The 57,353-nt window shown below is 67.1% G+C and carries 58 protein-coding genes (1 of these 58 running past the window's edge); 34 read left to right on the top strand and 24 right to left on the bottom strand.

Going from position 1 to position 57,353, the window contains the following annotated elements; all coding sequences use genetic code 11:
* From ACRDTB_RS05385 to ACRDTB_RS05340, 10 genes are all read right to left on the bottom strand, one after another.
* A protein-coding gene (locus ACRDTB_RS05385; protein WP_431428825.1) for an AlbA family DNA-binding domain-containing protein crosses the window boundary here: on the bottom strand, window positions 1-290 show its start. It extends 1,105 nt beyond the left edge of the window; only the first 290 of its 1,395 coding nucleotides appear in the window; the start codon lies at window positions 288-290; the stop codon falls past the left edge of the window.
* A gap of 44 nt (window positions 291-334) precedes the next feature.
* A complete protein-coding gene (locus ACRDTB_RS05380; protein WP_431428889.1) occupies window positions 335-2,542 on the bottom strand; it encodes a tyrosine-type recombinase/integrase in 2,208 nt (735 codons plus the stop codon).
* A gap of 200 nt (window positions 2,543-2,742) precedes the next feature.
* Window positions 2,743-4,002 (bottom strand): tyrosine-type recombinase/integrase, encoded by a 1,260-nt coding sequence (locus ACRDTB_RS05375; protein ID WP_431428824.1) that lies wholly within the window; start codon window positions 4,000-4,002, stop codon window positions 2,743-2,745.
* On the bottom strand, window positions 3,968-4,861 hold the full coding sequence (locus ACRDTB_RS05370; protein ID WP_431428823.1) for a phosphoadenosine phosphosulfate reductase family protein: 894 nt from the start codon (window positions 4,859-4,861) through the stop codon (window positions 3,968-3,970). The genes ACRDTB_RS05375 and ACRDTB_RS05370 overlap by 35 nt, the downstream gene beginning before the upstream one ends.
* Window positions 4,862-4,916: 55 nt before the next feature.
* On the bottom strand, window positions 4,917-5,462 hold the full coding sequence (locus ACRDTB_RS05365; protein WP_431428822.1) for an antirestriction protein ArdA: 546 nt from the start codon (window positions 5,460-5,462) through the stop codon (window positions 4,917-4,919).
* 11 nt (window positions 5,463-5,473) lie between these two features.
* Window positions 5,474-6,064: a DUF7178 family protein gene (locus tag ACRDTB_RS05360; RefSeq protein ID WP_431428821.1), complete on the bottom strand. Its 591-nt coding sequence runs from the start codon at window positions 6,062-6,064 to the stop codon at window positions 5,474-5,476.
* A complete protein-coding gene (locus ACRDTB_RS05355) occupies window positions 6,061-6,468 on the bottom strand; it encodes a hypothetical protein (protein ID WP_431428820.1) in 408 nt (135 codons plus the stop codon). Before ACRDTB_RS05355 ends, ACRDTB_RS05360 begins: the two co-directional genes overlap by 4 nt.
* A gap of 152 nt (window positions 6,469-6,620) precedes the next feature.
* A complete protein-coding gene (locus ACRDTB_RS05350) occupies window positions 6,621-8,297 on the bottom strand; it encodes a ParB/RepB/Spo0J family partition protein (protein WP_431428819.1) in 1,677 nt (558 codons plus the stop codon).
* A gap of 314 nt (window positions 8,298-8,611) precedes the next feature.
* The gene (locus ACRDTB_RS05345) at window positions 8,612-9,025 is read right to left on the bottom strand and encodes a hypothetical protein (RefSeq protein WP_431428818.1); all 414 of its coding nucleotides are present in this window, start codon (window positions 9,023-9,025) and stop codon (window positions 8,612-8,614) included.
* A 100-nt stretch (window positions 9,026-9,125) separates the two neighbouring features.
* Window positions 9,126-9,584, bottom strand: a complete 459-nt coding sequence (locus ACRDTB_RS05340; RefSeq protein WP_431428817.1) for a hypothetical protein — start codon at window positions 9,582-9,584, stop codon at window positions 9,126-9,128.
* Window positions 9,585-10,168: 584 nt separating this feature from the next.
* Here ACRDTB_RS05340 and ACRDTB_RS05335 point away from each other — a divergent pair.
* The 16 genes from ACRDTB_RS05335 to ACRDTB_RS05260 all read left to right on the top strand — a co-directional run bounded on the left by ACRDTB_RS05335 (window position 10,169) and on the right by ACRDTB_RS05260 (window position 26,356).
* Entirely contained in the window at window positions 10,169-11,035 is an 867-nt protein-coding gene (locus ACRDTB_RS05335; protein WP_431428816.1) for a hypothetical protein, read from the top strand.
* Entirely contained in the window at window positions 10,980-11,378 is a 399-nt protein-coding gene (locus tag ACRDTB_RS05330; protein ID WP_431428815.1) for a hypothetical protein, read from the top strand. Before ACRDTB_RS05335 ends, ACRDTB_RS05330 begins: the two co-directional genes overlap by 56 nt.
* Window positions 11,379-11,448: 70 nt before the next feature.
* Window positions 11,449-12,144, top strand: coding sequence for a hypothetical protein (locus ACRDTB_RS05325; RefSeq protein ID WP_431428814.1), 696 nt, complete (start codon window positions 11,449-11,451; stop codon window positions 12,142-12,144).
* Window positions 12,145-12,232: 88 nt separating this feature from the next.
* On the top strand, window positions 12,233-14,179 hold the full coding sequence (locus ACRDTB_RS05320) for a hypothetical protein (RefSeq protein ID WP_431428813.1): 1,947 nt from the start codon (window positions 12,233-12,235) through the stop codon (window positions 14,177-14,179).
* A gap of 74 nt (window positions 14,180-14,253) precedes the next feature.
* Window positions 14,254-15,738 carry an SCO6880 family protein gene (locus tag ACRDTB_RS05315; protein WP_431428812.1) on the top strand — a complete coding sequence of 495 codons (1,485 nt, stop codon included), beginning with the start codon at window positions 14,254-14,256 and terminating at the stop codon, window positions 15,736-15,738.
* Window positions 15,735-17,348: a hypothetical protein gene (locus ACRDTB_RS05310; RefSeq protein WP_431428811.1), complete on the top strand. Its 1,614-nt coding sequence runs from the start codon at window positions 15,735-15,737 to the stop codon at window positions 17,346-17,348. The genes ACRDTB_RS05315 and ACRDTB_RS05310 overlap by 4 nt, the downstream gene beginning before the upstream one ends.
* A complete protein-coding gene (locus ACRDTB_RS05305) occupies window positions 17,349-19,169 on the top strand; it encodes a type IV secretory system conjugative DNA transfer family protein (protein WP_431428810.1) in 1,821 nt (606 codons plus the stop codon).
* Window positions 19,166-19,867, top strand: coding sequence for a hypothetical protein (locus tag ACRDTB_RS05300; RefSeq protein WP_431428809.1), 702 nt, complete (start codon window positions 19,166-19,168; stop codon window positions 19,865-19,867). The genes ACRDTB_RS05305 and ACRDTB_RS05300 overlap by 4 nt, the downstream gene beginning before the upstream one ends.
* The gene (locus ACRDTB_RS05295) at window positions 19,864-20,106 is read left to right on the top strand and encodes a hypothetical protein (RefSeq protein WP_431428808.1); all 243 of its coding nucleotides are present in this window, start codon (window positions 19,864-19,866) and stop codon (window positions 20,104-20,106) included. Before ACRDTB_RS05300 ends, ACRDTB_RS05295 begins: the two co-directional genes overlap by 4 nt.
* A 3-nt stretch (window positions 20,107-20,109) precedes the next feature.
* Window positions 20,110-21,156 carry a C40 family peptidase gene (locus tag ACRDTB_RS05290; RefSeq protein WP_431428807.1) on the top strand — a complete coding sequence of 349 codons (1,047 nt, stop codon included), beginning with the start codon at window positions 20,110-20,112 and terminating at the stop codon, window positions 21,154-21,156.
* A 101-nt stretch (window positions 21,157-21,257) separates the two neighbouring features.
* Window positions 21,258-21,653 carry a hypothetical protein gene (locus ACRDTB_RS05285; protein WP_431428806.1) on the top strand — a complete coding sequence of 132 codons (396 nt, stop codon included), beginning with the start codon at window positions 21,258-21,260 and terminating at the stop codon, window positions 21,651-21,653.
* A gap of 122 nt (window positions 21,654-21,775) precedes the next feature.
* The gene (locus tag ACRDTB_RS05280; RefSeq protein ID WP_431428805.1) at window positions 21,776-22,321 is read left to right on the top strand and encodes a hypothetical protein; all 546 of its coding nucleotides are present in this window, start codon (window positions 21,776-21,778) and stop codon (window positions 22,319-22,321) included.
* 788 nt (window positions 22,322-23,109) lie between these two features.
* A complete protein-coding gene (locus ACRDTB_RS05275) occupies window positions 23,110-23,859 on the top strand; it encodes a hypothetical protein (RefSeq protein ID WP_431428894.1) in 750 nt (249 codons plus the stop codon).
* A gap of 75 nt (window positions 23,860-23,934) precedes the next feature.
* Window positions 23,935-24,534, top strand: coding sequence for a hypothetical protein (locus ACRDTB_RS05270; protein ID WP_431428804.1), 600 nt, complete (start codon window positions 23,935-23,937; stop codon window positions 24,532-24,534).
* A gap of 242 nt (window positions 24,535-24,776) precedes the next feature.
* Window positions 24,777-25,616, top strand: a complete 840-nt coding sequence (locus tag ACRDTB_RS05265; RefSeq protein ID WP_431428888.1) for a GP88 family protein — start codon at window positions 24,777-24,779, stop codon at window positions 25,614-25,616.
* Between the two features lie 365 nt (window positions 25,617-25,981).
* Window positions 25,982-26,356, top strand: coding sequence for a hypothetical protein (locus tag ACRDTB_RS05260; RefSeq protein ID WP_431428803.1), 375 nt, complete (start codon window positions 25,982-25,984; stop codon window positions 26,354-26,356).
* Between the two features lie 16 nt (window positions 26,357-26,372).
* On the opposite strand, the gene ACRDTB_RS05255 is transcribed toward ACRDTB_RS05260, so the two are convergent.
* Window positions 26,373-27,569 carry an MAB_1171c family putative transporter gene (locus ACRDTB_RS05255; RefSeq protein WP_431428802.1) on the bottom strand — a complete coding sequence of 399 codons (1,197 nt, stop codon included), beginning with the start codon at window positions 27,567-27,569 and terminating at the stop codon, window positions 26,373-26,375.
* Window positions 27,562-28,188 carry a hypothetical protein gene (locus tag ACRDTB_RS05250; RefSeq protein WP_431428801.1) on the bottom strand — a complete coding sequence of 209 codons (627 nt, stop codon included), beginning with the start codon at window positions 28,186-28,188 and terminating at the stop codon, window positions 27,562-27,564. Before ACRDTB_RS05250 ends, ACRDTB_RS05255 begins: the two co-directional genes overlap by 8 nt.
* A gap of 154 nt (window positions 28,189-28,342) precedes the next feature.
* Between ACRDTB_RS05250 and ACRDTB_RS05245 the strand changes: the two genes are divergently transcribed.
* Both ACRDTB_RS05245 and ACRDTB_RS05240 read left to right on the top strand, forming a co-directional pair.
* Complete coding sequence (locus ACRDTB_RS05245) at window positions 28,343-28,819, top strand: helix-turn-helix domain-containing protein (RefSeq protein WP_431428800.1); 477 nt, start codon at window positions 28,343-28,345, stop codon at window positions 28,817-28,819.
* 755 nt (window positions 28,820-29,574) lie between these two features.
* A complete protein-coding gene (locus ACRDTB_RS05240) occupies window positions 29,575-29,997 on the top strand; it encodes a hypothetical protein (protein ID WP_431428799.1) in 423 nt (140 codons plus the stop codon).
* A 211-nt stretch (window positions 29,998-30,208) separates the two neighbouring features.
* Here ACRDTB_RS05240 and ACRDTB_RS05235 read toward each other — a convergent pair whose 3' ends face one another.
* From ACRDTB_RS05235 to ACRDTB_RS05220, 4 genes are all read right to left on the bottom strand, one after another.
* Window positions 30,209-30,847, bottom strand: a complete 639-nt coding sequence (locus tag ACRDTB_RS05235) for a hypothetical protein (protein WP_431428798.1) — start codon at window positions 30,845-30,847, stop codon at window positions 30,209-30,211.
* Window positions 30,844-32,178, bottom strand: coding sequence for a hypothetical protein (locus ACRDTB_RS05230; RefSeq protein WP_431428797.1), 1,335 nt, complete (start codon window positions 32,176-32,178; stop codon window positions 30,844-30,846). Before ACRDTB_RS05230 ends, ACRDTB_RS05235 begins: the two co-directional genes overlap by 4 nt.
* A complete protein-coding gene (locus ACRDTB_RS05225; RefSeq protein ID WP_431428796.1) occupies window positions 32,175-32,990 on the bottom strand; it encodes an ABC transporter ATP-binding protein in 816 nt (271 codons plus the stop codon). Before ACRDTB_RS05225 ends, ACRDTB_RS05230 begins: the two co-directional genes overlap by 4 nt.
* Before the next feature lie 114 nt (window positions 32,991-33,104).
* Window positions 33,105-33,311, bottom strand: a complete 207-nt coding sequence (locus ACRDTB_RS05220) for a hypothetical protein (protein WP_431428795.1) — start codon at window positions 33,309-33,311, stop codon at window positions 33,105-33,107.
* Window positions 33,312-33,908: 597 nt separating this feature from the next.
* Between ACRDTB_RS05220 and ACRDTB_RS05215 the strand changes: the two genes are divergently transcribed.
* From ACRDTB_RS05215 to ACRDTB_RS05200, 4 genes are all read left to right on the top strand, one after another.
* Window positions 33,909-34,694 carry a hypothetical protein gene (locus tag ACRDTB_RS05215; RefSeq protein WP_431428794.1) on the top strand — a complete coding sequence of 262 codons (786 nt, stop codon included), beginning with the start codon at window positions 33,909-33,911 and terminating at the stop codon, window positions 34,692-34,694.
* A gap of 100 nt (window positions 34,695-34,794) precedes the next feature.
* Window positions 34,795-35,976, top strand: a complete 1,182-nt coding sequence (locus tag ACRDTB_RS05210) for an MFS transporter (RefSeq protein WP_431428793.1) — start codon at window positions 34,795-34,797, stop codon at window positions 35,974-35,976.
* A gap of 130 nt (window positions 35,977-36,106) precedes the next feature.
* Window positions 36,107-36,595: a hypothetical protein gene (locus ACRDTB_RS05205; RefSeq protein WP_431428792.1), complete on the top strand. Its 489-nt coding sequence runs from the start codon at window positions 36,107-36,109 to the stop codon at window positions 36,593-36,595.
* A 34-nt stretch (window positions 36,596-36,629) separates the two neighbouring features.
* Window positions 36,630-37,649 carry a tyrosine-type recombinase/integrase gene (locus tag ACRDTB_RS05200; protein ID WP_431428791.1) on the top strand — a complete coding sequence of 340 codons (1,020 nt, stop codon included), beginning with the start codon at window positions 36,630-36,632 and terminating at the stop codon, window positions 37,647-37,649.
* A 234-nt stretch (window positions 37,650-37,883) separates the two neighbouring features.
* Here ACRDTB_RS05200 and ACRDTB_RS05195 read toward each other — a convergent pair whose 3' ends face one another.
* Both ACRDTB_RS05195 and ACRDTB_RS05190 read right to left on the bottom strand, forming a co-directional pair.
* Window positions 37,884-38,033 carry a hypothetical protein gene (locus tag ACRDTB_RS05195; protein ID WP_431428790.1) on the bottom strand — a complete coding sequence of 50 codons (150 nt, stop codon included), beginning with the start codon at window positions 38,031-38,033 and terminating at the stop codon, window positions 37,884-37,886.
* A gap of 51 nt (window positions 38,034-38,084) precedes the next feature.
* A complete protein-coding gene (locus ACRDTB_RS05190) occupies window positions 38,085-39,173 on the bottom strand; it encodes a hypothetical protein (RefSeq protein ID WP_431428789.1) in 1,089 nt (362 codons plus the stop codon).
* A 63-nt stretch (window positions 39,174-39,236) separates the two neighbouring features.
* On the opposite strand from ACRDTB_RS05190, the gene ACRDTB_RS05185 reads away from it, so the two are divergent.
* Together ACRDTB_RS05185 and ACRDTB_RS05180 are read left to right on the top strand one after the other, a co-directional pair.
* Window positions 39,237-39,572, top strand: coding sequence for an ATP-binding domain-containing protein (locus ACRDTB_RS05185; RefSeq protein WP_431428788.1), 336 nt, complete (start codon window positions 39,237-39,239; stop codon window positions 39,570-39,572).
* Window positions 39,573-39,854: 282 nt separating this feature from the next.
* Window positions 39,855-40,025 carry a hypothetical protein gene (locus tag ACRDTB_RS05180; protein ID WP_431428787.1) on the top strand — a complete coding sequence of 57 codons (171 nt, stop codon included), beginning with the start codon at window positions 39,855-39,857 and terminating at the stop codon, window positions 40,023-40,025.
* Window positions 40,026-40,042: 17 nt separating this feature from the next.
* Here ACRDTB_RS05180 and ACRDTB_RS05175 read toward each other — a convergent pair whose 3' ends face one another.
* From ACRDTB_RS05175 to ACRDTB_RS05165, 3 genes are all read right to left on the bottom strand, one after another.
* Window positions 40,043-40,495 (bottom strand): hypothetical protein, encoded by a 453-nt coding sequence (locus tag ACRDTB_RS05175; protein ID WP_431428786.1) that lies wholly within the window; start codon window positions 40,493-40,495, stop codon window positions 40,043-40,045.
* Window positions 40,489-41,412 (bottom strand): hypothetical protein, encoded by a 924-nt coding sequence (locus ACRDTB_RS05170; RefSeq protein WP_431428785.1) that lies wholly within the window; start codon window positions 41,410-41,412, stop codon window positions 40,489-40,491. Before ACRDTB_RS05170 ends, ACRDTB_RS05175 begins: the two co-directional genes overlap by 7 nt.
* A gap of 1,035 nt (window positions 41,413-42,447) precedes the next feature.
* Window positions 42,448-44,274: a hypothetical protein gene (locus ACRDTB_RS05165; RefSeq protein WP_431428784.1), complete on the bottom strand. Its 1,827-nt coding sequence runs from the start codon at window positions 44,272-44,274 to the stop codon at window positions 42,448-42,450.
* An 893-nt stretch (window positions 44,275-45,167) separates the two neighbouring features.
* Between ACRDTB_RS05165 and ACRDTB_RS05160 the strand changes: the two genes are divergently transcribed.
* Window positions 45,168-45,413, top strand: a complete 246-nt coding sequence (locus ACRDTB_RS05160) for a hypothetical protein (protein ID WP_431428783.1) — start codon at window positions 45,168-45,170, stop codon at window positions 45,411-45,413.
* Between the two features lie 199 nt (window positions 45,414-45,612).
* On the opposite strand, the gene ACRDTB_RS05155 is transcribed toward ACRDTB_RS05160, so the two are convergent.
* The 3 genes from ACRDTB_RS05155 to ACRDTB_RS05145 all read right to left on the bottom strand — a co-directional run bounded on the left by ACRDTB_RS05155 (window position 45,613) and on the right by ACRDTB_RS05145 (window position 47,739).
* On the bottom strand, window positions 45,613-46,458 hold the full coding sequence (locus ACRDTB_RS05155) for a hypothetical protein (RefSeq protein WP_431428782.1): 846 nt from the start codon (window positions 46,456-46,458) through the stop codon (window positions 45,613-45,615).
* Between the two features lie 361 nt (window positions 46,459-46,819).
* Complete coding sequence (locus ACRDTB_RS05150) at window positions 46,820-47,038, bottom strand: hypothetical protein (protein ID WP_431428781.1); 219 nt, start codon at window positions 47,036-47,038, stop codon at window positions 46,820-46,822.
* Between the two features lie 173 nt (window positions 47,039-47,211).
* Window positions 47,212-47,739 (bottom strand): hypothetical protein, encoded by a 528-nt coding sequence (locus tag ACRDTB_RS05145; protein WP_431428780.1) that lies wholly within the window; start codon window positions 47,737-47,739, stop codon window positions 47,212-47,214.
* Between the two features lie 684 nt (window positions 47,740-48,423).
* On the opposite strand from ACRDTB_RS05145, the gene ACRDTB_RS05140 reads away from it, so the two are divergent.
* From ACRDTB_RS05140 to ACRDTB_RS05100, 9 genes are all read left to right on the top strand, one after another.
* Window positions 48,424-48,783, top strand: coding sequence for a BlaI/MecI/CopY family transcriptional regulator (locus ACRDTB_RS05140; RefSeq protein ID WP_431428779.1), 360 nt, complete (start codon window positions 48,424-48,426; stop codon window positions 48,781-48,783).
* Between the two features lie 194 nt (window positions 48,784-48,977).
* Window positions 48,978-49,322, top strand: coding sequence for an NADH-quinone oxidoreductase subunit A (locus ACRDTB_RS05135; protein WP_431428778.1), 345 nt, complete (start codon window positions 48,978-48,980; stop codon window positions 49,320-49,322).
* A 41-nt stretch (window positions 49,323-49,363) separates the two neighbouring features.
* Window positions 49,364-50,407 (top strand): hypothetical protein, encoded by a 1,044-nt coding sequence (locus ACRDTB_RS05130; protein WP_431428777.1) that lies wholly within the window; start codon window positions 49,364-49,366, stop codon window positions 50,405-50,407.
* The gene (locus tag ACRDTB_RS05125) at window positions 50,400-51,320 is read left to right on the top strand and encodes a complex I subunit 1 family protein (RefSeq protein ID WP_431428776.1); all 921 of its coding nucleotides are present in this window, start codon (window positions 50,400-50,402) and stop codon (window positions 51,318-51,320) included. The genes ACRDTB_RS05130 and ACRDTB_RS05125 overlap by 8 nt, the downstream gene beginning before the upstream one ends.
* Before the next feature lie 4 nt (window positions 51,321-51,324).
* Complete coding sequence (locus tag ACRDTB_RS05120; RefSeq protein ID WP_431428775.1) at window positions 51,325-51,876, top strand: NADH-quinone oxidoreductase subunit J; 552 nt, start codon at window positions 51,325-51,327, stop codon at window positions 51,874-51,876.
* A complete protein-coding gene (gene nuoK / locus ACRDTB_RS05115) occupies window positions 51,873-52,178 on the top strand; it encodes an NADH-quinone oxidoreductase subunit NuoK (RefSeq protein WP_431428774.1) in 306 nt (101 codons plus the stop codon). Before ACRDTB_RS05120 ends, nuoK begins: the two co-directional genes overlap by 4 nt.
* 1 nt (window position 52,179) lies before the next feature.
* Window positions 52,180-54,024, top strand: a complete 1,845-nt coding sequence (locus ACRDTB_RS05110; protein WP_431428773.1) for an NADH-quinone oxidoreductase subunit 5 family protein — start codon at window positions 52,180-52,182, stop codon at window positions 54,022-54,024.
* Window positions 54,025-54,037: 13 nt separating this feature from the next.
* Window positions 54,038-55,519, top strand: a complete 1,482-nt coding sequence (locus ACRDTB_RS05105) for a complex I subunit 4 family protein (RefSeq protein ID WP_431428887.1) — start codon at window positions 54,038-54,040, stop codon at window positions 55,517-55,519.
* 7 nt (window positions 55,520-55,526) lie between these two features.
* On the top strand, window positions 55,527-56,981 hold the full coding sequence (locus ACRDTB_RS05100) for an NADH-quinone oxidoreductase subunit N (protein ID WP_431428772.1): 1,455 nt from the start codon (window positions 55,527-55,529) through the stop codon (window positions 56,979-56,981).
* Window positions 56,982-57,353 lie beyond the last annotated feature (372 nt).

Raw genomic sequence — 57,353 nt, 5'->3', positions numbered from 1 at the left:
CGTACTTCAGCGCCGGACAGTTCCGCTCCGGGGTCGTCCTCGGCGCGGGACTGGGCATCCTCTGTCACGCCGATGAGGATCAGGCCGCCGGCGGTGTTGGCCAGCGCGGCGACGTCGCCGGCGAGCGCACGTCGGTCGGAGTCTCCGCGGCCGTAGGGCTCGCCCTTGAACTCAAGATCGAACGATTCCTGCGTGCTCGACTCGACCAGCGAGTGGATGTGCGCAGCGCGCAGCTCGCTGAGGTGAGCGCCGAACAGGGTTTCGAGCCGCCGGGACCGAAGAGCAACCATGGCGCCATCATCCCCCAGGGCCAACCTGCCCGGGAGTTCGCTGTTCACGTGCGCCCGATGGCGGGCATCCCGATCTCGACTGGCCCTGCGACAGCGTGATTGCGTGCCAGCCGGTCCAGCGACGCGAGCTTCTTGCGGGCGGCCTCCAGGCTCACCTGCAGACCTTGCACTTCGCCGAGCCAACCGTTGGCGCGGGCCTCGTTGATCCGGTCCGCGAGGTTGTGGGCGATCTCGACGAGTCGGGCCCGCTGGGCGGGCGATACCCGCAGCATGGGGCAGCGGACACAGGCGTGCTCGTGCGCGCAAGGGGTTCCGTAGGGTCGCCCGCACGTGCCGAGTTCAACCTTGCGTAGCTCGAAGTGCTTCTGGAACTCGGTCCACTCCTCTTCGGTCGGTTCGCGGTACTCGGCGGTGGGGCGGTAAGCGCGTCGGTTGTCCAGGTAGGCGCGGTAGGACTGGATCAGTTCGGCCTGGAAGACAGCCAGGTAGGAATGTGTGGTGGACAAGTTGTGATGGCCGAGGATCTTGGCGGCGATGTGCACCGGGAGTCCGCCGGTGACGGCGTCGGTGGCGAAGATTCTGCGGAAGTCGTGTGGGGTGTAGCGCAGCGGTTGGCCGACGCGGTCGGTCAATTCTGCGCGGAGCAGGCTGTCGTTGAGCAGGCGATAGAGGACCCTGGTGCTGATGATCTCGCGGCGCCAGCCGATCTTGCGTTGGAACAGGTGCGGCAGCAGCGGCCCGGTGACGCGCTCGTGTGGGTCGTAGCGGGCGGCCAGCGGCACCTGGCCGTCGGCGGCCCGGATGCGGTGGATGACGGTGGCGAGCACGCTGGCCAGCTCCGGGGTGACTAGGAGCAGCCGCTCCTCGTTGCTCTTGGACGGCACGATCTGCAGCAACGGGACGACTTCGCCGGTCTCGGGCAGCCGGTAGGACACCGGCGCGAGGTGGGTGATCTCCAGCAGTTCCTCGACCCGGACCCCGGTGTGGCGCAGCACTTCGATAACCGCCCAGGACCAGAAGGCGTCCTCTTCGGCGCGGAGCAGCTCACTCGTCTCGCCGGTGCCGGTGTTCTCCACCAGGACGGCGTCCGGGCCGTGTTGGGTGGCACTGCGGTGGCCGTCCCATTTGTAGGCGGTGCGCCGGTAGCGGGTGTCGTCATGGTCGAATGTCTGGCCGATCGGGGTGGCGCGGGCGGCGGCCAGTAGGCCGGCCATGTAGGCGCGATGCCGTTCGGCTGTGTCGACCAGGACGGGCAGGTGGGGCAGGCGTTCCCGGATGCGCTGGTGCACCGCAGCGGTCCGAGCCCGGTTCTGCTTGGCGATCCCTTCGGTCTCGCTGCGGCGGATCGGGCTGCGCACCGCCCACGGCGCCCACGTAGCGTCTTCGTGGGCCCACTCCTGGATGTCGAGGTAGAACGTGCGCACCCGGGAGAGGACCTCCAGGCGTCCCTTGCGTTCCCGGCCGGCGACGCCTTTCTTGGTTACGTAGGTCAGGCGGTGTTTCCAGGCGTCGGCGATCTCGGTGGGCAAGTCGAGGGTGTCGATACCGGGATGGTGGTGTTCGATGTCGGCCCAGAACGTCCCGGCCAGGGTCGCGGCGAGTTGCCGCAGTGAGCTGAAATCCAGGCTAGGTGCCCGCTCGGACAGGTAACGCACCAGCACGTCGCGCACCGAGCGGCAGCGGATCTGGCGCCGGTCGACCAGCTCGTCGATCGTCGGCTGGCCCAGGCGCAGGGTGGCCCGCAGCGTGGCGTCGGCGTCGAGCACACCAATGTCGCGCAGCACGTCCCAGGCCCCGTGCAAGCCGCTCTTGTGCCGGGAGTAGCGGCTGATATTCCAGGCCCGGAACACCATGATGTCCTCGGCGCTGATCTGGTCGACGTACTTGCCGGTGTGCAGGACGATCTTGGACAAGACGGTGAGGACCTCGGCGACCTGCCGCCCGGCCATCCCTCTCTGGCGGGCGGCGGCCTCCGCCCGGTCGAACACCTCGGGTGTGAGTTCGCGGCGCACGTTGCGGAACAGGTTCATCGCGCCGTAGCCGACCAGGAAGTCGTAGCTCGGCAACATCACCCGGCATAGCAGCAGCCCGGCCAGCCCAGCCGTGATCTCGTCGCGCACTACGGCCGGAGACCGGGGGGTCTGGCTGGCGACCAGGGCGTCGATCCAGCCCTTGCCCTCCTGATCGGCGCCGCTGGCCAGCCACCGGGCCTGCCAGCCGGCGGCGGTCATGGTCTCCAGCCAGCCCAACACCAGCCTGGCACCGTAGGCCCCGGCCCGTGCCTTCGTCGTGCCGGGCGCCGGCCACGTCGACAGCGTGGGCAGCAACCGCAGCAGCTCCGCGGCGGGCACGGTGTCGAGCGAGCCGACCCGCTGCACCTCGGACGCCGGGGCCTCCGGCGCCCGGAAATGCCCGAATCGGGCTGGCTCGGCGAGCGGCGCATTGGTGGTGGTCATCGCGGTCCTCCGAACAACACCGCGAGGTCGTCGGGGTTGTAGGCCGTCGCGGACGCCGCCGCCGGGACCGGCGGCACGACGTTGCGGCGCTGGCGGTCGGCCAGGTGTTGGTGCACGCGGCTGATCACCACTTCGGGGTCTTCTTCGAGGTAGGTCTGGGTGGTGGACAGGTGGGCGTGGCCAAGGATCTCCTGGACGTCGCGCACGGAGAGGTTCTTGTCGCGCAGCATCCGCAGCGCACAGGTATGGCGGAGGTCGTGCATCGAGTAGTTCGTGCCGAGCACCTCGTTCAAACGCCGGAACACCGCGCGTAGCGCGTCGTAGTTCAACGGCTGCCGGCCAAGCGAGCCGCTGGAGCGGCGTCGGCGACGCAGTGTCCACCAGATCGGGTCGCTCGGGCCTATCTCGCCGGCTTGGTCGAGGACGAGGCGCAACCAAACGAAGGCGTCGGCGCTGGCGGGGAGCCACTGCTCGGCGCCGGTGCCCTTGCGTCGCACTCGCACCAGCTGCTCACCCCAGTCCAGGTCCGCGCTGCGGATGCCCAACAGCTCGGCCGCGCGGATGCCGTTGCTGATCACGATCGCGACGATGGCCCGGTCGCGATCCGACCGAAGTGCCGCGAACAGCTCGTCCCAGCGTTGGTCGGAGATCACCCGTGGCCGGCGTTTGGGGACCGGCGGGTTGTACCGCAGCTTGCCCTGCGGCCGGAACGGCTCCAGCGGGTTGTGGTGCGCGTTCGGTCGCCGCCCGTTCGTGCGTTCCTGCGGCACCGGGTTGACCAGCGGGCCCTCGCCGCGCTCGATCCAGAACTCGTAGAAGGTGCGCAGTACCGCGTTGCTGTGCCGGACCGTACGAGGCTGATAGCGGTCGTCCAGGTATGTCTTGCGGGTGATCGGGTTGACCGTGCCCGCGGTGGCCGCCGACTTGGTGCGCGCCGACCGGCGGGGCTTGGTGGTGCGCTGCAACCACAGCACGAACTCACGGACCTCGGCCGAGGTAGCTCGGTCCCATTCCACCTCGATGACTATCAGCCACCGCCACCAGCGCAACAGCGCGTACGAGTAGCTGCGGACACTGCCGGCTCGCCGCCCGCGGGCAACGAAATCACGCAGGAACAGCCGGATGGGCTCGACTGGCCGCCCGGCCGCGTCGAGCACCGCGAACGGCACAACAGCATCGGGCGTCGGGGCGACCCACCCCCACTGCGGGAGCCGTATCGCGTCAACCTCGCGCTCGTCCCCGATCTGCAAGTTCATACAGCCTCCTCCAACTCGGCTGCATGAGTCCTATCGAGCGCACGCTCGTCACCAGGGCCGACACGCGGGTGTGTCGCGCCGTAGTCCGGTCAATATTTCGGCGCATGCCCTGGTCGTAGGCCGGGTGGTAGAGAAGGGACTGGGCGTGGATCGTTGACCAGACCTGCGTCTCGGTCAGGTGGTGGATGGGCAGCCAGGTATCCACGATCCGCTTCGTCGTCGCGGTCATGCGATGGCGCTCGAGAATGGGCTTCTTGGCGCGGGCGGTGGACTCCTCGGCACGCATCCCGAGCGCGTAACCGACGCGGATAGGACGGCCAAGTCCCATGGCGTGGGCGAGTTCATCGATGTAGTCCCGCCCGACGGCTGTCTTCAACTCGCTGGTGCAGTAGCGCGCGAAGTGGCCCGGCCACCTGCCTCGCGAGAGGATCCGGTCGAACAGGCTAGGCCACCGAGAGCTGCGGCGGACCGCGAAGGGCACCCCGTACCGCGTGGCCTGGCGACGTGCGACGTCTTCAGCGCCCGGCCACTCGACCAGGTGGCCATTGGGCGTTGAGCCGAGGTCGCAGTGCAGCACCCGAACCTTGTGCAACGCACCAGCGGCATCTGCCTGCCGGCAGACCGTGTCCAGGCACAGAGCAGAGTCCTTTCCGCCTGAGTTGCCGACCACGACAACGTCGTGGGCCTCCCAGTCCAACCCGGCCGCCGCGGCGGTCGCGGACAACGCGGGTTGCACACCACACGGGGTACCGCATGCAGGGCGCGGGCTCTGATAGTTCGTGCGAAGCGATCCTTGCGCGGAGATGGCGTTGGCCATGGCGGTGCCCTGCGGGACCGAGTCAACGACCGTGCTGGACACGGGTCCTCCCATTCGTTGTGGGATGTGGTGGTTCGCCACCGTCGTCGAAGGCGCGTTAGCGATCGGGTGCGAGAACTGTGGTGCCGCGCGCTGAGTCGATGAACTCGTAGCCGTCCATCTGGTGGGCGCGGACGTACGCTTCGGGGTCGAATCGAACCCAGTCGCACGACGCCGTGTGTTGATAGGAGTCGGGGAACAGTTCCTCGAACTCGGACCACGCAAAGTCCACTTCGTTGTCCCAGACCCCGCACAGCCGGTCTGTGAAGTCGGTGACTGATTCCTCGACAGAGTCGTCGCCGCGATCGTTGAGGAATAACGCGAACGCGGCACCGTGCTCGGCGATAGCCGCGGCAACGGCGACAACCCGGGACAGTGAGGTGTACTCGTGGAGCGTGTAGCCGTCGAACCCCTCGTGGTCGTGGATCGCGTAGTCTTCCGCCACGCAGGAAAGTCCGCTTCTGACCGCGGGCGACTCCGCCAGCATCCGGGCAACTTGGGCGGCAACGTCGTCGAGATCTGTTGACCCGTCCAGCGATATCCAGATGCCGTGGAGGATTCCGCAGTTGTAGTCCGCGAGCGACGCGACGTAGATCTCGGGCATGGGATTGCCTTTCATCGGTGGTATGCGACTGCATGTTCGCGTCGCCAGTAGATCCAGGTGGTTGCCTGGACTTCTGCGGGTGTGACGCGCAGACCGAGTTCGGCCGAGAGGCGTTGAGCGGCGCGGCGGTACTTGTCGGCCACCTCGTCGTAGGCTCCGGCTCGGCGCAGGTGAGTGCTCCGAAGCTTGTCGCCAAGCACTCGGCCCGCCGCGATGTCGATCGCGTGCCGGTCGACCACGACCGCTGCTGGCTCGGCAGGATCAGCGATCGTCTTCCAAAACGCGCGAACCTTTGGACCACTGACGATGGACTCGGGGTCGACGCCAGCGAGAATCCTGCGGGCCTTGCGCGCGTTGGATCCGAGAGTCCGTACTGGCTGTCCGGAGTAGAGGTTGCGGGCTTCCGCAACGTTCCGCGGCCAGGACAGCAACGGCGACAGGACAGCGATCACCGCTGCGGCCCGAGCGGGATCGGCAGGGTCGAGCGCTACCGCGATCTGGTGCGCCGAGGCATACCAGCCCTGTCCTACGGCGCGATCAACGGGAGTCGCAGCACGAAAAACTCGTGTGATGTTACGAGTGGACACCGAAAAGGCGCTCATAGGCGGACGCCGCCGTCTGTGCAGGGGCACCAGGGCGTCTCGGTCCACCCGTCAGACCCACACCACTTCCGTACAAAGTGGATTTCGTAGGTGTAGAACCCGGGGTCGTCTTCGCAAGGGGACGGCTCGGGTTCCGTCGCGGCGTAGGTTCCGTCACCGTGGTCTTCGAATCCGGGCGACAGCTCGCTGAGGGCGGCGAGTACGTAGTCCCGAACCATCTCGTCGTAGGAGTCGTAGTACGGCGCCACAACGGTTTCCGCCCAGTCAACGACCGGACGGATGTCGTTGCGGGATTCCCAGAACGAGGTACGGCCCTGCGTGGGGTCAACCCAACCGTGGCTGTCGCGCTGGTCGCCGGTGAATTCTGACCGTGTTCCGGTCATGAAGGCATAGATGTGACTCATGAGGGTCTCCAGTGGCGATGTCGCACGCGGTCGTCGGCGACGAATCGACGGAGTGAGGGAGTGAGGTGGTGTAACGGCGACGGCTGGTGCGCACACCGAAGGCACGTGGCATACGCACCAGCCGTCTGTTGCTGGCGTGAAAGGCTGCGGCGTCAGGCAGCGACCGGGTCGTCCGTCATCTCGGCGACATCAAGGTCGGTGTCGTCCAGGTCGGCGTCCGCGAGGACATCGTCGTCCAGGTCATCGGTTGACGACTCGTCCTCGTCGTGGACAAGGTCCGTCGCGCTGGAGTCGAGTGGCTCGTCTTGTTCGTCGTCTGTGTCTGCGGCGGTGTCCGGTTCGGGGGCTGCGGGTGCGGCGGCCTGGAGGTGCGGCCAGTCCTTCTTGTCCGCGTCGGGGTCGAGAACCAGCTGTTCGGCGATGTTCTTCGGAATCTTCGTTCCCCACAGGTCGACCAGCAGCTGGAAGTAGATGCGGTCGTTGTTCGTCGGTCCGCGCCAGGTGTTCTTCGCGTACGCGAGGTCGTAGGTGACCTCGAACGCGGCCAGCAGGAACGCGAGATTGATCATCGTCGCACGGTCGGCGGTGGCGCGCCGCAGCTTCGTGGCGAGCTTGGCCTGCTTGCCGCGCTTGGTCGTGAACCCCAGGAGCTCGTAGGCGAGTGCCTTGCCCTTCGGGGTGTGCTCGATCGCGCCGTTGTACGTGGCGAGAGCGATGTGGTGCTGAACGCGCGCTGGCAGCTCGTCCGCCGCGAGCAGCTCGGCGAGCTTCTTGCGCCGGACAGGGATCGCGGCGAGCCACTTCTTGTTGTTCCGAACGACCCGGTTGTGCTCGGCCTTCTCGGCTGCGCTCCGCTTGCCCTTGCGCGCTCCCGAACTGTACGAACCGCTCCCCGCAGCCGCGGAGCGAACGTGGCCTCGGATCTCCCAGTGGCGGCACCAATACTGAACGCGGGGCTCACTGTCGTAGTAGGCCGTGATCACACGGGCCGAGTGCCCAGAGCATGCCTTGTGCGCGTCGAGGTCGTTGGAAAGCCGACTCTTCCGTTCCTTGTCCTCGAACAGGTCCGCGAGCCGCTGGGAGGATGCGACTTCGTGGTCCTCGAGAATGTGCACGTTGTCCGCACGCAGCTTCTCGATCAGCTCGTCCCGGGCGATGCGCGTGGCACGTTCCTGCTGCAGCTCCGACACGGTGTGGTCGAACGTGTCCGGGTCCTCGGCAAGGGTCGTGTTGAGACGGTCGCAGGCGTCCGGGTCGTCGCCGAACTCGGCGAACGCGTCAGCCTGCTCGAAGGACAGCTGACGGTTCTCCGCGAGAGCATTGCGGGCCATCGCGTTCGCGTGCACACGACGGCCGGCCCTGACCATTTCGGCGGGGATGCTGAGCTGAGCGGCGATCTCCTCGTCGCCGAGGCCGTCGAGGGCCATCTGCTCGAGGATCTCGACCTTCTCGATCGCCGAGAACCCCTTGCGCTGCTCGTTGAAGATCCACATCTCGCGCAGCCACGCGTGGTCGGACTCGTCGGTCAGGTCCGTGATGATCACCGGCATGACCAGTGCCTCGGCGGCGCCCTTCGGAACGTCCTCGTCGATGTGCTCGATGAGGGCGAGGGCGCGCTGGTGCCCATCGTGCATGCGCACGCCGTCCGTGATCGGGTGTACGACGGCCGGCTGAAGCACCCCGTGCTTGCCGACGCTGTCGACGAGGTCGGGGTTCTCGCGTTTGATGTCCTCGATGGTGCGCGCGTTCTTGTCCAGCAGGATCGTGCGGGGATCCATCAGCTCGAACCGAGTGTTGGTCCAGCGCGAGTGGGAAAGCATGGTGGTCATCGGTGGCATGTCCTTCCGTGGAGCGTGGAGGAATGCCCATCCCGGATTTCGCGGCCTCGATCTGCCGCTCGACCCTCAGCACGCTGTTGGCGTGGCCGCTGGTCGAGTGTGGGAGGGCGCAACCGCAAGGGACTACAGCGCAGCGGGTGTCAAACCCCCGCGCTTTTTGGGGGTTTGACACCCGCTGAGGTGTCGTCCACGCTGTAGCGCCCCTCCCACACGGGCGGCGGCCACGCGTGCGCTCCTACCGACTGCACGCCATACCTACCCCAGGCCAAGGACGGTCGCGCCTGAGCCTCGCGGGATGTTCGCGGTCAGGATGTCGGTGGTCCGTCCATGTCGAGGATCGGGCGGAGTCCGGTGGCGGCGGCGGTGGCGTACATGACGCCGTCGTTGACGGTGAAGGTGTGCTGCACGCCGTGGACGCGGTCGCAACCTCGTCGGGAGGCTTCACGGGCGAGTTCGTCGAAGATGGTGGTGAGCAGGGCTGACGGGTCACCGACGTGCGCGGTCCCGGTCACGTAGACGAAGACAGGCTCGTGGCTTGCCGTGATGTCGTATGGGGTGGGTGTTGTCGCCAGCGGCGCGGCCTGGGCGAAGTCGTGGCGGGTGTGCGGCACCGGCTGTGGCGCTGGGCCAATCGCAGCACCCGGCCCGACACCCGGCCTGACGTCAGGCCGCGGCTGGGGCGGGCCTGCCGAATCGGCACGGTTGCGGCGTTCCCACATGACGTGGTGTCCCTTCAATCAAGGGCTCGACGATAACGGAGCGCAGTTGATGACCGACGGGCTTGATAACCGACGATGTCGATGATCGTCGGTGTGTGCGTCAATCCGGTGATGGTCGTTGTCGCTTCGCCTCGGCCAACCGTTCGATCATGTTGCGGATGAAGCCCAGGTCGGCGGGGTCGAGCTGAGCGAGTTCGCGCAGGTGCACGCCGTGGGCCTCGAGTTCTTTGATCGCCGCCACGGTCTCGAGGTCTTCGGCGACTCCTCGGGCATAGGCGTCGTCGTGAAAATATCCGGGTTTGACGTCGAAGAAGTCCGCGATGGCCGCGAGCCTGTCCAGGCCGGGCTTGCCGACCTTGCCGTGGCGCAGCTGTGAGACCCAGTAGCGCGAGCACCTCTGGCCGGTGACGTCGCGGACGTGATTGGCCACTTCCTCGTCGGTGTGCTTGCGGCCGTCCGGCCGCTTGATGTCGGCGAACAACGTGTTCAGCCGGCGCGCGACCTCGTCGGCCGGCGTCTCCGCTGGTGTCGTCACCGGCGAGGACTCTTGCTGGTCCACAGCCCCTCCACGAACGCTAGGCGGGAGGATGAGCAACCAGAATGCTCGGAAACCTTGACATTCCGGTGGCGTCACCTAGTCTCGTCAGTGTCGAATGATAGTGGATGGCCACATTAGAGGGAAGGTGGCCACGCCGGTCGAGGGTCGCACGGGAGGGCGATCCCGGCCACGGCTCCATGCCAGGCCCGCACGATGGGGGATGCGATGAACGATCACGGTTGGCTGCCCACCAGGAGGGCAGGTGACGGCACGCTCGTCGGTAGCGCGGCCGGTCACGCGGCACGGGAGGTCGCGTGATGAGCCCATTCGACCAGGCCGGGGCCGGGCGGTCTGATAGGGAGGATCGGACCGCCCGCCCCGGCCGACCACCTGCCCGCCACCGCGAGGACGCTCCACAAGACGACGTGGCCCCGCACGCGGGCGAGCGACCAGCAGACCTCACGCCGGCAGCGACGGACTCCGTTGACGAGCAGACACCCGATCAAGCCGCCGGCAGGTCGGCGCCACAGGCAGACCAGCGCACCGCCGACGATGCCCGAACCCAGGAGCCGGTCGGAGTCCCCAACCGGGCCAACGAAGCCCGGGTGCGACTGATGCCCCGCGGATGGCCAGGGAAACAGACGGCGTCACTCTGGGAACGGCTGGCACAGCCGCGGCCGCCGCTGCCGATCCTCGTCGGTGGCGCCGAGGGCGGCGTCGGCACCAGCACGGTCACCGCTCTGCTGGCCGAGCTGATCGCCGCCGCCTCCCCCGGCCCGACCATCGCGGTCGACCAGTGCGGCACCGCGTGGGGTTCGTTAACGCGGCGCCTGGTAGGCCAACAGGTGGGGCTGCGAGCCGGGCTTGCGCGCACCCTGCTGGGTGAGCACGTCGACCCGCACGAAGTGATCTCCATGGCGCCCACGACGTCCGCCGGCGCCGCACTGATCGACGACCGCGCCGGGTACACCTCGCTGCACGACCTGCTCCGCCTGATCTCGGTGACCTCCGGCGCGATTACCGTCGACGCCGGACGTGTCGACAACGTGTTCGCCGCGCGACTCGATCTGCAGCCCGTGGTCGTCGTGGTCGGCCGTGCGGACGTGATCGGTGCGGAGGCGGCATGCGCCGCCGTCACGTTCCTGCGGGAACACACCACGCGGGCACGGTTACCGGCAGAACCGCTCGTGGTGCTCTCGTCCGTCGGCGCCACCGGGTCGTTGACCGAACGGCGGCGTTCACAGGCGGCCACCACACTCGTGACCGCTACCGGAATCAGCCATCTGGTGCACCTCCCCCATGACCCACGGTTGGCCGCTGGCCAGCCGCTGCGGTTGGACCAGGTGGGTAAGTCAACCGCGATCGCTGGGATGCGCATGGCATCGGTGGTCGGACATATCCAGGGGGAGATCTATCGTGCTTACCGACGTCCTGCAGCATCTGCTGCCGCTGCTGGATCAACTGCACGGTGACCATCAGCAGCACCTCGTCCACCAGGCTGTCGGGCTGGTCCTGAACCAGCCGTCACCCCAGCCGCCGCCGGGTGGCCCCGATTTCTCAAATATCACTCCGGATTCACGGGGCGTGCCGAAATCGGGGGTGATGTATACGATCGCCCAGGTGATTCTGTTCTTCGGACTCGGGATCTGCTTTCTTGTCCTGCTGTTCGGCATCATCACCTGGGTGGGCGGGCACATCGCGGGCGGCATGCACTTGTCGCAGAACGCGAAAACCAACATGATCCGCGCCGGATTCGGCGGTATCGGATTGACCGCCGCCGGCGGAATCTGGTCATGGATCACCGCCGTCAGCTGATTGACGCAGCCACTTGAACGACTAGTTGATCACGCGATCAATCCGACTCCGACAAGACGAGGGAGTTGTCGTGCGCAAAAACAGGACCACTGGGTATAGTCCGACGAATTCGCATCTGCGGTTCCGCCGGATTGTTACCGGTGTCGCGGCAGTGGTCGTCATAGGGCTCGTCGCGGGCGCGTTCGCGCTTGGTCGCGCGTCCACCGGCGAGACCGACACACCGCAGGCACAGCCCGTCGCGGCGCGGATGGAGCACGGCATCCCGGTACCCACTCGTCACTCGGTGGCGGGCGCCGCCACGGCCGCGATCAACTTTCAGGTCGCCGGTTTCCGGGTCGCGGCCGGGACGGTGGACGGGTCTGCAGCGGCCTCGACCCTGCTGGCCTCTGACGCGGACGAGGGCGCCCGCCAGGCGCTCGAAGCACCCACGGCTGACGACGACCAACTCGCCGAAACCCGCACCACGTTCGCTCCACTGTCGACCGTCGTGGTCGCCTATGGGGACGACCGTGCGGAGATACAGGTGTGGGGCGTTGCCGCGACCTCGTCGCAGGCGAACCCCGTACCGGGCGGGATGGCCACGTGGGGCCGCTCGACCATCACGGTGATGTGGGACGGCCGCCAGTGGCGCGTCGACACCATGTCCTACGAGCGTGGTCCGTGGCCGGTGCGCGCGGACGAGCGGCTGGTGGATTCCGAGGGAGACTTCGGCTTCCGGTTCAGAGAGCTGACCGACACCGGGTGGAGCTATGTTCCGGAACCGTAGCGCCCACTCCGTCGACGACGTTTCCGGCAGCGCTGGTCCGGATCGCGCATCACACCGAGGGCTATTGCGGAGGGTCAGCGCCACCCTGGTGGTCCTGTTCGGGCTCCTGCTGGTGCAGGGTCCGTCCGCCGCGGCCGATCCGGTTGATCCGGCAACGGTGCCGGCGCATCTGCGGCAGTACGTTCCGGACAGCGCGGAGTGGCAGACCTCGCCGTGGATGAGGTCCGAAGCCTGCCGTGAACACGGGGGTGACTGGTCCACTTACACCGCCTACCTGATCAAGGACTTCCCCGATCTGCTGGAGTTCTTCCAACCGGACTTCGCGGGCACGGACGACAACGCTGGACCGCGCAAGGATCTCCTGGTCCGGGGGTATCGCGATCTCGCGGTGAACCTGACCGTCCCCAGTGGATACTGCATCGACCAAATGAAGCGGTGGGCGAAGCCGAACCCGACGTTCCAGCCGTTCGGATTCGAGTGGGGCAACGTCGACACCGGGAGCGACCATGGCGTGCGCCCGTGGTCGAGGTGCAGCAGGACCGATCAGGGCGGTGCGCCGGACGCCGTGGCGCCGTGCCGGGGCTTCTATATCTCCTGTGACGGTGCGATAACCCAGCAGGACGACCAGTCCTGCCAGGCGTGGAACGCCTTCTCCGACGACTACGTGCAGCGCATGAACACGGTGCTGCACAAGGCATTCACCCAGTACGCCGTCGTGGTGGACGGCCGCGAACAAACCAGAACCTGTTACGGGTGCAAGAGTCCGGCCGAGGTCGCGCAGGAATTCTTGAACTGGGTCGCCAAGAAGGGAATGGAGCAGGTCACCAGTTTCATCGTCTCAGGCATCACGAAACTGTGGGCCGTCTTCATGACGATCGCCGTGGACTACTCGTCCCCGAACCTCGGCGGCGCCGCGTTCGCGTCGGTGTACAACCTGATCGCGGGTATCGCTCTCGCACTCGCGTTCCTCGGCTGGCTGGTGACGCTCGCCACCTCATGGAAACGTGGGCGCCTCCAGTTCTCGCTACTCGGCGGCATCAAGGCCGCGGTCGGCGTCACCTTGGCGGGAGTCGGCGCGATCTTGATGTTGCAACTTGCCGACGAGTGCACCATGTCGTTGATTTCCGCCGGCGGTGACATCGCCCAGCAAGCGGATTTCACAACGAGTCTTGTCAAAGCCAACCCGCTGGTCGCGATCCTCGTCGGACTGATCGCAGCGGTATCACTGCTGTTCGCGATCGTCTTCTTGGTCCTCAGCCCCGCGTTGGTCGAGATGTGGGCTCTGTTCGGCGCGGCGGCCGCGGCGGGACAGGTGCATGAGACGACCGCTGACTGGGTGTGGAGGTGGGCCGCCCGCCTGACCGCGTTGGCATGGGCCAAGTTCTTCATGGTCGGCGTGATGTTGCTGGCGCAGGCGTTGCTGATGCCGCTGGAACCCGGCGAGGACCCAGCCCGCCAGGTGGTCGACGTCGTGCAAGGACTCGCGCTGTGCCTGGTGCTCGTGCTGTGCCCGTGGCTGTTGTGGGAACTGGTCGATTTCATTGGCGACCGCGTCGGCGGGCCGGCGGCCAGCGGCGGCACAGCCAGCCGAGGCGCGAGCACGGGAACCAGGCGTGGCGCGTCGATGACCGGAAGTGCGGTGCGAACCGCCGTCACCGCCATGGTTTCCACCGCCGCCGACATCGGCCGGGGGTGGAGAGACGGGAACTCGACAGGACAAACCGGAAGTGGTCGCAACGCCGGCTCGACACCCACTCCGCGACCAGAAAACCACTCTGACCCGCGCACCGGCGGTGCCGGAACCGGCGACACGACACCGGGGACCTCTTCTGGGCAAAGTCACCAGCCGGGCCAGGTGACGTCCGTGGGCAGCGGCGGCGGGAACGACGAGATTCCCACGGCCAAGCCACCGGCCAACCTCGGCAGGGTCGTGGCCAGCTCGCAGTCAGCGACCCGGCAGCCGGCCACGAATCCGACCTCCCCGGCGCGCGAATCGACCACCGTGAACAGCCCAACCCGGCCACCACCGCCATAGGCGACACACCCGGGGGCGGGACAAGCACGCGCTAGCCAGAAACGAGAAACACACAACGAACGGGGGAAGAGACGGTGGAGGAGGAGTACTCGTTTCCGCCACGGCGGACCAACGGGGTGATCGGGAAACTCGGCCTCGGGCAACTGGTCGCGATCGTAGTCGCGATCGCGCTGCCATGGCTGGGGATCCAGACCGGGTCACCGGTCGCGTTCGCGGTCCTGCTAGCGGCCGGTGGACTGCTGGTGTGGGTGTCGTTCATGCGGATCGGCGGCCGCTACGTCACCGAATGGGCCCGACCCGTGGCTGGCGCGGTGTGGTCACGGCTGCGCGGCAGCCACGTGTACCGGGGCGCGGTGTTCGGCCCGAACAGCCTCGCGCACCGCATGGACCTGCCCGGTGACCTCGCCTCGATGCGGATGATCTCCGCTCCCAACCCGGACGGCCGCAGCCGCATCGGGCTGGTCCTCGACGAGGCGACCCACACGGTGACCGCGACGCTGCTGACCGAGGGGACGCCGATCATCCTGGAGGAGTCCAGCGAACAGCAGGCTCGGCTCGCCGACTGGGAAGCGGTGATGGAGTCCACGTGCGACGAGGACACCGCCATCGCCCGCTGGCAACTGCTGTTCCGCTCGATGCCGGACGCCACCAACATGGCCCAGCAGTACTACGCGGACAAGGTCACCGACCGGGACACACTCCCGGCGCAGGCGTTACGGGAACTGGTGTCGCAGGCCGCGCCCGTCGCGCAACGCCACGAAGTGTTCGTCGCTGTCGCGTTCAACCTCCAGCGGCTGGCCGCCGACATCAAAGCCAGCGGCGGCGGCGACGAGGCGATCGGCGTGGTGGTCGTCGAGCGGCTCGCCGAACTGCAACGCCAGATCATCGAAGCGCGGATCCCGGTCCGCGGCTGGTTGTCCCCCGCACACTTCGCCGCAGTGATCCACACGCAGTTCGACCCGGATTCCCTTCCGCTGTACGACTTGCAGTCCGGTGAGCGGCACGAGTTGGACCCGCGCACCGCCGGCCCGAGCGCGACCGAGCGGCAGTGGCGCGCCTACCTGCACGACTCCGCGGTGTCGAGCACGGTCTGGGTGCACGAGCTACCGCGCCGGCCGGTGAAAGCGGGCTGGTTGACACCGCTGCTGCAACAGTCCGACATCCGCCGCTCGATCTCCCTCGTGGTTGAACCGTTGTCGCCCGCGCGGGCCGAACGGTCCATCAACAACCAGCGACTCGCGGCCGCTGGCTCGATCTACATGAAACAGAAGCACGGCCTCGTGGTCGACGCGCGCACGGAGAGAGAACTCGACGCCGCGCAACGTCTCGACGACGAACTCGCCACGGGCGCGGGGTACTTCCGGTACTCGATGTTCGTGTGCTGCTCCGCCCCCGACACCGAGCAACTGCGACGAGCGGTCACCTCGGTACGGCGGCGACTCACCCGAGTGCGGTGCTCAACCATGGTGCTGTACGGGGAGCAGGACCAAGCGTTCTTCGCCGGCGCGCTCCCCCTCGCCCGCGGGCTGGCGCCGATGCGGGGGTTGACCGGATCATGACCGCCCCCCGCCGCGACGCACCGAACCCCGAGGTGTCAGACCTGCGTCATCCGGACACACTTCCAGCCGGGTTGCTCGAGGACATCCGTCGGCGGGCGCTCGCCCGTGACAGCGACCGGTCCCCACTGGGCAGTGAATCGCGCGACCGTCGCGAGCAGCGCCAGCGGAACGATGGGCCTCGGCGCGACCGCCACGGCGCGCACGGTGCGGGATCAGGTCGGCTGGCGCACCGGATGCGGGTCCCGGCGCACACGGCCAGCAGCGGGGTGCTGCGGACCTGGTACCCGTGGATCATGGACCCCGGTTTGGGGGTGCCGGGCGCCTACATCGGGATCGACCTCTACAGCCGCGCCAGCTTCTTGTTCGACCCATGGGAGCTGTACGCTGCCGGCGCGATCACCTCCCCCAACGGGCTGATCATCGGCGAGATCGGTTCGGGCAAGTCCGCGCTCATGAAGTCGCTGATCGTCCGGTTCCTGGCGGCCGGTATCCCGTTCTCCTGGGTGGACATCAAGGACGAGTACACCGAACTCGCCCACCACCTCGGCGTGGAGCCCCTGCGGCTAGGTCCTGGTCTCGGGGTCCGGCTCAACCCGCTCACCGCGCACCGCCGCCACCCCCAGCAAACCGAGATCGAATGGCGCGGCGCGGTGAAAGCACGACGCCTCGCCCTGCTGGAAGGGCTGATCCACGTGCGGCTCGACCGCGCGCTGTCCATGACCGAACGCACCGCCGTCGAACTCGCCCTCGACACCTGCACGGGCCAGCTCGCCGGCAGCGCCCGCGCCGAGCTGACGCCCGCGTCGTTGCCGGGCGTGGTGGCCAACCTGACCGCGACCGACGCCTGGCGCGACGAACTGACCGAGCGCGGCATCACCGCCACCCAACTGCTCGACGAGTCCCGCGACGCCCGGCTCGCCTTGCACGGCCTGGTCGGCGGCGCCTTGGCGGGCATGTTCGACTCCACAGAGGACAACACCCGGTTCCTGGACTTCGACGCGCCCGGGACGATCCTGAACCTGCACGCCGTGCGCACCGACCAAGCGGTGACCGTCATGTCGATGGTGTGCGCCCAGTCCGCCATGGAGGCGGAGCTGATGCGCCCGGACGCGCGGCCCCGGCTGGTCGGCTACGACGAAGCCTGGCTGGCGATGCGCTACGTCCCTCTACTTCGGCGGTTCCAAGAGCAGTACAAGCTCGCCCGCGCGTTCGGGATCTGCAACCTGATGGCCGCCCACCGCCTGACCGACTGGAACGCCGTCGGCGCACACGGATCCGAGGCCGCCCGCCTGGCACGAGGGTTATTGGAGGACACCGGGTTCAAGATCGTGTACCGGCAGGTCGAAGCGTCACTGGAACTCACGCGCGACCTGCTCGGCCTCACCGACGTGCAGACCGCCCTGCTGCGCTATCTGCGCAAGGGCAGCGGCATGTGGCTGCTCGGGCAACGGGCGTTCGTGGTCCAGCACCTGCTGTCCAGCATCGAGGAACCCTGGGTGCAGACCGACTCCCGCATGCGCCCCACCGGAGGCGAACCCGCCAGCGACATCACTGACGGCCTGTCTGACGACGAGTGGGAAGCGCTGCTCGACGAACCGGGGGTGTCCTGAATGGCCACCAGTCCACGGTCCCGCCGATCCCGTCGACAGGTCGTGCGCGCGCTCCACCGCGAGGAAGCCGCCGGCATCGCCCTGGGCGCAACACTGGCGCTGTTCATCTCCCTCGGGCTGGCCGGGCAGTTGGCGTCGCTGGTGACCGGGCAAGGGTGGCCCAGCTGGCGCGGCCACGGAATCCAACCCGTCCTCGACGTGCTCGCGCACCCCGGTGACCCGATGCGCACCTGGCCGGGACTCCCCGCCGACCCGCCGTCGAGTCCGTCGAGCCCGGTGTACTGGCTGGTGTTCGCCGGCCTGGTCACCGCGCTCACCGCCGCCGCCTGGGTCCTCGTGCGGCTGCTGCTGGGCGCCCGGTCAGCACCGGGCTTTGCCGCACGCCGCGACGTCGCCAAACGTCTCGGCGCGCAGGCGTTGGTCCAGCAAGCACCGCGCCTGCGCCCCCGGCTGGTGGCCATCACACCGCGGCCGACCGCGGTCCAGGTCGGGACGTGGCGAGGACGGGATGTGCACACCGGCGTGGACTGCTACTCCTCGGTCCGCCAATCCACCTACGTCCTCGGCCCTTCCGAGTCCGGCAAGACCAGCGCCGTGGTCATCCCCGAAGCCTTGGATCACGACGGTCCGCTGCTGGCACCGTCCAGCCGGGCCGAGGTGATCGCCGCGACCTGGAAGGCCCGACGCGAGCGGGGCAACGTGCTGCTGTTCGACCCGCTCCAGCAGGCCGCAGCACTGCCGTTGTTGCGGTGGGATCCGGTGCAGGACTGCGCCGACCCCACCGTGGCCATGCGCCGCGCCCAAGCGCTGATGTCCTCGGTGGACATGAGCGGTGTGGAGAACGGCAACGCCTGGAAAAGCCGTGGCCAAGCCATCCTGCGCAACCTGCTGCACGCCGCCGCGGTGTCCGGCGGTGACATCCGCACCGTGCTGCGCTGGTCGTTCGACCAAACCAGCCACGAACCCGTCGCCGCGTTGCGGCGCAGCACGCTCGTACCCCCGCAATGGGTCGACCAGCAGCACCAGGTCATCAACACCCCGGAACGGCAACGCGCCGGCTACTACATGCCCGTCGAAGGCGCGATGGACCCGTTCATGCACCCCGCCGTCCTCCACACCTGCACCCCGCATCCGGATGAGCACTTCGACACGATGAGCTTCTTCTTCGATTCCTCCGGCCAGTCCACTGTGTACCTGCTGGCCCAACGAGGCCAGGCCGTCGGTGTCCTCGACCTGCTCGCCGCGCTCATGGAAGACGTGCTGCACCACGCGCGGGACCTCGGCCAGTTCAGCGACAACAACCGCATCGACCCACCGCTGAAGCTGCTCGTCGACGAGGCGCCGAACACCGCCACCCTCACCCAGCTCCCGGATCTGATCTCCGACGGCGGCGGCCGCGGCATCCCGACCACCATGGTCGTCCAGGACCGCGCCCAGGCGATCGACCGGTGGGGGCTGCACGCCGCCCAGAGCATGTGGGGCGCGGCCACCCTTCGGATGGTCCTGCCCGGCGTGGCTGGGCAGGACGAGATGCGGGAGATCGCCGCCTACTTCGAGGACTTCGACGAGGAGATCCCATCCTTCACCCGCTACCCATCCTCCGGTGTCTCCGAACAACGCAGTCTGCGCACCAGGACGGGGATGTCTCCCGCCGAAGTCCGGTCGCTGCCGAATTATCACGCGCTGCTGATCGCCGCCGGCGGGCTGCGCCCGGTGATGACTGAGCTCACGCCCTACTACCAGCGCGCTGACGCGGCGAGCACCGCCGCCGCGGAACGCGAGTTCTTCGGCGCGCTCAACGAGGGACGGATCCTGACATGACCCCCACCGGTAGCACCCCCGCCGACCGTGGGCCACACGACCGCCCCGAACCGGCAGGCACGCCCGCGCCGCTGGCCGACCAGGTCCAGGCCGCGCTCGACGTGTGCGACGAAGTCGTCACCGTGCTCGACGACGTGGTACGCCGTGTGACGGTCCTGGAGGACCAGCGACACGGCGGTGCCGGGCCGGAGAACCGCGCGCACTACCGCTTCGAGTTCTACCCACCGGCCGAGACCACCGACGACGAAGGCGCCCAGCTGAAGAAGGTCCTGGACGCGTGGCAGCGCCTGGATGACTGGGTGAGCTGGCTCGTCGCGACCTACAAGCTGACCAGCGTCATCCCACCCTGCTGGCCAGAACATCCCAGTCTGCGCGAAGAACTCATCGGACTGCGCGTGGCATGGGCGGGCGCCTGGACCCCCGGAAGCTCGCACGAGGCCATCGTCATCTGGCACGAGAAACTCTTCAACGCCCGCGCCCGCATGCTCGACGGCAACTGGGGATGCCCTCGATGCGACGGCCGCCACGACGACACCGGTGTCGAACTCACCGAGACCTACCACGCCTGGACCGACGACCCCCGACGCTCCCACTCGCTCATCACCGCCCGAGACCGATCAATCGCGACCGTACGCGCACAGTGGACAGTCCAAGCCGCGAGTCAGTCCGCGCGTCAGGATGCGGGTGACGCCCGATGACCGTCTGGACCTACGCGCTGCTGATGCAACTGCGGCACCGGATCGCGGAACTCCGCGCGGCCCTCGGCGAACCAAGCAGCGACGCCGACCCCGCGCTACTCGCCGAACTAGCCCGTCAGCACGCCGCCGCCCACAACCTCGGCGAAGACCCCGGGTACGACCCGACCTACGACCCGGCGCACGATCCCTACCGCGCCCCCGAACATGACCCATACGCCGACCACGGGCCGGGGGTGTGAGCCATGCCCGGCACCATGCCCCGTGCGACCCGCCTGGGTTGTGGCGTGCTCGTCGCGCTACCGCTCGCGATCCTGACCCTGTTCGTGGTCGCGATCGTGGTCGACGACAACGAAGCGTCCGCCACCCCCGGCATACAGGGCGTCGCCTGCAGACCCGGCAACGCCACCACCACGCAACTCGGCCCGTACGGCCCGGAACAGATGAACAACGCCGCTGTCATCGTCGACATCGGACTCCAACGCGGCATCCCAGAGCAGGGCATCGTCGTCGCCCTGATGGCGGCCATGACCGAATCCAGCCTGCGTAACCTCAAGCACGGCGACCGCGACAGTCTCGGCTTGTTCCAGATGCGCCCCTCCCAGGGCTGGGGCACCCCGGAACAACTCACCGACCCCATCTACGCCACCAACAAGTTCTACGACGTCCTCCTCGACGTCCCGAACTGGCAAGCAATGCCGCCCGGCGCCGCCGCACAAGCCGTCGAACGCAGCGCATTCCCCGACCGCTACAACAAACACGAACAGACCGCCCGCGAAATCCTCGGCACGATCCGCGGCATCGAATGCGCCCCCACCTCCTCCGGCAACCGATCGGGCGACACCGTCCCGCGATCGGCCAACCCGCGCGCCGCCGAGGTCATCGACGCCGCACTCAGCCAGATCGGAGTCGACTACGCGTGGGCCGGCGGCACCCCGGACGGCCCCTCAGCAGGATCCGGTGTGGACGAAGGAAAAGTCGGATTCGACTGCAGCGGCCTCGCCCTCTACGCCTACGCGAAGATCGGCGTCGCGGTACCCCACCAAACACAAGCCATCTGGGCCACCTTCCAACCCGCCATCCGCGACCTCACCCAGGTCCAGCCCGCGGACCTCATCCTGCTATCCAACAACGGACAACCCAGCGGAATCCACCACGTCGCGATCTACACGGGAAACGGCCAAGCCGTGCACGCGCCAGAAAGCGGCAAGAAAGTGACCACCGTCGACAACATCTGGCAATCATCATATTGGACTGAAGAATTCATTGGAGCCGTCAGGCCCGGCACATAGAAATATGAACACCATGGAGGAAAGACGTGACTGCCACTACAGTTCCTGCGCTTGTTGACATTGAGTCGGCTCGCCTGTCGATGACCCAGCAGGGACAGCCGATGATCCCGCTGCTCAGCGCCGATCTTCGAGATACGACAACAACGTTACTCAGCGCGGGTGTGGTCTACATGGACGGCGGACACACGTCCCGGGCACACCTGCACGCCGAGACTGACGTTGTCGTGCTGTTGTGGGAATCCGGTGAACGTGGCGCGCTGACCGTGTATGGAGAGCATTTGGAGCACGAGATATGGCAGCTGCCGCAGCAGGCGCTATGGATCCCGCGAGGTGTACCCCACGCAGCGATCAATCCCAGCCGCACCGAACGCATCGTGGCCTTCGAGTTCCGCTCCAATCCTGTGCTGGGCAACGACAACCTACTGCTCCCGGAACTCGATCACGTGGTCAGTCAGTATGCGACGCGATGCCACGACCTGCCCACGGCCATCAAATGAAAGGAGGAACGATGACAGGTCTCGACACACAACGCCGAGCTGACCCGTCCCACGATGCGACGGCCGCTCACGCTGTAGCAGAGTGGCAGAACAGCCTCGACCGGCTCAGCCGCGTCGTGCGGATGGCACCACGATTCACCGACGCGATCCAGTGGTGGGCCGGCTTCCCCCTTCATGCCGAACAGACCGCGCCCACCACCCGGGAAACGCTCACCGAGACCAACGCCCGACTATTTGACCTGCCCACCGGTACCCCGGTCACGCGTCGCGACCTCCACTTCGCCTCCGCCACGGCCGGCTCGCCGTACCTCGCGGCCGCGGTCACCGAACTCGTCTATGAACCCCGTCTCGGGCTCACGCTCGACACACGACGCGCCCTGCACCACGGATCGACGCCCGCAGACGAGATCGTGCACACCCTGCACCGCGCAGTCTGGTCCGTCCTCAGGCCGGACCCCACTCGTCACGCCGGAGGCCACGCCGACCCCAAACCCGACGACGTCGCGCTCCAGGCCGGCGCCATCCTCACCGGAGCTGGGCGACCGGTCGCCCTCACTACCGACACCGTGTACTGGCGTCTGCTCACCCACCGGGTGCCCGACGTTCTCCCCCACTACGCCGCTCATGGCGACGCCGGGCACGGTCCTCGACCGGGGAGTTGGTCGTGACCACCAGCGACCAACAAGGACCTTCTCGTCACCTTCCCCGGTTCCGCGCGACGGCGCATCCCCATACGCGGCGCGATCACCAGCGCTCGATGGGCGAACCGCCGACTCGGCCACCGCCGGCGGCGGGATTGGTGAGACGGACTGTATGACCGGTGGCGGGACTTCCGCCACCGGGTCCGACCCGACCAGCACGCGCTGCATCGTGCGTCGGTGACGGACCCACCCGCGAGTGGCACCGGGTCTCTCGCGTCAACCCCCGCCGAGGACCCGCGCCGCTCCCGACCGCCCTCGACCAGGAAGGAGGTGTGAACGGTGATACCCCACCATGAACGGCCGACCAGACCCCCACGCGCCGCGGACGGCCACGGGAATCCCAGCCCGCAAACCCCAGAGGGTAGGTGGTGCTCGAGGGAGCAACCACCGATGGGACCACCCTCGTGGCCCCGAGTCCGCAGGCGCGACACGTCGGCCGCCACCGGACACACCGCCGACCTGGTCGAGGGCGCCCCGTCCCGTGCGCAGGCGGTAGCGCCATGACGGTCGCCCAGGGCATGCCCGATGACCTCCCCGAGTTCGACCTGGCCGAGATCGAGAACTATCTCGCCGCCCAAGCACCCGCCGCCACAAACCCGGACTCCGCAGACCCGCCGCCCTCGCCCGAACCCGCGGTCCTGGAACGCAATGGGCGGACCCGGCGCGTGCGGAGACTCGCCGGCGAGGTGGCCGAGGCCCGACATCTCGCCGCGCTTCAAGACTCCCCCGTGTTGGTCTCCGCACACACCCCGCGCGTGCTGCGCACCATCCGCCGCGGCGCCGAGGCTGTCAAGCTGGTCCAGCTGCGGCAGAACCCGGCGTTCGCCGCGCTGGCAGCGGTCCGTGCCCGGCGGGTCGTCACCGTGACCGGGTTGACCGCCCTGCTGATCGCCTTGGGGTGGTCAACCGCGGGCGTGCAGTCCTTCGCTGCCGGCAAAGCCCCTCGGTTCAGCACGCAATGGTGGTTCGCCTGGGGCGTCGAACCCTTCGTATCCCTGGCGCTGCTCACCATCGTCATCGCCCGCGCCTTCCTCGCCTCCCGAGGACAAACCCTCGCCGCACCGGCCGTGAGGCGCGTCGAGTGGCTGTTCCTATCCGCGACGTTGTTGATGAACACCTGGCGACACCTCCCCGGCGTCGCCAGCCCCTTCCGGTTCGATCAGCTGATCATTCACATGCTCGGCCCGATCGTCGCGGTGTGCGTGGTCACCGTCCTCCCACTGCTGTGGGTCGCGATCGACAACGTCTCTCCCCGCGCCCCGACCACCGGGCCTGTCGAGAGCACACAACCCGACAACGCAACCGAAGACGACATCGGGAACGCGACGTCAGAGGTTGACCAGCGGGCCCAGGAGCGTGTAGCCGCAGCACTCGCGAAGGCGACCGCTCTGATCCGAACTGGACACCTGCCACCGAACCCGTCCGCCAACCAGGTCCACAAAGCACTCGGCGGAGCCATGGACACCGCACGCGCCGTCCGCGACATCCTCCGCCGCGGCCCATGACACCCCGCGCGACGGCGCGAGTCCGCCAATCGCAACCAAGCGCATGACCACTAACGAATCACTTGGAGAGAAGACATGCTGTCGGATAACGCATTCCAGATCAATGACCAGCTGGACCAGAACCTGGCCAGCGACCGGAAGTCACGCTACGGCGCCTACCTGAGGGACAAACGCCGACTGTTCTTCCACAATGGAGCCGACAGCCCACCCACAGCCGATCCGATCGAGTTTGCGGTCACCGCCTGGTTGATCGCCACCCCGCCGATCATGTCCCCCCGCTATGTCGTCAGTCATCCCCGGGTCCAGGAAACCAAGGTCCATTGGGACGACGACTACCGTGCCGCGCTCGCGGTCGAGATCGCCGTCCCGGCGCCGCCAATCACCCACCGCCTGCCGTCGCGGTGGTCCGGGTGGGTCCAGGACAACTGGAGTCCTCGTTGGCGCGATCCTCACGACAACGACCATCTCATCGTGCTGAGCACCGTGACCATCCGGGTTCCCTTGAACCCGAACGTATTGCCGGATCCGACCTACACCGCCGGCATTCCCGACACGAGTTGCGCCAAGATCGCGGTCGCCGCGATGTGCCGCACGGTCAACGCCGAACTCACCAACCTGCTCACCGCGATCGACACACCAGCCTCGCGCAGGACCACCAGCGGCTCCGTTTCATGAGCAGGAACGACCGTACTCACATTCCGGGGGGCGTGAGGGGCGGGCTCCAGCATCGGAGTGAGACGTGACGATGTCACCGCGCTGCGCTGCCAGACGAAGACGGTGCGGTGGACTCGATCGAGCACACCAATCAGTCGCAACGCTGTCGGATCGTTGAACTCGACGGAGCACAGCCGCGCCACAATGCGCTGATTTTCACACGGTCTCTACCTATCACAAGAAATTCGTTCAGGGGGATACTCATGTCCGCGACTCAGGCAAATTCCGGTACCAGCAGGCGTCGTGCGCCACTGCTCACGCAGAACCGCGAGCTGAAACAGATCGGCGCGTGGAACTGGTCGCTGCCCGCATGGGCAGGTCGGCTGCCTGACGGCCGAACCTACAACACTTGCCCCTCGGCCGGCGTCTGCCGTTGGGTCTGTTACGCCCGGCATGGCACCTACACGTGGCCGGTTGTGAGAGCCAAACACCAAGCGAATCTGGAGTTCGTCCTCGACGATCTGGCAGGGTGGGAGGCCGCCATGGTCACTGAACTCGGTGCCGCCAAGTTCCACGGCGGCTGGGTCAGAATCCATGACTCGGGCGATTTCTTTTCCGACGAATATTTACAGGCGTGGCTACGTATCTGCCACGTTCGCCCGGACGTGAATTTCTACTGCTACACGAAAGAGGTACGCCGCTTTCGCCGACTGGTAGAGCCAAAACCGCCGCCGAATTTCCTGTGGGTCTACTCCTATGGCGGAGTGGATGACGACGAACTGGATCCGGCGGTGGACCGGGTGGCCGATGTGTTCCCCGACGAGACGGCGATCGCCGCAGCGGGATGGGCGTCACAGGAAGTCAGCGATCTGCTCGCGGTGCTCGGCCCGCGCCTGGTGGGCGTGCCGGCGAACAGGATTCCGCACTTCCTGAAAATGCAGGGCGGGCGCACGTTCCGCTCCTGGCAAACCGAGGTCGACGCCGAACGAGCCACCCGCCACCACGGCAGCCGAACACGGCGGGCGGCGCCCACGTCTGGTGCCCAACCACATCCAGCCCGGCACCGAGCAGCCAGCAACTGCGACGGTCGTCGACCAGGCTGATCAGTCGGACGGCGCCCGACTGGGCCGCTCGTCAGCACCAGGACGCCATCACCCCAGCCACGAGTCTCGAGGAGACGACCCAACGTCGACCCGTGTTCCCACACCGCAGGAGGTGCACACCGATGCTTCGCTCGGCCTGGACTAACCCATGCGCCAACGGACAGCACACCAGACGAATACACCGCCTGATCGCCGTCGCGGTCGCCACGGCGCTGATTGCTGGCTGTACTACGAACACCCCGACGACGAACGCGAACCCCCGTCCACCCCAGCCCGCCGACACGGCCCGAAGCACGCATCGGACCCCCTCGAGCGTGGAGCCAACCACGCCGACCGACGTGCCAGGCGCCGACACACCGCCGGCCGTGGCCATCCGCTGGCTATCCGCCTACCGAAGCGCCGCGTGGACCGACTCCGGCCCCACCGCATGGATCGACCGCGTACGGCCCTACGTCACCGACTCCATGCACGCCCGCAACACCACACTGCGCGATGGCGGCGCCGGCACCGACTGGGCCGACTTCGTCCGCCTCCGCTGCGCCAGCACCGTTGATGACATCGCGGCCGTCGTGCCACCGGAGTCCTCCGGAACAACAACGGCCGCGAATGTCCAGGTCTCGGGGTCTGTGCACACAACCTGTGCGGCGGGACCGGCCCTCGCCCCCACCGAGCCTGCAGCCGTAACCCTCGTCGTGGCCAGAACATCCCACGGATGGCGGGTCGACCAACGCCTGTTCTAGCAAGGTCCTGTCCTAGTCACGATTCGAGGCGCTCGGACAGCGCGATGGCTTGTTGCCGAAGCCGCGGGACAGCCTTGTCGGTCCGCATGGCGCGGTGCACACGCACCAACCAGCGTGCTTCCCAGAGGAGATCAGCCGCGTCGGCAGCTTCGTCATCGGCGGTGGCGGAATGATGGAACGGTGGCGCTTTGACGCGGTAACGGTCGATCGCGACACACAGGGCAACGGCCTCGGACCGAACCGCCGCATGATCCGGTCGTCGTCGACGACGATAGGACGACGCAACGAGATCGGGGATTCCCGCGGGGGCGTAGGGCAACAGAAGGAGTTCGGCGTCACGGATCTCGATGACTCTTCGGTACAGCAGGACACTGGGTTCGTCGTCGAGAGCGGCCTGGCGCAACTGTACGGTCGGCACGACGGTTGTGAGGTCCCGCCACATCGGGGTGAGGTTGCGAAGCAAGCGGGCGACGCGATAGCGACGAACTACGCGTAGGTAGCCCACCGGGACAACCGGCACCGTCATGCCCACCGCCACAAGGACTGCCGCTGCGCCGGCCAGGCCATGGGAGACCGTTCCGAACGGATTCTCCGGCTGACGGGTGAGGTAGCTGATCACCAGACCGCCGACGTTGAACACGACCCACACGATGCCGACCACGGCCGCAGCGACGATGAAGAACATCGCCGCACGCATCCGCGGACGGACATCATGGCGCGTCACATATCGGGACAGCGACCGGATGAAGCGCACCACGCAGGCGCCGAGAAATCCCCAATACGCCAACTGGGCCACCACATATTGAGTGTCCAGATCGGCCAGAGAGTCGAACGCGGTATCGGAGCTCGCATACCCCAGGGTCATCAGCGCGAAGGTGATCGACAACGCGATGGCAAGACGGCGTTTTCGCCTGAGTGTCGCGGTGCGGTCCGGGCCGGCGGTCACGCAGGCCACCATCACGATGACGCTGAACACCGCGACGAGGGTCAGCCCGTTGGCCGCGAGCCGAGCGGCGTAAGGCAAGCCGGTGAACGACTGGATGGCCGTGTGCGCGGTCGGCGTCGATAACACCAGCGCGGCAGCGATGGCGAACAAGGCGATGAGCATGTGCCGCTGTGCGTGGGTGAACGCGCCTGGCCTGATGGCGTGCCACCGGACTACGCCCGCCGCCGCAACCACGGCAGCGGCCGGGAAGCTGATCTCCTCAGGCACCGAGGTCCCCGGATACCCGGGAGATATCGAAGAGTGTTTGGAGGCCGACAACTCGACGATCGCGAGACGTCAGCCCTTCGGACGGATCGATCACACGGTTGATCCGTTCCCCAGCCAAGGTCGCGTACAGCTCCGCGTCTCGCTCGTCAGCGTCGCGGTATCCAGCACGCCCGAGCAGCCGACGAATAAGCGCCGGGGACAGGCGAGGGAGCAGCGCCTCGAACGCGCGGAGTGGGTCGCCAGGAGGCTCGACCTGCGACGCATGGGGTGAGGTCGGGGCCGCGGACCCCATCATGATCCGTCGGCTGGTGTGCCCGAGTTCCAAGTGGCCGACCTCGTGCAAGACGATGTGCAACCGGTGGATGGCGCTGGTGTTGGACGCGTAGCAGACGTAGTCGACATCGTCCGTGCTGACCAACAGACCACACGGCGCCGACGCGCCGAGCCGTGCCGGCACCAACTCGATCGCCCGGCCTCGTCGTTCACTCAGCCCACAGGCGAAGCGGCTCAGCGTGAACGGCCGCGGAATGGGAAGACGATCGACAACCTCGACAGCGACACCACAACTACCACCCCGATCAGCCACGCTTGCCCCCGCTCCAACCGTGGGATCGCCCACCGGGCAAGGCTGATCGACCGGTCGAGATTTATGCTGACTTCAGTTACCATTCGGAGCATAGACGAGCGTCACATCCTGTCAACCAGCAGCTTTAGGTTGCCAGCCAGGACACACGGAGGGGCCCTAGCCGGTGCACGCCGCCACAAGGGGAAGGATGCGTGCTGTGTTTGGGGATCATGAACTCGGCCATCCGCCTGACCAACCGCGCACGCTCGCCGAGAAGCTGAACTACCTGCTCGATCGCATACGCCGCGACGACGGCCGACGTTTCACCCACGCCCAGGTCGCCGATGCCGTCGCCCGCAGCACCGGACGACCATGCGACCGTGGCTACATATCCCAGCTGTGTTCCGGCACACGGGACAACCCGACGATGATCGTTCTCGAGGCGCTTGCCGACTTCTTTGATGTCAGTCCGGCCTTCTTCTTCGACGACGCACGTTCCCGACGCATCGCCGAGCAGATCGAGCTCGCGATCGCACTGCAAGACCCCGACACGCGCGCGTTGGCGCTGGAGATGCTCACTCGGCTCGAACCCGACGACGTCGACGCCGCCGCAACAGTCATTCGAGCGATCGCGAAGCGTCGAACGAGCGAGGCCGACAACAAGGCACCCCGGGACCCACACTGACTACGGAGCCAGGTAGTCACAGAGCGCGACACTGGCCCGAACACGACCAACGGGGGCATCCCGACCGCCCAACGCCAGCCCCGGCCCCACCTTCCATCGCAGCCTCGCGAGAGGATGACGCTCGCCGTGGAACTGAGGCGGTCCGCCCCCTGATCCTCGTCGGATAGGTCGAGGTTGAACTCCCCATCCGTTGACCTGGCGCGTAGCATTCGAACGCTAGTTCGACAAGTGATCCTTGGTCACAACATGTCAACGAGGGATAACAAGACGTCGTCAGCGGCTCGTCGCCGCACCCGGACCGGGGTCGACCATGACGGGAGCTTCGCATCGAAGCGTGGCGAGAATCACATACAGCAGCAGGGTAGAAGCCGTGTCGAAAGCTGTCCGATGCGGACCGTCAACAGGACTTCGCCAACGCTGTGACCTGCCGGAATGCGGGCCGTGAGCAGGAGATTACATACCGGGGCAGCGTATGTCCGAATAGGAGGGCGCGGTGGCAGTGCGTAGATGTATACACTCGGAAAGAGTGATCTACGAGACAAGGATCACTCGGTCCGGTTCGGACACGACGGACACGGACCAGGTTCGGGGCCGGAGCGTGGCAACTCCCGCCTGAACCACGAAGTGCGGGTCGTGCATGGGGACTCCCCTCCCTCCACGTCAGCCATCTTGCGGGTTGACGTGGCTGTGGTCCCTGATGATGCGCGCACCCGCGGACAAGTGGCTCTGACAACTTGCGAGGGAACGGGTTCAACGTGGGGGGTAACGAGACAGCGGCGGATGACTTCGCCTGGAAGCAGAACAGGAACTCTGGCATGGCGGCCGCCGGCTGGCCGTGCAACGACGAGTCGCCTCAGGTGGAGGACGACGCCATCAGCGAGTTGCGGAAGATCCTGCCGGATCTGTCCCCGGCCTTGATCCAGCGGATAGTCCTTGGCTCGGCGGACAGGCTCGAGCGCGCTCCCGGTGACGAGGAGACCACCAGTGAGGCACCGGTTGGCGAGGAATTCCCGTTCTGCCCACCACAGCAGAGGTCCTGCTCGGACTGGTGGACGAGCGACGGTGGTCCACCGTGGCTGCGTCGCGGTACGAATGGTCTGATGACGCACAATGATGAGCCGCCTCTCCCGCCGCTGCTGAGGATGCTCGCGTCCGCGATGAGGACAGCTGCGGAGTAGGAACCATCCGCCCGAAGGCACAAGGTGGTGACTCGACAGACGGAGGGGGCGAGTGCCACGGGGGCCGTAACTTGGCTGCGGGCAGGGCCGTTGCGGTGTCGCCCCCCTCCGGGCACCGGCCAGGAATCGGCTCCGTCTCCCAAACACGGCGACGGAAATCAAGCTCCGCTCCGATCCGTGACGATCACGACGATGAATCGGCGTTCCTGGTTCACTGTTCCTTGCCGAAGACGCGGTGGGCCCAGGCGGTGCGTCCGCAGGTTCGGGCGTGCAGCACGATCGCGGCGATGGTGAGCACGGTGACCAGGGTCCAGTTGCCGTCGGGGTCCCGGTGGGTGGAGACGGGCAACCACACCTGTGGTGCCAGGTTCAGGACCAGGCCGCAGCTGAGCCAGGCCAGGACGGCGAGGCCACCGGCGGCCAGAGGGCTGAGCAACGGAGTGAGCAGTTGGACCGTCGCGCTCATGATCAGCGCATTGGCCAGCACCCAGCCCCAGGACGTCTCGGCGGGCAGCCATGGGACCACTGCGGGAACACACAAGACCGGCAGCATGATGCCGGCACCGGCGGCGACTGCGGCCACCGCCCTTGGCCGGGTTGGGCGGTGACCGCCGGCCGCGATGCGGTCCCACTCCCACAGCCGTGGACGCATCAGGATCGCCAGGAGCGTGGCGGACAGGATGGTGCACAGCTCGACCACCGGCAGCTTCGTGGGTGGGAACCGGGCGGAGAGGTCGATCTCCAGCGAGCGGGGGCCGGTCACTGCGGCCACCGCGCACATGACCAGCGTCGTGACCGCGACCCAGTGGGCCGCACGGCTGTGGAGGACCAGGCGCACGTTGGGGATCATGGCTGGGGCAGCTCCTCCGAGGTGAGTGTGCAGGTATGCACCTGCTGCTGGTGTCGCGCGAGCCACCGTTGCACCTCGGGCACGCTCATGCCGGCGAACGCCCCGCTCGGCGGCTCGGTCGGCTCGGTCAGGAACCGCAAGATGTCGCCTGGCAGGTTCTCCAGTTCTCGGGCCTGCTCGTCGGCTCCAGCGCCGGTGTGGGCGCTGAGTTCCGGTGACGTGGCGTCGGTGCCGGGCCCGAGGGTGCAGCTGTAGATCCCGGCCAGCGCACCGGGAATGTCGGTCTCGATGACACCATCGGGGTCGAGCCAGGCGATCTGCAGTGTCCGGGCGATGTCAACGTCGATCGGACCGAAGGCCAGGGACTGGTCCCAGATCTGTGTCACCAGGTCATCGGGTGTAGCGCCGTACCGGGCGAGGATCGGATCGACGGTGTCGATCAGCGCCGCGAGCCGCGGCTGGTGCTCGACGTTGACGCAGTACCGGATTTCTCGCTGTGTCTCGCACACCGCGGCCGGTTGGTCGTCGACGGCGAACAGCGCCGGGTGCTGAATCAGCGATACCGCGATGAGCACCACGGGCACGGCGACGTACATCGCCGCGTCCGCAAGACGCCGCCACGCCTGAGACTTGCCCGTGGCCAGACGACGCAGACACCGGGTTGCCAGGCTGGCCGCCGCGACGGCGACCGCGACGAACACCGCGATCCGGAATACGACCAGCGCCGGTGATTCCCGCTGCCCGAGCTCCGGTTCCAGATGCAGGACCGGAGCGACGACCGCGTAGTTGTCTCCGCCGGCGTGCCCGACAACCAGCAGCGCGTAGAACGCGGCCGCGGTGATCGGCACCATGACCATGGCCGGGACGGCGGTGCCCAGGGCGTAGCCGAGCAGCACCGCGGCCACCATCGCCAGGACACCGGACAGCATCGCCAGCGGGTCCGGCGCGCCGATTCCCCCGTGCGCGAGCGTCGCGACCACGAGCGGGATCAGGGCTAGCAGGTAGGCGCCGACATACCAGGTCACGAGCACCGTCAGGTGCCGGGTCACGATCGGTGCGCCCAGCCGAGGCGCCCGTGGCTGGACCCAGATCCGGTCAGCTGGATGGAGCTGGGTGGCGTACCAGCACGCCGCGGTCCCGGCGATCAGGCCGGCCCAGGTGAACTGCTGGTGGAACTGGGCGCTGGTCTGCACCCACAGCGGGTACGGCCATCCCAGCATCGGCCAGGTCATCACCAGCACCACGGCGACGATCGCCACGGACGGTGCCACCACCGCCGTCGGCCCGAGCGGCCACCACGATTTCCGCACCCGCGCCATCGTGCTGATCATTCGATGCCCCCCACGTTGTCGAGCAGTCGCTCGTAACCGCGCTCGATGGGTGACCGCCGCCCGTCCGTTCGTCGTTCCTCGGTGGCGCCCTGCCGCTCGAGGTCGGTCACGGTGCCGTCGAACACCAGCCGGCCCCGCGCGAGGACGCCGACCCGTTGGCAGAGGTAGGACACGTCGTCGAGCAAGTGGGTGGACAGGACGACCGTGCGGGTTTGGCCGATCTCGGCGATCAGGTCGCGGACCCGCGACCGCTGGCCTGGGTCGAGCCCCACGGTCGGTTCGTCGAGCACCAGCACCTCCGGATCGTGTGCCAGTCCGGCCGCGATCCCCAGCCGCTGACGCTGCCCACCGGACAACGACCGAACCCGATCCTTCGCCTTGTCCCCCAACGCAACAGAGCGCACAGCGTCATACGCGGCTGACTCGCATTCCCGGGGTGGTACGCCGTTGACCCAGGCGGTGTATGCCACGACATCGACCACACGCATGTGGCCGGGCAAGGAAAACCGTTGCGGCACGAACCCGAACCGCACATTCCCGTCAAGATCAGCACCGACATCCGCACTGACGATCCCGCTGGCGTCCCCGTCGTCGCCGAGCACCCGCAGCGAACGCGCAGACCGACTGTTGTGGACAGTCACGACTCCTTCAGCGGGTCGTAGTAGTCCAATGAGGACTGTCAGCAGCGTGGTCTTGCCCGCACCGTTCTCGCCGAGCAGCCCCGTGACACCGGGCCGCAGTACCCAGTCAACTTCATGCAGCACGTGCCGACGCCCGTAGGCGTAGCTCACGCCGTTCACCGTGATTTCCATACCCCCACCTCTCGTCAACGCCTTCCCGACACGGTGCTGTCTCCGGCCGGGGCTCTCAACCCTCGGCGCGGAGACAGCACCGATATCACTTGTCGCGAACCGATGTACCCGGTGCTAGCAGATGGTCCGGCGGGACGACTCGCGCGAGTCGCCGCTCACCCCCGTCGCCGTGGACACGTGGGTGTAGTAGTCACCCCGCCCGTCACAGCTGCCGTACGCGGTCAGGCCGCCGTTGCGCCAGTACGTGGCGCCCCTCACCGCCCGCTCCGCGTCCGGCCACCACGCGATGTGCTTGTAGACCCGGACCCAGAAGTAGGTCACGGTGTCACCGCACCCCCAGCGGGAGCCGTAGCCGCTGAGCCTGCTCCCCGACGAACGCGGGGGATTCGCATTCAGCGAACACGCCATCGGCGTCACCTCCGACGCCGATGAGGTCGATGTCCCCCCGGTCGCGCCGGCGGGCTCCGCCCAGGCGGGCGAGGCCATCGCCACACCACCTGATGCGATGGCCCCCGCCATCAGCAACCCCGTCACGAAACGACGTTTACCCATGCCGTAATTCCTCCCTAAACACGGCGGATCCACGCTCCCGAGCCATGAGACCCCGACTGATGCGACGGGCAGCCCCTCCTACCCGGGAGGCTCACCAGGACCGGCGAGCCACCCGGAACGGTACGGGAGCACAGACCGCGCGCACAAGAGGAAACCAAGATCAATTGTGGTGATTTCTTGACATTCCGTCGTCAAGACTTCATGTTGGAGACGTAGAACGAGAGATAACCATGTCATTTCGGGCCGTGATGAGTCCGGTCAGGTCGGTGATCAACAGAGCCTCGGACGGCACCGTGATGACACTGCGCCCGTCTACAGCGGCGCGTTGAACAGGGGGAGAGTTCTGTGACATCGAGTACGCAGCCGTTGTGGCACCACACCACCGGCGACACTCTGATCCTCGAGATCGGTCACCACCAAGCTCCGGTCCCCGAACCAGTCGCCGACTGGCTCCTCGACTCCGGGGGCAGTGGTCTGTCCACAGCCCCCGGAAACGATCTTCTGCGACTGGAACGACGCCTCCAGCGCCTCGCGGCCAACCTCGACGCACAGCGCGACAACGCCGCAGCCACCATCCGCACCCACGCCGCGCTGCTACGGCGATTCGTGATCGACCTCCAGCCACCCGAAGGCGACCTCCGCGATGCCGCCGACGGATGGCAACGCGATCCCCGCGTACCCGCGAGCGTGGTCCTGTTCATTGACGTCAACCAGTTCCTCGACGCCGACCCGCGCCGAGCGACAACCGCCGACTGGGGCGGCCGCACCATCGCGGGCATCGAGACGTTCGGACTGGGCTGGCGCCGCGACGGTGACGACGAACGACAGGGCTATCACGACCACGACGACGAGGTCGCCCTGCCCGGACCGTGGCAGATAGGACACATTCGCCGCAACGGCGACATCTATGCCATCCGCCGCGGAACCCACCTCCCTCAACAAGTCTGGCTGCTCGGCACGGGCTTCGACACCCACCGCGATGTCTGCGACATGTTGATCCCCGTCATGCCCCAGATGCGCACACCCAACTCGTTGATCCTGGCCGCACATACCGTGCACGAAGCACAAACACACCGAGCGACAAGCAGAAGCGGACTCGCGGATCCCGATCCTCAAGAATCCGGCCACCGCGGGATGAGTCACGAGCAATGACCCACGCGAACGCCAACAACGAGCAGGCGCTATCCCGGCGCAGCAGCCCCATGTCGATCGGCCGCGCGTGATGACAGCGGTATCGCCACGGACCTACCCATTGGGCCTGGGCACCCTCGCCATCGGCACCAGCGGGTACAGCATGACCGGACTTCTCCCCGCGATGAGCACGCACCTGCACATCACGCCTGCCGTCGCCGGGCAACTACTCACGGTCTTCGCGGTGACTTGCGCAGTCGCCGGCCCCATTCTCACCATCGCCACCCGGCGGTGGGATCGTCGACGGCTCCTCACAGCAGCACTCGCGGTCACCGCGGCGGGGAACGTGATGGCGGCCGTCGTCCCCACCGTGCCCTTACTCTTCGTCGCGCGCTTCGTTACCGGGCTGGGCACCGCTGTCTACACCGCCGGCGCGGCGTCCATGGCCGCACAGCTCAACAAGCCGGAACGGCGCGCACGAGCCATCGCCGTCGTCTTCGGCGGTCTCACCCTCGCACTCCTACTTGGCGTTCCTAGCGTGATGGCACTGAGCGCACCCCTCGGCTACCAGGGCACATTCTGGTTGGTCGCAGCGCTCTGCGCATTCGGCGGCCTGCTCATTCGTCTCGTCGTGCCGCGCACCCGGTCGACACCACGGCGCGACGGGCCTTACCGCGCCGCGCGAATCAATCGACACGTGCGCGGAGTCCTCGTCGCCGCACTCCTCGCTTCCCTCTCGTCATTCGCGGTGTACACCTACATCAGCGCGCTTTTGAACCACATCACTGGTGCAGAACGCGAAACTATCGCTGGATTACTTGTGGGCTACGGCATCGGGGCCGCCATCGGGAACTCCCTCGGCGGCCGCGCCACGGACCACTACGGGCCACGACGAGTGCTCCTCGTCGCAATCGGACTGTGCGCAACGCTTCTGGCCGCGCTGCCGGTAACCGCAACCACAGTGCCCGGCGCCGCAGCGACGCTCGTCATGTGGGGATGCGCCTTTTGGGCGGTGAATCCACCGTTGAGCTCCTGGCTGATCCAACGCACGCCGCAGCAGACCGATGACCTACTGTCCCTTCTGGCTTCCTCCATCTACCTCGGCATGGGCATAGGCGGACTGCTAGGCGGCGTAGTCGTGTCATTGTTCGACATCGGCCTTCTCCCCAACGTCGCTGGAATCCTTGCCGCAGTCGCATTCGTCGTGGTCGCACGAACTGATCAGGCCGCCACAATCACTTGTCCACCACCCTGCGAACCTGGTCGCACGACATCCGAAATCATCGATAGCACCAGCACATGACAGACGATTCTGCGTATACCTTGGGGGAGGCGATGACGATGAGAAAAGGCCACATTGGTGCGGCCGCACGTAGGCTCGCATGCGGCTGTGGCGACCAGTCTGACGACCTGTCGCTCGGACGAAGTTCACGGTGTCTGCTGAAGAACGGATGGATCAGGGGCGGGCCGAGATGAACGCCGCCGACCACGTCATCTCCGGCCTCGCCTTCACAGAGCACCCACGTCGGAACGAACGCATCGAACCTCTGCCGTTGGCGACCGCGCGGCTTGCCGCATCCACTGATGGATCGCTGCGGTACGCCATCAGCCGGATCGACGGCTACGGCAAGGTTCCGGCAGCACAGCTCCTCGACAGCCTCGGCTGGCATCCCGGAGATCGGCTCACGGTTGCGGTCGAGCGCAACATCGCGATCTTTCAACGTGATCTCACCGGCGTTTCCACCATCACCAGGAGACGTGCCCTCGTGATGCCCATCGCCACACGCCGAGCCTGCGGCCTCACGACAGGCGACAGCCTCCTGCTCGCCGCCGCGGCGCAGTTCGACGTCATCGTTGCTCACCCGCCGGCCGTACTGGACAAGATGATGACCCTCTACCACCAATCCCCCGACCATGCCTGAAAATGCCTCTGTCCCAGATCTGGACCTTGTGCGCATGGTCGTCGAGCGACTCGGATTCGACCCCGCGGCGTTGACCCAAGCCTCGTCTTCCCACGAACCGGCCCCGACGTTCGGCACCTACGTCCCCGTGGTCTCGGATGCAGTCAGCGAGGCAACGCGACAGACCTACACGCCGTACTGGAACCGGATCCTCAAACACTGGCGCCACCTCGAGCTCACCCAACCCACTCCGTCGATGATCAAGCAACTCGCGGAGACCGTGCGGCAGAACGTCGTGGTACGCCGGAACACGCGCAACGGACGCGGAGCGGTCGAACTGGTCATCGCGGCACTGCGCTGCATCTACCAACACGCGATGGACGACGGCTTGATCACCGAAGCCCAGAACCCGGCGCGCCGGGTCCGCAAGCCACCGCGGTTGCCAAGCGGACGATTCGCCCTCCCCGCCGACCGCCTCGGTGAGATCCACCGCATCGCAGCGCAGACCGGTAACGACCCCCAGCTCGACAGCCTTCTCCTGCGTTTCCACGAAGAGACCGCAGCCCGCCGCGGAGGCGCTCTCGCAATGCGAACCCTGCACGATCTGGACCCCGACCAGTGCCTCGTACGACTCCACGAGAAAGGTGGCACGTCACGGTGGCAACCAGTGTCACCGACACTGATGCAATGCCTCCAAGATCACGCTGAGGAACGCGGCGCTCCGCGCGGCGAGCAGGTGCTCCGCTACAGGAACGGGAACCCGCTGACGCGTCGCCGCTACGACTACCTTTGGGAACGCCTCGGCCGCCACCTCCGATGGGTGGCCGCGCAGCAGGTCACCATCCACTGGCTGCGCTACACCACCCTTACCTGGGTCGAGCGCAACTTCAGTTACGCAATCGCCCGCGCCTTCGCCGGACACATCGACAACAGCGGCGGCGTCGGGACGACGGCAACCTACGTCGAGGCCGGCATCCACGAAGTCGCTACCGCCTTGGCCGCTCTGACTGGCGAGCCACATCCGCTCGCACGACAACACACCCGCGACGAACCGCCTATTGCCATGATCGACTGATCTGCTACCGTTGGTTCATGGTAAATCTCCCGGAAATCGGGAGATTGCCCTCGAACAGGTGTGCCCCCCTCGGACACCAGTATCGGTGACATCTCACTAAAATCGTGAGATCTCACTCGTCAGATGCGGCGTGGAGGTGCTGCGATCGCGTGCAGCCTCCGAATGGCACGCTGGCCCGGCCGCGATGTCAACTCGTCGTACTCGCCGGACTCCGGGTGCTGTCCTGTCCTGGTCTCAGCCCCCGATTTCGTCGTCGAGGCGGCCGACGAACACCGAGTCGAGCAGTGTGACGAAGCCCTGGATGCGCAGGAAGTCCGCCGGGATCTGTGAGGAGAGCATGACCCGGCCGTTCCAGTTCCGGGAGTCGCGAGCGAATCGGTTCATCGGCACCCGGCCGGTCGGCACCTCCGACAGGAAGAACCGGAGGTGATCCGGTCACACCCTCCTCTGGCGGTCAGCCGTCACACCTTCCCGGATCAATGGGGCCACCGCTTCCGCGAGAACGCCCGCCTGGACGCTGGATTTCCCGAGCACAGCTTCGAATGTGACACGGCCAGCCGACGCGGCCAAGTCCGCAAGCTGTATCGAAGAATGACGACGGGAGTTTCCCGTCCAGAATTCCGCGACACGTACGGGCGGCACATAATTGGCGAGACCTGGGTGAACATTCCATAATCTCGGGAAGAAATCCTGGGCGAATTCCGAGGTCAGGAGTTTCTGTTCGTCATGCAGGAAACGGACGGGGCCGTGGTCGTTGTACGCGTGCCACAACGTCATCGGGAGCATCGTGACGAGGGGATCCAGCCCTGGGTAGAGCCCGCTGCCGCGCGGTACAGCCGAACGTACCAACGCGTCGGCGTGGACGCGGGTTGCCAGGAGTATCTGCAACAACGACTCGACCGAGCGTCCGGAGCGTCGCCGGCAGCGCCTTCGCGCGTGTTCGAGGCGGTCGAAGAATGACGCGACGGTCTCTTTCTCGCCGACACCTCGCTGTGTCGCGCGAGCGAGGCTGACAAACGCCTTGTTCAGCGGCTCCCAAAGCTCACCCAGATCACGCGGCCCGTCCGTGAACAAAGTCACGGCCATGTCTCGCGCTATTCCGTCCGCGTAGAGGTCGATTCCTTGTTCGTGTGCTTCCTCCTCGACCAGGAGGTCGATCATTTTCGACACAATGAGAAAGTGCTTGTCAGCGACGGTGATAACGACCCGGCCTGCCAGGCTGCCGCCAGGCGCCAGGGCAGCCGCCAACACCTCGAGCCCACCACGTGTCTTGGCGAACTGGCTGAACTTCGCCTCGGGCGCTTGGGTCGCGCCAGCACGTTCACGTAGCTCGGCGAGCACGTGCCGCGCATCCTCGTCATCGATCCGGACGGAAGCGTGCGCGAACACGCCTTGCAGGTCTGTGAGGTTCTCCCCCGTGGATCCCGACTCGTCCGCGGCAACCCACACTGGGCCGCCGCCGTCGCTGGTGGGTTCCTCGGCCCAGAACGGCCAGGCAGGGTCTACGACTGTGCTTCCCGTCACCGCAGGAGAGTCTACGTCGTGTCGGCCGCCGGAGCGGGATGACAGTGAGCCGATCGTGCGGAGATGAGGTTCGACATGACGGAGGTGCTGGCGATCGGCCCGCTCACCGCGGTCGCCGACAAGCTCCGACGCCGTTCGCGCTCCTACCGTGGGCTGGTCGCCGGCACCGTCCACACCGCACAGGGCAAACAGGCCGACATCGTCATCCTCGTGCTGGGCAGCGACCCCCGGAAACCGGGCTCGCGGCAATGGGCGTCGAGCAGGTCCAACCTGCTCAACGTAGCCGTGAGCCGCGCCAAACGCCGCCTCTACGTGATCGGCAACCTGAACGCCTGGTCAACCTGGCCCTACTTCTCCACGCTCGCACGATCCCTCCCACACGCGCCACCGCTCTCCTAACGGCAGCGCCACCGCTTCAGGCTACGAGTTCGACGGCGGCTCGGTCGTCTAGGTCCTGGGTCGGCTAGTGGGCCGGCCCGCGCTCACGACGAGCTATCTACTGGCGTCCGTAGGCGGGGACAAGAAGTGGCGCCAAGGCTGCGGCCTTGGCTTACCCGCCGAACCAGGACGGGTTCCGATTGCTGTTCCGCCAGGGAGCTAGAGTTCGCGACGTGGTCGACAGAATCTGGTCAGCGACAGAGATTGCCCACGCCACCTCGACGACGCGATCCCCGCCGACCCGTGGCAGAACCGAGCAGCGCGGCTGATCCCACCCTCAACCTCGAAGCCGTGATCGCGCCAATCCGATCTGGAGCGGGCGCCCAGCACATCATGCGCGTGATCGACGGGGTGGTCCAGCCCGCGCGAACCGACGTGCCCGACATCAGCGGCATGAAGGCAAGCAATTCCTGACACACAAGGGAACCCATTTACCCTGTCAGATCTTCGATGCTCGCGATGGTCCACCGCAGGACCTCGCCGACCGGTGTGAGGTCCGGGTCTTGTGCTGCGGCCGCCTCCCTCGAGGTGTGGATCTGTTCCCACAGACCGCTTTTCTCGTTCACACGGCCCGCTGTGGGGAGTTCCAGGTCGCGACACGTGATGCGAACGCGCTCGATCGCATTCGAGCCGGCGTCCCAGTCCGCAAGGCGTTCCGCGTGCGCGTCCTGGTCGACCGCGTAGCCGGTTTGTATCCGCTGCATCGACGCACGGAGGTCCACGACGGCGTCGACACAGGACCGCGTTCGTTCCCGGTCCCTTGCGTCCTCGTCGAGCGTCACCGGTACATACCAACTGACGTACAAGGCGACGACGGCCACGACGAGGCTTGTCAGAGCGATCAGCACGTCGTACCAGGGAGTATGCGCTCGGGGCTTCAGCATGCCCGATCGATCTCGACGGCCAACTCATGTGACTTGCTGCCGTTGTGGGTCTCCGCGGTGGCCGTGCCAAGGACCCGGTTGGTGCCACACCGCGAGCCAGCTGTTTGGGTGACGCGCACCGTCAACCGGAGGTACAAGGCAGCCTCCGGAGCGAACGACCCGAGGTTCACACCTCGGCGCACCACGCCATCGTTGTCGATTTGCCGCCATTCGTTACCTGTTGTCGAGTTCGAAACGGCCGTCGTACCCCGGACGTACACGAGTTCGCCCGGCAACGAGTACTTGATGATGACGTCGTCCTGTTGCATCGTACCGGTGTTCTCGTACTTGACCTTGATATCCAACTCGCCCCCGGGCCGCACGCGCGGGGTGTATTCGTACTGTTTGCTGCCGCGTTCCGCGGCGCGTTGCGTGACCGTGAAGCCGGGCTGGTCGGCCACGAACTCGAACCGGACCTCCCCTCGGCAGTCGTCCTCTCCGGTCACGTCACCGGTCATCCCGTCGCAGCCGACGAGCACCCCTCGCGGGGAGAAGAGTTCGCCCGCGGGCACTGGGATCCCGGCGGGGACACGTTTCGTGTAGAGCTTCGCCGTGTCCGACGCGATCCTGATCGCGACCGGACTACCTGACGTGGCGACCACGAGCGATCGCCACACCTTGGGCGGCTCGGCAGTACCGGACGTCACGACGCCCGTGGCGCGCTCCCGGCCGTCGACCGTGGCGGGCAACGTCGCGGACACCCGCGTCTCCCGGCTCACGCTTTCCGACCCGGCGAGGGCGTCGTTGTGGAAGCTGATCCAGGCCTCGTACCGGCCACCGGGCCGCACCTGCAGTGTGTCGTCGGAGATCCAGTTCTCGTCGCCGACAGCACGCAGAGACAGGAAACTACGTTCGTCGCCCCACTCAGGGTCGTCCATCAATGAGTTCAGGACCGCGGTCGTCGGCGGGGCGTCATGTGTGAAGGCCGGACGGTCGGGACCCCACCCAGCCTCAGGGACGCTCAGGTCCACGCCTTCCGACGCGTCCGGATCATCCACGGCGCCCGTCGGCGCTGCCTCGCACCCGCACAGGAACATAACGATCACGAGCACAGCGGCGAGAGCCCCGCGCGGGGCACGGCCGGATCCGATCATCCCACCTCCACCTGGTTCTGCCGCGAACGTCGGTGCAATACGGGACGGCGTTACCGAAACCGGCGACGACCCCCGGGGCCTTTACCGCCAACGCGGGCGTCCTGCTCCGCCGAGAGGAGCCGGAGCAGCAGGCTCCCCAGGGGCTACCGGCCTCCTACCGCCAAACGCGACGTTCTGCTCGTTCGCCATCGGCGGTGACAGGTCGCGCGGTGGCCTGTACGTCCTCGCCAGCACGATAACCATCGTCGGCTACGTCGCCATTGCCGGCCTCTGCGCGCTCCGCCCATGTCAGCTGACCATCAGCAGCGAAGGGCTGACCGTCCGCCTCACCGAAACCCGATTCATGGCCCCGATCCGCCGGATGCTGCGACTGCCCGAACCGGCGCAGGCCGAGGTTCTCTGGAACGACGTTGAGATCCTCCAAATACAGGAAACAAAATCGGTCACCCGGCGCAGGTCGAAAACCCCGTGAAAAGCACCAGCTACGACATCCGGCTGGGCCCCCGCCCTTGCGGCCGAAATCGTGGCGGTTGTCTCCGCTCTGGAGCAAAGCAGACGGCCTGGACGTGCTCTGCCCGCTCGACAGACTCGAATTCCACCTGAACGCGTCCGTCGCGACCATCGACGCTTTGCTGCGGGAATACGGAGGCGACCGGTACCACGGGATCGTACGGTCCACCTCTGCGTGACCTTCGGCTGCTGCGCGGGTTGGCGAACCAGCACGACGTGCCGTCCAGCGTTGGCGATCACGGCCAGTAGCGGCGGCATGGTCGCCAGCACCACCGCGCACGGCGATGCCACGATCTACCGTGTCACTCCTCACCGCGTGCTCGACGGACGTTCGCTTCCCGCATAGGCGAAAAGCTGGGCGCGGTTCGGTTCGGCGTAACCGGCGATCTGGGCCCGAAGCCTGCCGAGCAGGTCGGTGAGGTGATCCGCAGCGCCCGTATCGGCACAGTGCCGAGCCAGAGCACGGAGCTCGATCAGCATGCGCACCGCGGCAACACCGCCTTCCGTCGTGGCCAGCTGCGCACCCCGCAGAATCAGGGCGCGCCGCATGCTCGCGTCGAGTTCGACGTGGTCGCCGCGACGCATCGAGTGGAAGAGTCGGAGGTAGGACAGAACCTGTGTGAACGGGTCCTCAGTGTTGGCTACCGCACGGGCGAGGTTCGTGTCGATGACAAGGGGCTCAGTGGTGTTGTCGTCGTGGACCACGAACCGCTCCACCCCGGGACTGACGCGCGCCGCCACGTTGACGGAAGCGAGCAGTGATCCAGCTCGCTCCATGTCCACTGTCAACTCGATCCGGGGCACTCCGAACACGTGCACTTCACACTGGTCGTCGGAGACCTGGATGTCCGGACACGGCCACCCACTCACCAAAGCGACGAGCTGAATGCTCTGCGTGGCAGGCAGAGACTCCACCGTCTCGAGCAACGGCATGACATCAGCACCCGACTCGACACCGAACAGCACGACCGCCACCGTCAACGCCATGGCCGTCACGTGTCCGGCGATGACCGCGTCAACCAACTGCGCGGATGTTAGGTGTTTCTGGACATTGCCGCGATCATTAAGAAGATCGACTCCGTTGTCGGTCTTGATGACATACGCACGGTGCGCGACGGCGTTCCGGAGGTCGAGGTCGATGTCAGCAACCAGCCGTGCGTGTGGCGTGCTCCTGATCCGGCGTACACAGGCAGCGGCCCCGTCGGACAGAGCCGAGCGGTAGCCCGACCCGGTAAGCGCTATGGAGAACAGCGCAATGGAGTGCCTGGTGCTCGACTCCACGACAGTGTGAATGGAGCTCATAAGCGCGTCGACGCCGACCCGATCGTTTCCCGAGACCGTGGACAGGACGTGAAGCATGCTTCCGGACCGGTACATTTCGGCCAGGGCGCGCGAGAAATTGTTTCTGAACACGTCGGACTCGATGGCGTCACGACACTTTTGGCTGCCAGCCCGAAGAACGTCGCGTGCCCGGACGACGATGTCCTCGAAGGACTGCCGCTCCCCAAGAGTCGCGGCCATCTCGACACACGACCGAACATACTCACCGATCCCAGCAGGAAGGGCGGCACTGGGACCACCGATCCTCGTGATGCGCTGCATCGCGATATCAGTGGCGGAGCTGGCGGTCATGGCGAGCGACACCATCGCGATCGCCAGATCGTCGGGAGACCGGCCCACCATGAGCTCGACTCGATCGATGGCCCCAGCCCACCGATCCAGGGCAGAACAAGCCGCGTCAATGTGACCCTGCAGCACCTGCTCAGCTCGTTGCGCCTGGACTGGAGCCGGTGCGGCGTACGCGTTGAGAGTTGCCTCCCACACTCCGTGCACGCTTGTAAGCGTGTCCTCAACGGCCTGACACAACTCGCGCCACGGACGAAGGCGCTGAACGGCCTTGATCGCATCGACCCGACCGAGCAACTGACCGGTCAAGTCGCAGGCCCGCTCGACATCACAACTGTCTTCGTCAAGCGCCGCCCAGAACTGCTCCATCCACTCCGTCAGGCCACCAAGCAGCGCCGGGTACAGGTCCACACCGGGCTGCAGCACCTCACCCGGCGCCACCGGCTGAACGCAACGCACCTGCTTGACGACACGCTGCCGCCGCTGCACCTGCGGATTGACCTCGTGCACGCGCGGCCGCTCCCCGCAAGCAGGACACGCCACGCCCCGAACACGCTCGCGTTCACCACACGGACACACGAAACCCGAGAACGAAAGGCTGAACCCCGGCCTTCTCCTGCTCATGCTGCCATCCCACTTCACGACCCGATCTCGTCGACTCACCCACGCACGTCGACGACGTAACGGACTAGGATATGGCGCGCGGCAACCCGAATCCCGAGACACGCCGGAAGGCGACGAGATCAGGTCGATTCACCACGAGCGCCGGATCCTGAACAACCCGAAGAACTGGATCGCCCTCGACCGCGGCACGACTCTCACCACCACTGGCTAGCTATCCGTGTCGATGTACCTGTCTGATGAGGGACCTCACGCGACTGTCGAATCCTGCTCATGGCCAACGCCGGCGTCATCGTCGCAACCCAGGACGCCGCACCCGACACCTGGCAACACCTCGTCGGCCACATGGTCCGCTCCTACGCCACCCCGACGCCCCACTGCCCGACGCCCCCTGCCCCGAGCCCTCTACCGCGCCATGATCCGACTCACCCGACAAGGCCCCCGCCGCACATCACCCGCGGTGAACCCCTCCCCGTAGCACGTGGCACGTTCGCCGAGCGGCCGTTCAGGCGGGCGGCCGTCGCGGTCCTGCTCTCGCTCGCGGCGACCGCCGAGCATGCATCGCCGCATTCGCGCCGGAGAAAATCCGCAACTCGAGGTTCGGTCAGCTCGCCACCGTGCAGGTCCGTCCGGAACGTAGCGACCAGCGTCCCAGGTTGCGCCCGCGCCGAATCAGGGGTGACGACCTCATCCTCGACGGACTCCTGAGGTTGCTGGCTTCGTCGATCAACCGGAGACCACCCGCTGCGGCAGGTGTCTCACCGGCGTGGTTGCCTAACGTCGTGGCGGACGATTTGAGGCAGCAGTCGTGGGCGATCATCACCGCAGCGGTCGCACGAGACCAGAAGGGTCTGTCAGTCCTCATCGATGACCTCGACGAGGAGGACGTACGAGATGTGCTGGCCGGAGTGGCGATGGTGGCTGGCAACGCGATCACCTGGCACGAGGACTCGACACGTGTGCTCGCCCTCTTGCGAGAGCAGCTTCTGAGGAGGCAGACGCCGGGATCTGATTCCGCCATCTCATAGGTCGTCTTGACCTCATCTTGGTCGGTGTGGAAGCCAGCCGCGCACGCGCAGCAGCTTGTCGCCGTGCGCGTCCGCGTGATGCAATCCCTACCCTCCTCCAAAACACTCCGTATTGCCGATAGCTGTGATGAGTGGCTGCGATCAGCTCGACTACGGACCCTGGTTCCTGTTGGTTCAGACAATGGCTTGCGCTCGGGTGTCACGCGCCGTCGTTGTCATCCCACAGCTCCGCAGCGGCCTCGGCCATTGCGTCGTCGTCGAACTCGATGGGCGCCAGTTCGGGATCGAACACGTCGGTTGTCGGGTCGATGTCCTCGGAGTGGCGGATGACCTGGGTGAGGAACTTTCTTGCGGTGGCGAGCACAGTCCCGTCGGTGAGCCAGACACCAAATTCGAGGTTGCGGCGGGAGCTGCGGGTGCCGTTCGCGCTGCCCAGCCAGAGTCGCTGAGGGGTGAAGCCGATGACGTCTTCGACCTGGCCAGCTGCCCCTTCGTCGTGCCACCACAAGTGGCCGACCAACACCATCTTGGTGTGCAGGATCGGCACGAGGTGCTGACCGGTCTTGCGGGGCCCGATCGAGCGGAACGTGGGCACCGTCAGGTCAGGCAACTCGGTGTAGGGCCCGATCACGGTTGGGACGCCGTTCGTCCGGTGTGCGAGATCGGCAAGTTCTGGACAGGCGCGGGTAGGGAACCCGCTTCGACTGTCGCAGATCTGGCGGAGCCGGTCGAAGGTCGCCTGCTTGCGGCGTCGCCGGAGGTCCGTCGCCGCGGGTTGTTTGCTGACCACCACGCAGGCGGCCGGGTAGCTGGCGATCGCCTCGATCAGCTCATCGTCATCCAGCCACATGAACCCGCCCAGCAGGGCAGGTCCGAGCGACCGGGCCGGCGGCGACTGGTCGTGCAGGGAACGGTAGTCGGCAAGACCGTCAACCAGCCCTCCCAGCACGTCCAGGCCAAACCGCTCAGCGCCGGTGCCGTCGCTGAGCAAACGAAGGAACCGATGGTCGAACTGGACGGGGAACCCGGCGGGCTGGGTGGTCATGAGCCCACGATAAAGAGCCGGCGGCACCGCTAGCATCTCGGTATCGTGCGTGCTACTGACCCTGCCGGGGTACAGGAAGCGGTGCCAGAGCAGGCGTCACAGCGTTACATCGAACGACCGAAACTCCTCCGTAGCATCGCCCAACTACACAGCACCTGGCACGACACCGTCCTCATCGAACGCCTCACCGATACCGTCAACCGACCTGGCTGCTGAACGTCGTGGCACCGACACCGAACCGAAGTGCTTCGCGTCGCGCTGGGGCAATCAGCAACGACTTCCTACGTCAGCTCGGCGTTCTCGACATCGACATCCTCGAGTTGAGAACACAGCAACACCGGCAGAGTCGACGCCCACGGCCTCACCTTCGACTCACTCTCGAGGCACGGCGCCTGGGTACGTGCTGCGCGAGGTTCGGCGGCGGGGCGATCACACCGATCTTCTCAAGGCCGTCAACGCCGAGTTTGTCGACGACATCCCGAACAGTGTTCGTATAGGCCCGGTACTTCAGGTAGCCGAACGCCGGGACTGCGACTCCGGTAAGAACAGACGCCACGATGGCGAGGACGTTCGCGAGCATGCTTGCAGGACCCTCCAGGGGATGGTCCTGGTGCTCATCTCCAAGCGGCTACGGCCGGCGCTCTACCTGTGGTGATGGGGCGCTCAGACGCCAAAGGGACCTGGACGGGTCCCGTGTAGCTCGAGCAGGCGGTCTAATGTTGTGACCGCCATAGTAGCCGCTTCCCTCGGCAATCACGTCCAGGTCTGCCAGTGCGTGTCGGGCAGCATTAGTGTGCGACGCGCGTATCCGCGTTGGACCGGCTCGTCGTAGCGATGAAGCCACTCCTGAGGCGCGGTCGACTGAGGAGAATCTAACGCCTCGACCATGCCGTGCAGTAGCCCGAACTCGACGTTCCCGCCGCCATGGGCGCAGCCTGTCACCATGAACTCTTTCGAACCACGCCCACCATCCCAGGCCCAGTTCAAGATCCCAGCAGTGCCGCCGCGTGCCCACGCAACTCCCAGCCACACGTAACGGACAGCTGCGAGCGGATCGCCACGACGGAATACGCGACCGAGCAGACACCCTTTCACCGGGCAGCGGACCACGAAGACGGTCAGCTTCCGCTGCGTGGTCGGGTGGAGACCGAGGAACCAGCCCGCGAGCCGGTCAGACTCAGCCTGACACTCGCGCCGATTCCCCAGAGTACGGACCGGATGACCATGCCCATCGCGAACGTTGTAAGGCTCCGCTCCCTCCCGTCGGACGAACTCACGCACGCGGGCACCGTCAGACTCGCCATGAAACCTAAGCCGTGGTCGGCGAGGACCTCTTCCCATGTCTCCAGCATCCCACGTGGCCTATTACCGTCCGTGTCGTCAGCTCACCCTCAACGAACTGACCGTCGTCACGGTGAGAACCTGATTAGGGCTGTACAGCGGCGCCCCGATGCGGCGAGCTAGCGACTGGACCCTCGCCGTGGACGGCTCAGCTACCGTGTCACCCACACGAACGACGGACCTTCCGACGCCTTGGCGCAACGTGGCACACTGTGAACACACAGGACGGCCAGCTGCTACGCTGGTGACATGGTAAATCTCCCGGAAATCGGGAGATTGCCCTCGAACAGGTGTTCTAATCCCCCCTCGGACACCAGTCTTGGTGAGATCCCACCAGACACGCGAGATGGCACCATCGCTGGCTGTGGTTGCGACCCCTTGTGGCTCCGCCTGGCCCACCGCAACGAGCCGAGATGAAGCTCGTCGAAGGTGGCCCGCTTGGTGACATCCGTGATCCCGGTGGGATCCTACCGGGGGAACCTACCGCGACGACGAGATAATCAGTGGCCAGTGGCCTGGTCGCGTACCGAGCAACACCACGCAACCAACAGACAGCATCCGGCGCGCGTCGAGTTCCGCGGGGCACGTCGCACCTCCCACGATGACGATCGGCAGGGAGCCGGCATGCACGGTCTCGGCGAACTTGAAGCCGTGGTGATGGATGTGCTGTGGCGGGATGCGACGCCGCTCAAGGTGCGAGACGTACTCGAGCGGCTCGACACTGGTCGACAGCTCGCCTACACCACAGTGATGACCGTGCTGGACAACCTGCACCGCAAGCAGTGGGTCGAGCGCGAACGGGACGGCAAGGCCTACGTGTACGAGGCGGCGCTGACCCGCGAGGAAGCCGCGGCCCGCGCGCTGCACGACGTCCTCGCCGCGTCCGGTGACGCACACGGCGCACTGATGCACTTCGTGGCCTCCGTGTCCGACGAGGAGACCGATATTCGCCGCGGCGCTCTGCGCAAGAAGCGGCGTCGCTGACGACCAAGCATCGCAGGTCGACTGGTTCTTGCCGACCACGCACGACGTGTCGTTCCACCAACCCGTGTCCGATTGCTCGTGCACTGTCGCAGATATACCCTACCCCTGTATCGTTGCGGAACTTTCTGACTCGACGCGAAGCCTAGGTCCGCCCCTAGCATCTGCTATGCCCGATACTGGAAGGAAGGACGGCGATGACAACAGGCGTGTTCGCGCTCTTCGTGGCTGTCGTCCTGGTTGTCGGCGGCCTGTATGGGTTGGCGGTGCTCGTGCGGCTCGCGCGGACCGCGACCGACGTCCGGCCGTTCCTCTCCGGTCACGAACCATCCGAGCACGCTGTGTCGCGGTACCACGTCCGCTGGTACACGGTGACGGTGATCTTCCTCGCGTTCGACATGGAGATGGTGTTCATGTACCCCTGGACGCTCGTCGTCGCCGAGGAGGGGCTGACCGCGGTCGTCGAGATGTTCGTGTTCCTGGGAATCCTGTTCGCCGGCGTGGTGTACGCGTGGCGGGAAGGCGCGTTGCGGTGGACGTGACCTCGTGGTTGTTGCGCCACACCCCGCCCAGACCGATGATCGTGACCGCACCTGGTGGTGCCGAGGCCCGGCTTGCCGTCGAGCGGGCCGTGCGGGCACGGGTGTGGTGGCAGGCGTGGAGTCCCGCGCAGGCGAACATGCTCGTGGTTGCCGGTGACGACCATCGCTTCGAGCCGTATGTGCTGCGGGTGTGGCAAACGCTGCCGATACCACGGGTCCGGGTGGACGTGCGCTCGGCGACGGACGCGGATCAGCGGTTGGTGACGGCGCTCAGCGCCCTTCACGACGTCGACCGGCAGCGTGACGAGACCGAATCCGGCGCCGGGACCGAGGACCAGATGGCCCACGCGACCGCGGACCGTCCGGATGCGACGGACCACGGCGAGCACGGCGGACATGCGGACCACGTGGGTCACGACATGGGTCATGGCGGTCACGACCACCACATGAGCGGCATGGAGCTTCCCGGCGGCGTGGCGATGGCCGACCGCGCACCGGACCGAGACGGTCTCATGCTCGACCAGCTCCACCTGCCGCTCGGCCCTGCCCTGCCGTTGTGGCCGGAAGGGCTCGTCCTCCACACCCGGATCCAGGGCGACGTGATCCAGCGGGCCGAGGTGGAGCTGCTCACCTCGCCTGCCGGTTCGTACTGGTCCGGCGACGACAGCCGCCTGTCGCTCGCACGCCGTCTCGACTCCTGTTCGCGGCTTCTGGCGCTGTCGGGCTGGGCGGACGCGGCGGTTGGTGCGCAGCGCCTCCGAGACGATGTGCTCGCCGGTGTCCCGGACGAGCGGGCGATCCAGCGGTGGGCAAACCGGGTCCGTCGCTCCCGCACCTTGCGCTGGCTCCTCGCCGGACTTGGCCCGGCTCCGGACGCGCCGGACGCCGTGGCCGGAGACGCCATCGACCGGCTGTACCGCAGGCTCGACGTCACCGAAGCACCGGACGAGCACGCCACCCAGTGGACAGTGGAGAACCTGCCCGCGTTGCTCGAGGGCGTGGAACTCGCGAACGCCCGGCTCATCGTGGCCAGCCTCGACCCCGACGTCGCGTTACTCGCCGCGGGGGGAGTTCACCATGGTTGAGGTGGCGCCCTGGTGGGGCGCGCTCGTCCTGCTGGCCGTGCTCGCGGTACTCGCACTCGCCGCCGCCGGGTTCGACGCGGTTCTGGCGGCACGAGCGGCTGGGCGACCGGGTGGCTCCGCACTGCTGGAACCATTGCGCACCACCGCCGGGCTGCTCGTCCAGCAGCGCAGGCGAACGCTCGCGGCCGATGCCCTGCTGTGGCGGTCGTCGGGGATCGTGTTGCTCGTCGCGGCCGTGCTGGCGTCGCTGGCCACTCCCCTCGGCCGGTGGGCAGTAGGTGATCTGTCCGTCGGCGTCGTGTGGTTCAACGCGATGGAGATCGTCGCGTGGGCCGCGCTGTGGCTTGCCGGATGGGGCCCGAACTCGGCGTTCTCGCTGGTGGGTGGATACCGGTTCGTCGCGCAGGGGCTGGCCTACGAGCTGCCGCACATGTTCGTGCTGACCACAGCCGCGCTGGGCGCGGGTTCGCTGCGGGTGTCCGACATCGTGGCCGCGCAGGAGGACCTCTGGTTCGTCGTGTGGATGCCGGTCGCGTTCGTCGTGTACCTGGTGTCGGTGCTGGGCATGGCGTTCTTCCGGCCGTTCGACCACGCCGCGGGCGCGGATCTGGCGGGCGGTGTGCGGACGGAGCTGTCCGGTGTGGACCGTCTGGTGCTCGACGCGGGCCAGTGGGTGCTGCTGGTGTCCGGAGCGGCGATGGCGGTTCCGCTGTTCCTCGGCGGTGGTGACGGGCCGGTGCTACCCGGCTGGTTGTGGTCGGTGGTCAAGACGGCCGCGGTGCTGGCGCTGCTGATCTGGGTGGGGCGGCGGCTGCCGACGATCCGGATGGAGCGGTTCACCGAGGTGTCCTGGATGGTGCTGGTACCGGCCACCCTGCTGCAGGCGCTGTTTGTGTCCTTTGTGGTCATCTAGGAGGGTGAGGCCGGTGTTCTGGGTGTGCGCGGTCGGCGCGGTCGCCGCTGGGATCGCCGTGTTCGTGGTGAACTCCATGGCACGGGCCACGTTCGCGCTGCTGGCGTCGTTCCTGTTCGCCGCCGGGACGGTGCTGCTCGTCGAGCTGACCTACCTCGGGGTGCTCGTCGTGCTCATGATGATCATGGAGATGGTCGTCATGGTCGTCTTCATGCTGATGTACATGATGAACCCGGCCGGGCTGATGCCGATGTCCATGGTGCACAACAAGAAGGGCGCGCTCGTCATCGCTGTCGGCACCTTCGCCGTGCTCGCGGCGGGTGCCTACCTCATCGATTGGCCAACCTCGAGCGCACCACGCCCGGCCGATCCCACGATGGCGCTCGGCGAGGCGTTGATGGGGCCCAAGATGCTGACGATGATCGTGCTGGGGCTCGCGTTGTTCGCCACGATGATCACCACCGTCGTGCTGTCCACCAACCGCGGCCGCTACGACCGGTACGGCGACCGGCTCGACCGCGAACGCCCGGACGACCCCGTGCGAGGTGGGCTGTGAGCCTGCCGGACTACCTGCTGCTCGCGGCCGCGTTGTTCAGTGTCGGGCTCTTCGGCGCGTTGTCGCAGCAGTCGATCGTGATGGTCATGATGGGCCTGGAGCTGATGATCAACGGGGTGATCGTGGGCGCCGCCGCGTTCTGGTACTTCACCGCGCCCGACCGGCCGGACGGGCAGGTCGTCGTGGTGGTCGCGATCACCGCCATGGCGATCGAGATGGCCGCTGGTTTCGCGGTCACCACGGCCGTGTTCCGGGCACGGGACGTCGACATGACCGACATGGCCGCGGACCTCAAGGACTGACATGCTCTGGGCTCTGATCGCGGTGCCGCTGCTGGCCGGTGGCGCGTTGCTCGTCACTGGACGCCGGGCCGACCGGCTCGCGAGTCCGGTCGCGCTCGTGACCACCGCCGCGACCCTCGCGCTCGCGATCGTCGCGGCCGTCCACCGGCCCACGGCCGAGGTGGCCTACCTCCGCGGGATCTCGTTCGGTCTGCGGGTCGACGGGTTGTCGGCGGTCATGGTGGTCACGGTCGCCGTGGTGCTGCTCGCCGTGCTCGTGTTCGCCACGGGCGAGTTCGGGGCGGACGAGGCACGGGCGCGGTTCCACGGGCTCATGCTGATGTTCGCCGGCGCGATGCTCGTGACCGTCACGGCCACGACGTTCGTGGCGCTGCTGATGGCGTGGGAGGTCATGGGCGCCGCGTCGTACGCGCTCATCGGCTTCTGGTGGCGCGAACCGCGCCGCGCGTCCTCGGGCACCGTGGCGTTCCTGACCACACGTGGCGGCGACCTGGGGCTCTACCTCGCGGCGGGCGCGGCGCTCGCGGGTGGCGTCGACGGACTGGAACTCGCCCGGCTGGGCGAGCTGCCGGACGGGTGGCGGGACGTCGTCGCGGCCGGGATCGTGCTCGCCGCGTTCGGCAAGTCCGCGCAGCTGCCGTTCAGCTTCTGGCTCTCCCGCGCCATGGACGGCCCCAGCCCGGTGTCCGCGCTGCTGCACTCGGCCACGATGGTCGCCGCGGGCGGCTACCTGTTGCTGCGCATGGAACCGCTCCTCACCGCGACCCCGTGGGCGGCGCTCGTCGTCGCCTGGGGCGGCGCGGTCACCGCGTTGCTGCTCGGCGCGGTCGCGGTCGCGCAGGACGACCTCAAACAGCTCCTCGCGGCATCGACCTGCGCCCAGGTCGGGTTCATCGTGCTCGCCGCCGGTACCGGCGGAGTCGCGGCAGGCAGCGGACAGCTGGTGGCCCACGCGCTCACCAAGAGCCTGCTGTTCCTGTGCGCCGGGGCGTGGCTGACGGCGGTCGGCAGCAAGCAGCTGCCCGTCCTGCGCGGGGTGGCACGACGCTATCCCCTGGTCGGGGTCACGTTCTCCGTCGGTGCCCTCGCACTCGCCGGCATCCCGCCGCTTTCGTTGTGGGCCACGAAGGACCACGTCCTGGCCACCGCCCTGCACGAGTCCACCCCGCTGTACCTGATCGGTCTCGCGGCGGCCGCGTTGAGCGCGGTCTACGCAGGCCGTGCGGTCGTTCTGGTGTGGCTCCCAGCGGATACCCGGACCGAACCCGAACAGGCGGGCACGAACCGGGTCACCTGGTGGCAGCACGCGCCGCTTGCCCCGCTCGCGCTGGGCGCCGCGGGACTCGGGATCGTCGCCATACCGTCGTTGTGGGACGAGTTCGCGGCGCTCGTCCTGTCCGGGCAGGAAACCCGGCCCACGTGGTGGGAACTCGCGGGCTCCGGGGTGCTCGCACTGCTCGCGGCCGCCGTCTCGGCAGGGGTGGTTCGCCGACGCGGCGACCTGACCGGCCCGCACCTGCTGCGGGATTGGCTCGGGCTCGAACGGGCCGCTCGGCTGCTGGCGTCACGTCCGGCAGCGGCCGCTGCCGTTCGCCTGGCACGGTTCGACGATCGCGTCGTGGCCGGGAGTGTGCGGACCACCGCCGCCGTCGGCACCGCGTTCGCGCGCGTCGTCGACGCGCACGTCGAGTGGTCCGTCGACCGCGCGGTCCGCGCGCTGTCGGACGGCTTCCGCGGGCTGGGCAGGCTGGCACGCCGGCCGCAGACCGGTCAGCTGCACCACTACTACGCACAGGCGGTGGTCGCGCTCGCCGCGCTCGCCGTACTGCTGCTCGTGCTCGGATGAACGTGAGGTGAGCGTGCTCAGCATCGTCGTCTTCCTGCCCGTCGCGGTCGCGGCCGTGTTGCTGGCCGTGCCCAGGATCAGCGAACGGGTCGTGCGGTGGACGTGGATCGCCGCGAGCACGGTCGACCTGGCGCTCGTGGTGGTGCTGTGGCTCGGCTACGAACCAGGGCCCGGGTACGCGTACGAGGTGAACCGGCGGTGGATCCCCACCGTCAGCTCGGGCTATCACATCGGCGTGGACGGGCTGAGTCTGCCGCTGGTCGCGCTGACCACCGTGCTGTTCCTCGCCTGCGCGATCTACGCGCTGCGCCAGACCGACCGGATCCGCTCGTTCGCGGCGCTGTTCCTGTTCCTCGAGACCGTCTGCCTCGGCGTGTTCGTCTCGCTGGACCTGATCCTGTTCTTCGTGTTCTTCGACCTGTCGATCGTCGGCATGTACTTCGTCATCGCGGGTTGGGGACACCGCAACGCCGCGAAGGCGGCGCTGCAATTCTTCCTGTACACGTTCCTCGGCTCGCTGGCCCTGCTGCTGGGCTTCATCGGCCTCTATCTCGCCGGGGCACCCCACACGTTCGACATCGTGCAGCTGGCGGAACAGAACCCCTTGGCGGGCAAGGGAACCCTGGCCACGCTCGTGCTCGTCGCGATCGTCGTCGGACTCGCGATCAAGACACCGACCGTGCCGTTCCACACCTGGCTGCCACCCGCACACACCGAGGCCCCGGCCGCGGGCTCCGCCATCCTCGCCGGGGTACTGCTGAAACTCGGCACGTACGGCTTCGTCCGCATCGCGATGCCACTGCTGCCCAGCACCTGGCGGGACTGGGCATGGGTGATCGTCGGCGTCGGCGTCGTCAGCGTCCTCTACGGCGCGCTGGTCGCGTTGGCGCAGAAGGACTTCAAGCGGATGATCGCCTACACGTCGGTCAACCACATGGGCTACGTCATCCTGGCCGTCGGCGCCGCCGGACTGCTGTCCACATCAGACGAACAGGCGCACGATCTCGCGGTCACCGGCGCGGTCACCCAGATGGTCAGCCACGGCCTGATCACGGCAGCGCTGTTCCTCCTCGCCGGTGTGCTGTACGAGCGGGGCGGCACCTACGACCTCGACGCCTACGGCGGGCTCGCCGCCCGCACGCCGCGGTTCGCCGGTCTCACCGCCGTCGCCGCGTTCGCCTCGCTCGGACTGCCCGGGTTCTCCGGGTTCATCGCCGAGTTCCAGATCTTCACCGGTTCCCTCCCAGGCGCACCGGTGGCCACCGCGCTGGCGTTCCTCGGCATCCTCGTCACGGCCGCGCTGTTCCTCCGTGCCTTCCAGCGGTTGTTCCTCGGCCCGCCGTCACGTACCGACGTCGCCGACCTCACGGCCACCGAGACACTGTCCATCGCACCGCTCATGGTGCTCGCGGTCGTAGTCGGCCTGTTCCCCCGCTTCCTGCTCGACCTCGTCGAACCCGCCGCCCGCGTGCTCGGCACCCTGCTGAGCCGGTGACCGCGACATGAACACGGGCATGAACCCCGACATGAACACGGACATGTCCGCGAACATGCTCGCGGACCTCGCCCGGCTGCTGCCCGAGTCGTTCCTGGCAGGCGGCGCGGTGCTCGGCCTGCTGCTGGGCGCGTTCCTGCCACGCGGGAGGCAGTGGCTCGTCCGGGCGCTCGCCGGAGTCGTTGTCGTCGCCGCCCTCCTCGCCACGACCCTGAACTGGTCCCCGACGGCGACCGCGGTCTTCGAGAACAGCTACGCCATCGACACCGCCACCAACGCGACAAGGGTGGTGGTACTGGTCTCCGTGCTGCTCGTACTGGCGATGGCGAGCACGCGGATCACCGGCCACGCACGGGAGACCGAGTTCGTCATCCTGCTCATGCTCGGCGCCCTTGGCGCGATCATGATGGCGGGCGCGAACGACCTCCTCCTGCTCGCGGCCGCCTATCTGCTCGCCAGCGTGCCGCTCTACGCACTCACCGGGTTCGCGAAGGACGGCCCCGGCACCGAGGCCAGCATGAAGTTCTACCTGCTCGGCGCCCTGCTGGGCACCACCATGCTGCTCGGCGTCATGCTGCTCACCGGCGTCGGCACCGGCAGCGACTACCCGACCCTGCACCACATGCTGGGTGAGGCGCCGGTGGCCGCCGTCGCCGTGGGGATCGTCGCCCTGCTCGCGGGCCTCACATTCAAGGCGGGCGCGGTACCCGGCCACTTCTGGGTACCGGACGTCACGCAAGGCGCAACGCCCGCGGTCGGGGCGATCGTCACCACGATCCCCAAGATCGGCGCGGTCGTGGCGATCTACCGATTCGCCGCGATCCCCGCCGAGGCGTCCACTCTGGACTGGCCGCTGCTCGTCGCGGTCCTGGCCGCGGTCACGATGACCCTCGGCAACCTCGCCGCGTTCTTCCAGACCGATGTACGCCGCCTGCTCGCGTACTCGACGATCAGCCAGGTCGGCTACCTGCTGATGGCCGTCGCCGCCGCGGGCCAAGCGTCGCTCGCGCTGCCGAGCCTGCTGCTCTACCTCGGCGCGTACGCCGTCACCAACCTCGGCGCCTTCGCCGTCGTGTGCACGCTCCCCCGTGCCGTCACCCTCGACGACTACACCGGGCTGCGCAGACACCGGCCATGGCGCGCCGTCAGCCTGGTCGTGTGCCTGCTCGGGTTGGTCGGCACTCCGCCGACCGGGGTGTTCGCCGGCAAGCTCACGATCTTCACCGCCACGGCGGACGCGGGGCTCGGGTGGCTGGTCGTCGTGGCCGCGGTCAACACCGTCGCCAGCGTCTTCTACTACCTGAGGTGGATCATGCCGGCGATGCGCGACGGCAGTGGCCTGCCCGCACCCGACCGCCCTGCCGCGGTCACCGCCTACGTCGCCACCGCACTGTCCGTGGTGCTCGGCGTGCTCGCTGGCCCGGTCCTCGCGATCACCGGCGGTGGCCTGCTGGTCCCGTAGGCGGGGGCTTGATTCGTAGATCTCTCGACGCTCGGCGACACCCTCGAGACATGCGTCCTGTGCCACCAGGAAATGGATGAACTGCTGCCGATCGTCTAGTGTCGTGAGTCAATAGTTCATTGTTGGTCGGTATGCTGTGGCGATGCCGAGTCCGAAGCTTGAATCGGTGGTGTTGTCCGATGAGGAACTTGGTGTCCTGAGTGGGTGGTCGCGTCGGCGGAAGACGGCGCAGGCGTTGGCTGCGCTGAGGTTCCCCCAAGATCGTGGAGGCATGGACTAAGAAGGATCATGAGTCGTGCCTGAGAAGCGAAGGAAGTTCGATCGGGAGTTCCGTCAGGGGGCGGTTCGGATCGTGCGGGAGACGGGGAAGTC

The organism is Actinophytocola sp. (assembly GCF_050699935.1).
Taxonomy (GTDB): Bacteria; Actinomycetota; Actinomycetes; order Mycobacteriales; family Pseudonocardiaceae; genus Actinophytocola.
Note: the sequence above shows the minus strand (reverse complement) of the source record. Positions and strands in the feature narration are given on the sequence as shown.

Excerpts from the sequence above, each read along its gene's own strand:
- ACRDTB_RS05305 (WP_431428810.1), top strand. The coding sequence starts at position 17,349 with ATGGCCACCAGTCCACGGTCCCGCCGATCCCGTCGACAGGTCGTGCGC.
- ACRDTB_RS05355 (WP_431428820.1), bottom strand. The coding sequence starts at position 6,468 with ATGAGTCACATCTATGCCTTCATGACCGGAACACGGTCAGAATTCACC.
- ACRDTB_RS05135 (WP_431428778.1), top strand. The coding sequence starts at position 48,978 with ATGACAACAGGCGTGTTCGCGCTCTTCGTGGCTGTCGTCCTGGTTGTC.
- ACRDTB_RS05345 (WP_431428818.1), bottom strand. The coding sequence starts at position 9,025 with ATGTGGGAACGCCGCAACCGTGCCGATTCGGCAGGCCCGCCCCAGCCG.
- ACRDTB_RS05300 (WP_431428809.1), top strand. The coding sequence starts at position 19,166 with ATGACCCCCACCGGTAGCACCCCCGCCGACCGTGGGCCACACGACCGC.
- ACRDTB_RS05350 (WP_431428819.1), bottom strand. The coding sequence starts at position 8,297 with ATGACCACCATGCTTTCCCACTCGCGCTGGACCAACACTCGGTTCGAG.
- ACRDTB_RS05285 (WP_431428806.1), top strand. The coding sequence starts at position 21,258 with ATGATCCCGCTGCTCAGCGCCGATCTTCGAGATACGACAACAACGTTA.
- ACRDTB_RS05110 (WP_431428773.1), top strand. The coding sequence starts at position 52,180 with ATGCTCTGGGCTCTGATCGCGGTGCCGCTGCTGGCCGGTGGCGCGTTG.
- ACRDTB_RS05230 (WP_431428797.1), bottom strand. The coding sequence starts at position 32,178 with ATGATCAGCACGATGGCGCGGGTGCGGAAATCGTGGTGGCCGCTCGGG.
- ACRDTB_RS05375 (WP_431428824.1), bottom strand. The coding sequence starts at position 4,002 with ATGAACTTGCAGATCGGGGACGAGCGCGAGGTTGACGCGATACGGCTC.
- ACRDTB_RS05280 (WP_431428805.1), top strand. The coding sequence starts at position 21,776 with ATGGCACCACGATTCACCGACGCGATCCAGTGGTGGGCCGGCTTCCCC.
- ACRDTB_RS05140 (WP_431428779.1), top strand. The coding sequence starts at position 48,424 with ATGCACGGTCTCGGCGAACTTGAAGCCGTGGTGATGGATGTGCTGTGG.
- ACRDTB_RS05235 (WP_431428798.1), bottom strand. The coding sequence starts at position 30,847 with ATGATCCCCAACGTGCGCCTGGTCCTCCACAGCCGTGCGGCCCACTGG.
- ACRDTB_RS05170 (WP_431428785.1), bottom strand. The coding sequence starts at position 41,412 with ATGGACGACCCTGAGTGGGGCGACGAACGTAGTTTCCTGTCTCTGCGT.
- ACRDTB_RS05295 (WP_431428808.1), top strand. The coding sequence starts at position 19,864 with ATGACCGTCTGGACCTACGCGCTGCTGATGCAACTGCGGCACCGGATC.
- ACRDTB_RS05365 (WP_431428822.1), bottom strand. The coding sequence starts at position 5,462 with ATGCCCGAGATCTACGTCGCGTCGCTCGCGGACTACAACTGCGGAATC.
- ACRDTB_RS05360 (WP_431428821.1), bottom strand. The coding sequence starts at position 6,064 with ATGAGCGCCTTTTCGGTGTCCACTCGTAACATCACACGAGTTTTTCGT.
- ACRDTB_RS05290 (WP_431428807.1), top strand. The coding sequence starts at position 20,110 with ATGCCCGGCACCATGCCCCGTGCGACCCGCCTGGGTTGTGGCGTGCTC.
- ACRDTB_RS05265 (WP_431428888.1), top strand. The coding sequence starts at position 24,777 with ATGTCCGCGACTCAGGCAAATTCCGGTACCAGCAGGCGTCGTGCGCCA.
- ACRDTB_RS05185 (WP_431428788.1), top strand. The coding sequence starts at position 39,237 with ATGAGGTTCGACATGACGGAGGTGCTGGCGATCGGCCCGCTCACCGCG.
- ACRDTB_RS05195 (WP_431428790.1), bottom strand. The coding sequence starts at position 38,033 with ATGAACCGATTCGCTCGCGACTCCCGGAACTGGAACGGCCGGGTCATG.
- ACRDTB_RS05125 (WP_431428776.1), top strand. The coding sequence starts at position 50,400 with ATGGTTGAGGTGGCGCCCTGGTGGGGCGCGCTCGTCCTGCTGGCCGTG.
- ACRDTB_RS05225 (WP_431428796.1), bottom strand. The coding sequence starts at position 32,990 with ATGGAAATCACGGTGAACGGCGTGAGCTACGCCTACGGGCGTCGGCAC.
- ACRDTB_RS05245 (WP_431428800.1), top strand. The coding sequence starts at position 28,343 with ATGCGTGCTGTGTTTGGGGATCATGAACTCGGCCATCCGCCTGACCAA.
- ACRDTB_RS05155 (WP_431428782.1), bottom strand. The coding sequence starts at position 46,458 with ATGACCACCCAGCCCGCCGGGTTCCCCGTCCAGTTCGACCATCGGTTC.
- ACRDTB_RS05270 (WP_431428804.1), top strand. The coding sequence starts at position 23,935 with ATGCTGTCGGATAACGCATTCCAGATCAATGACCAGCTGGACCAGAAC.
- ACRDTB_RS05200 (WP_431428791.1), top strand. The coding sequence starts at position 36,630 with ATGGTCGTCGAGCGACTCGGATTCGACCCCGCGGCGTTGACCCAAGCC.
- ACRDTB_RS05175 (WP_431428786.1), bottom strand. The coding sequence starts at position 40,495 with ATGCTGAAGCCCCGAGCGCATACTCCCTGGTACGACGTGCTGATCGCT.
- ACRDTB_RS05150 (WP_431428781.1), bottom strand. The coding sequence starts at position 47,038 with ATGCTCGCGAACGTCCTCGCCATCGTGGCGTCTGTTCTTACCGGAGTC.
- ACRDTB_RS05100 (WP_431428772.1), top strand. The coding sequence starts at position 55,527 with ATGAACACGGGCATGAACCCCGACATGAACACGGACATGTCCGCGAAC.
- ACRDTB_RS05310 (WP_431428811.1), top strand. The coding sequence starts at position 15,735 with ATGACCGCCCCCCGCCGCGACGCACCGAACCCCGAGGTGTCAGACCTG.